General features: G+C 37.8%; 58 protein-coding genes and 2 pseudogenes (1 of these 60 running past the window's edge). 21 read left to right on the top strand and 39 right to left on the bottom strand.

Annotation, left to right across the window (positions count from 1 at the left end; translation table 11 throughout):
* Positions 1 to 81 carry the 5' portion of a DUF6573 family protein gene (locus tag MF4640_RS06770; protein ID WP_005006045.1) on the bottom strand. The gene continues 354 nt to the left of window position 1, outside the view, so the window shows 81 of its 435 coding nt (coding positions 1-81); its start codon is at positions 79 to 81; its stop codon lies beyond the left edge, outside the window.
* A gap of 152 nt (positions 82 to 233) precedes the next feature.
* Between MF4640_RS06770 and MF4640_RS19965 the strand changes: the two are divergent.
* A pseudogene (locus MF4640_RS19965) lies at positions 234 to 410 on the top strand (cold shock domain-containing protein); the annotation flags it as partial.
* 183 nt (positions 411 to 593) lie between these two features.
* Positions 594 to 731, top strand: a pseudogene (locus MF4640_RS19960) (excalibur calcium-binding domain-containing protein); the annotation flags it as partial.
* Positions 732 to 800: 69 nt separating this feature from the next.
* On the opposite strand, the gene MF4640_RS06760 reads toward MF4640_RS19960, so the two are convergent.
* The 9 genes from MF4640_RS06760 to MF4640_RS06720 all read right to left on the bottom strand — a co-directional run bounded on the left by MF4640_RS06760 (position 801) and on the right by MF4640_RS06720 (position 6,863).
* Positions 801 to 1,139, bottom strand: a complete 339-nt coding sequence (locus tag MF4640_RS06760; protein WP_005006049.1) for a hypothetical protein — start codon at positions 1,137 to 1,139, stop codon at positions 801 to 803.
* A gap of 157 nt (positions 1,140 to 1,296) precedes the next feature.
* Positions 1,297 to 2,394, bottom strand: a complete 1,098-nt coding sequence (locus tag MF4640_RS06755) for a hypothetical protein (RefSeq protein WP_005006051.1) — start codon at positions 2,392 to 2,394, stop codon at positions 1,297 to 1,299.
* A 176-nt stretch (positions 2,395 to 2,570) separates the two neighbouring features.
* Complete coding sequence (locus MF4640_RS06750) at positions 2,571 to 3,047, bottom strand: hypothetical protein (protein ID WP_005006052.1); 477 nt, start codon at positions 3,045 to 3,047, stop codon at positions 2,571 to 2,573.
* A 72-nt stretch (positions 3,048 to 3,119) separates the two neighbouring features.
* A complete protein-coding gene (locus MF4640_RS06745; protein WP_068523937.1) occupies positions 3,120 to 3,434 on the bottom strand; it encodes a hypothetical protein in 315 nt (104 codons plus the stop codon).
* A 12-nt stretch (positions 3,435 to 3,446) separates the two neighbouring features.
* Positions 3,447 to 4,289: a hypothetical protein gene (locus tag MF4640_RS06740; protein ID WP_005006057.1), complete on the bottom strand. Its 843-nt coding sequence runs from the start codon at positions 4,287 to 4,289 to the stop codon at positions 3,447 to 3,449.
* Positions 4,290 to 4,539: 250 nt separating this feature from the next.
* A complete protein-coding gene (locus MF4640_RS06735; protein WP_005006061.1) occupies positions 4,540 to 5,070 on the bottom strand; it encodes a hypothetical protein in 531 nt (176 codons plus the stop codon).
* A gap of 43 nt (positions 5,071 to 5,113) precedes the next feature.
* Positions 5,114 to 5,677: a hypothetical protein gene (locus MF4640_RS06730; protein WP_005006063.1), complete on the bottom strand. Its 564-nt coding sequence runs from the start codon at positions 5,675 to 5,677 to the stop codon at positions 5,114 to 5,116.
* A 145-nt stretch (positions 5,678 to 5,822) separates the two neighbouring features.
* On the bottom strand, positions 5,823 to 6,581 hold the full coding sequence (locus tag MF4640_RS06725; RefSeq protein WP_005006069.1) for a Fic/DOC family protein: 759 nt from the start codon (positions 6,579 to 6,581) through the stop codon (positions 5,823 to 5,825).
* 69 nt (positions 6,582 to 6,650) lie between these two features.
* Entirely contained in the window at positions 6,651 to 6,863 is a 213-nt protein-coding gene (locus MF4640_RS06720; RefSeq protein WP_005006071.1) for a hypothetical protein, read from the bottom strand.
* 197 nt (positions 6,864 to 7,060) lie between these two features.
* On the opposite strand from MF4640_RS06720, the gene MF4640_RS06715 reads away from it, so the two are divergent.
* Complete coding sequence (locus tag MF4640_RS06715; RefSeq protein ID WP_005006073.1) at positions 7,061 to 7,516, top strand: hypothetical protein; 456 nt, start codon at positions 7,061 to 7,063, stop codon at positions 7,514 to 7,516.
* 104 nt (positions 7,517 to 7,620) lie between these two features.
* Here MF4640_RS06715 and MF4640_RS06710 read toward each other — a convergent pair whose 3' ends face one another.
* The 6 genes from MF4640_RS06710 to MF4640_RS06680 all read right to left on the bottom strand — a co-directional run bounded on the left by MF4640_RS06710 (position 7,621) and on the right by MF4640_RS06680 (position 12,195).
* A complete protein-coding gene (locus tag MF4640_RS06710; RefSeq protein WP_005028527.1) occupies positions 7,621 to 8,157 on the bottom strand; it encodes a hypothetical protein in 537 nt (178 codons plus the stop codon).
* Between the two features lie 610 nt (positions 8,158 to 8,767).
* Positions 8,768 to 9,262: a hypothetical protein gene (locus tag MF4640_RS06700; RefSeq protein ID WP_005006076.1), complete on the bottom strand. Its 495-nt coding sequence runs from the start codon at positions 9,260 to 9,262 to the stop codon at positions 8,768 to 8,770.
* A 93-nt stretch (positions 9,263 to 9,355) separates the two neighbouring features.
* Complete coding sequence (locus tag MF4640_RS06695) at positions 9,356 to 9,781, bottom strand: hypothetical protein (RefSeq protein ID WP_078389076.1); 426 nt, start codon at positions 9,779 to 9,781, stop codon at positions 9,356 to 9,358.
* 41 nt (positions 9,782 to 9,822) lie between these two features.
* Entirely contained in the window at positions 9,823 to 10,716 is an 894-nt protein-coding gene (locus tag MF4640_RS06690) for a hypothetical protein (RefSeq protein WP_005006080.1), read from the bottom strand.
* Positions 10,716 to 11,144: a hypothetical protein gene (locus tag MF4640_RS06685; RefSeq protein ID WP_078389075.1), complete on the bottom strand. Its 429-nt coding sequence runs from the start codon at positions 11,142 to 11,144 to the stop codon at positions 10,716 to 10,718. The genes MF4640_RS06690 and MF4640_RS06685 overlap by 1 nt, the downstream gene beginning before the upstream one ends.
* A gap of 226 nt (positions 11,145 to 11,370) precedes the next feature.
* A complete protein-coding gene (locus tag MF4640_RS06680; RefSeq protein WP_005006085.1) occupies positions 11,371 to 12,195 on the bottom strand; it encodes a hypothetical protein in 825 nt (274 codons plus the stop codon).
* 186 nt (positions 12,196 to 12,381) lie between these two features.
* Here MF4640_RS06680 and MF4640_RS06675 point away from each other — a divergent pair, with 186 nt between their 5' ends.
* Positions 12,382 to 12,708: an H-NS family nucleoid-associated regulatory protein gene (locus MF4640_RS06675; protein ID WP_005006087.1), complete on the top strand. Its 327-nt coding sequence runs from the start codon at positions 12,382 to 12,384 to the stop codon at positions 12,706 to 12,708.
* 79 nt (positions 12,709 to 12,787) lie between these two features.
* On the opposite strand, the gene MF4640_RS06670 is transcribed toward MF4640_RS06675, so the two are convergent.
* The 4 genes from MF4640_RS06670 to MF4640_RS06655 all read right to left on the bottom strand — a co-directional run bounded on the left by MF4640_RS06670 (position 12,788) and on the right by MF4640_RS06655 (position 15,444).
* Complete coding sequence (locus MF4640_RS06670) at positions 12,788 to 13,057, bottom strand: hypothetical protein (RefSeq protein WP_005028520.1); 270 nt, start codon at positions 13,055 to 13,057, stop codon at positions 12,788 to 12,790.
* Entirely contained in the window at positions 13,057 to 13,401 is a 345-nt protein-coding gene (locus MF4640_RS06665; protein ID WP_005006095.1) for a hypothetical protein, read from the bottom strand. The genes MF4640_RS06670 and MF4640_RS06665 overlap by 1 nt, the downstream gene beginning before the upstream one ends.
* Positions 13,402 to 13,640: 239 nt before the next feature.
* Entirely contained in the window at positions 13,641 to 14,723 is a 1,083-nt protein-coding gene (locus MF4640_RS06660; RefSeq protein ID WP_005006100.1) for a hypothetical protein, read from the bottom strand.
* 76 nt (positions 14,724 to 14,799) lie between these two features.
* Positions 14,800 to 15,444, bottom strand: a complete 645-nt coding sequence (locus MF4640_RS06655) for a hypothetical protein (RefSeq protein ID WP_227518627.1) — start codon at positions 15,442 to 15,444, stop codon at positions 14,800 to 14,802.
* 368 nt (positions 15,445 to 15,812) lie between these two features.
* Between MF4640_RS06655 and MF4640_RS06650 the strand changes: the two genes are divergently transcribed.
* The 4 genes from MF4640_RS06650 to MF4640_RS06635 all read left to right on the top strand — a co-directional run bounded on the left by MF4640_RS06650 (position 15,813) and on the right by MF4640_RS06635 (position 19,434).
* Complete coding sequence (locus tag MF4640_RS06650) at positions 15,813 to 16,928, top strand: SprT-like domain-containing protein (protein WP_005028515.1); 1,116 nt, start codon at positions 15,813 to 15,815, stop codon at positions 16,926 to 16,928.
* Positions 16,925 to 17,293 (top strand): hypothetical protein, encoded by a 369-nt coding sequence (locus MF4640_RS06645; protein WP_005006108.1) that lies wholly within the window; start codon positions 16,925 to 16,927, stop codon positions 17,291 to 17,293. The genes MF4640_RS06650 and MF4640_RS06645 overlap by 4 nt, the downstream gene beginning before the upstream one ends.
* On the top strand, positions 17,293 to 18,960 hold the full coding sequence (locus MF4640_RS06640; protein WP_005006110.1) for a DEAD/DEAH box helicase: 1,668 nt from the start codon (positions 17,293 to 17,295) through the stop codon (positions 18,958 to 18,960). Before MF4640_RS06645 ends, MF4640_RS06640 begins: the two co-directional genes overlap by 1 nt.
* Before the next feature lie 213 nt (positions 18,961 to 19,173).
* On the top strand, positions 19,174 to 19,434 hold the full coding sequence (locus tag MF4640_RS06635) for a hypothetical protein (RefSeq protein WP_010591040.1): 261 nt from the start codon (positions 19,174 to 19,176) through the stop codon (positions 19,432 to 19,434).
* On the opposite strand, the gene MF4640_RS06630 is transcribed toward MF4640_RS06635, so the two are convergent.
* Positions 19,429 to 20,268: a hypothetical protein gene (locus MF4640_RS06630; protein ID WP_010591041.1), complete on the bottom strand. Its 840-nt coding sequence runs from the start codon at positions 20,266 to 20,268 to the stop codon at positions 19,429 to 19,431. The genes MF4640_RS06635 and MF4640_RS06630 overlap by 6 nt on opposite strands.
* A gap of 201 nt (positions 20,269 to 20,469) precedes the next feature.
* Here MF4640_RS06630 and MF4640_RS06625 point away from each other — a divergent pair, with 201 nt between their 5' ends.
* The gene (locus MF4640_RS06625; protein WP_005028512.1) at positions 20,470 to 21,120 is read left to right on the top strand and encodes a hypothetical protein; all 651 of its coding nucleotides are present in this window, start codon (positions 20,470 to 20,472) and stop codon (positions 21,118 to 21,120) included.
* Positions 21,096 to 21,887 carry a TraX family protein gene (locus tag MF4640_RS06620; protein WP_005028510.1) on the top strand — a complete coding sequence of 264 codons (792 nt, stop codon included), beginning with the start codon at positions 21,096 to 21,098 and terminating at the stop codon, positions 21,885 to 21,887. Before MF4640_RS06625 ends, MF4640_RS06620 begins: the two co-directional genes overlap by 25 nt.
* 68 nt (positions 21,888 to 21,955) lie before the next feature.
* On the opposite strand, the gene MF4640_RS06615 is transcribed toward MF4640_RS06620, so the two are convergent.
* The 4 genes from MF4640_RS06615 to MF4640_RS06600 all read right to left on the bottom strand — a co-directional run bounded on the left by MF4640_RS06615 (position 21,956) and on the right by MF4640_RS06600 (position 24,638).
* Positions 21,956 to 22,702 carry a hypothetical protein gene (locus MF4640_RS06615; RefSeq protein WP_005028508.1) on the bottom strand — a complete coding sequence of 249 codons (747 nt, stop codon included), beginning with the start codon at positions 22,700 to 22,702 and terminating at the stop codon, positions 21,956 to 21,958.
* Between the two features lie 118 nt (positions 22,703 to 22,820).
* Positions 22,821 to 23,561 (bottom strand): hypothetical protein, encoded by a 741-nt coding sequence (locus tag MF4640_RS06610; protein WP_005006125.1) that lies wholly within the window; start codon positions 23,559 to 23,561, stop codon positions 22,821 to 22,823.
* 34 nt (positions 23,562 to 23,595) lie between these two features.
* The gene (locus MF4640_RS06605; RefSeq protein WP_010591043.1) at positions 23,596 to 24,135 is read right to left on the bottom strand and encodes a hypothetical protein; all 540 of its coding nucleotides are present in this window, start codon (positions 24,133 to 24,135) and stop codon (positions 23,596 to 23,598) included.
* Between the two features lie 80 nt (positions 24,136 to 24,215).
* The gene (locus MF4640_RS06600) at positions 24,216 to 24,638 is read right to left on the bottom strand and encodes a hypothetical protein (RefSeq protein ID WP_005028504.1); all 423 of its coding nucleotides are present in this window, start codon (positions 24,636 to 24,638) and stop codon (positions 24,216 to 24,218) included.
* 59 nt (positions 24,639 to 24,697) lie between these two features.
* Here MF4640_RS06600 and MF4640_RS06595 point away from each other — a divergent pair, with 59 nt between their 5' ends.
* The 4 genes from MF4640_RS06595 (at position 24,698) to MF4640_RS06580 (ending at position 27,275) form a co-directional block, all read left to right on the top strand.
* A complete protein-coding gene (locus MF4640_RS06595; RefSeq protein ID WP_078389074.1) occupies positions 24,698 to 25,504 on the top strand; it encodes a hypothetical protein in 807 nt (268 codons plus the stop codon).
* A 1-nt stretch (position 25,505) separates the two neighbouring features.
* Positions 25,506 to 26,369 carry a lytic transglycosylase domain-containing protein gene (locus tag MF4640_RS06590; RefSeq protein ID WP_005028500.1) on the top strand — a complete coding sequence of 288 codons (864 nt, stop codon included), beginning with the start codon at positions 25,506 to 25,508 and terminating at the stop codon, positions 26,367 to 26,369.
* A gap of 85 nt (positions 26,370 to 26,454) precedes the next feature.
* Positions 26,455 to 26,961, top strand: coding sequence for a thermonuclease family protein (locus tag MF4640_RS06585; protein WP_005006141.1), 507 nt, complete (start codon positions 26,455 to 26,457; stop codon positions 26,959 to 26,961).
* 5 nt (positions 26,962 to 26,966) lie between these two features.
* Complete coding sequence (locus MF4640_RS06580) at positions 26,967 to 27,275, top strand: hypothetical protein (RefSeq protein WP_005006143.1); 309 nt, start codon at positions 26,967 to 26,969, stop codon at positions 27,273 to 27,275.
* An 804-nt stretch (positions 27,276 to 28,079) separates the two neighbouring features.
* On the opposite strand, the gene MF4640_RS06570 is transcribed toward MF4640_RS06580, so the two are convergent.
* From MF4640_RS06570 to MF4640_RS06550, 5 genes are all read right to left on the bottom strand, one after another.
* On the bottom strand, positions 28,080 to 29,429 hold the full coding sequence (locus MF4640_RS06570) for an ISL3 family transposase (RefSeq protein WP_005006145.1): 1,350 nt from the start codon (positions 29,427 to 29,429) through the stop codon (positions 28,080 to 28,082).
* A gap of 12 nt (positions 29,430 to 29,441) precedes the next feature.
* Positions 29,442 to 32,726 carry a type I restriction endonuclease subunit R gene (locus MF4640_RS06565; RefSeq protein WP_078389072.1) on the bottom strand — a complete coding sequence of 1,095 codons (3,285 nt, stop codon included), beginning with the start codon at positions 32,724 to 32,726 and terminating at the stop codon, positions 29,442 to 29,444.
* Positions 32,727 to 32,742: 16 nt separating this feature from the next.
* Positions 32,743 to 33,783, bottom strand: coding sequence for an Abi family protein (locus tag MF4640_RS06560; RefSeq protein ID WP_078389071.1), 1,041 nt, complete (start codon positions 33,781 to 33,783; stop codon positions 32,743 to 32,745).
* A 140-nt stretch (positions 33,784 to 33,923) separates the two neighbouring features.
* Positions 33,924 to 35,252, bottom strand: coding sequence for a restriction endonuclease subunit S (locus MF4640_RS06555; protein ID WP_078389070.1), 1,329 nt, complete (start codon positions 35,250 to 35,252; stop codon positions 33,924 to 33,926).
* A gap of 2 nt (positions 35,253 to 35,254) precedes the next feature.
* Positions 35,255 to 37,258: a type I restriction-modification system subunit M gene (locus tag MF4640_RS06550; protein WP_078389069.1), complete on the bottom strand. Its 2,004-nt coding sequence runs from the start codon at positions 37,256 to 37,258 to the stop codon at positions 35,255 to 35,257.
* Between the two features lie 168 nt (positions 37,259 to 37,426).
* Between MF4640_RS06550 and MF4640_RS06545 the strand changes: the two genes are divergently transcribed.
* The gene (locus MF4640_RS06545; protein ID WP_078389068.1) at positions 37,427 to 38,092 is read left to right on the top strand and encodes a hypothetical protein; all 666 of its coding nucleotides are present in this window, start codon (positions 37,427 to 37,429) and stop codon (positions 38,090 to 38,092) included.
* A gap of 321 nt (positions 38,093 to 38,413) precedes the next feature.
* Here the strand turns inward: MF4640_RS06545 and MF4640_RS06540 are convergent, their stop codons facing one another.
* Entirely contained in the window at positions 38,414 to 41,257 is a 2,844-nt protein-coding gene (locus MF4640_RS06540; RefSeq protein WP_078389067.1) for a hypothetical protein, read from the bottom strand.
* A 298-nt stretch (positions 41,258 to 41,555) separates the two neighbouring features.
* Between MF4640_RS06540 and MF4640_RS06535 the strand changes: the two genes are divergently transcribed.
* Positions 41,556 to 42,218 carry a GIN domain-containing protein gene (locus MF4640_RS06535; RefSeq protein WP_065995361.1) on the top strand — a complete coding sequence of 221 codons (663 nt, stop codon included), beginning with the start codon at positions 41,556 to 41,558 and terminating at the stop codon, positions 42,216 to 42,218.
* 144 nt (positions 42,219 to 42,362) lie between these two features.
* Here MF4640_RS06535 and MF4640_RS06530 read toward each other — a convergent pair whose 3' ends face one another.
* The 4 genes from MF4640_RS06530 to MF4640_RS06510 form a co-directional block, all read right to left on the bottom strand.
* Positions 42,363 to 44,030 (bottom strand): virulence-associated e family protein, encoded by a 1,668-nt coding sequence (locus MF4640_RS06530; RefSeq protein ID WP_227518626.1) that lies wholly within the window; start codon positions 44,028 to 44,030, stop codon positions 42,363 to 42,365.
* Positions 44,031 to 44,058: 28 nt separating this feature from the next.
* Positions 44,059 to 44,967, bottom strand: a complete 909-nt coding sequence (locus MF4640_RS06525) for a hypothetical protein (protein ID WP_077170259.1) — start codon at positions 44,965 to 44,967, stop codon at positions 44,059 to 44,061.
* 68 nt (positions 44,968 to 45,035) lie between these two features.
* On the bottom strand, positions 45,036 to 46,235 hold the full coding sequence (locus tag MF4640_RS06520) for a hypothetical protein (protein WP_005028487.1): 1,200 nt from the start codon (positions 46,233 to 46,235) through the stop codon (positions 45,036 to 45,038).
* A 1,096-nt stretch (positions 46,236 to 47,331) separates the two neighbouring features.
* Positions 47,332 to 47,853, bottom strand: coding sequence for a hypothetical protein (locus MF4640_RS06510; RefSeq protein ID WP_078389065.1), 522 nt, complete (start codon positions 47,851 to 47,853; stop codon positions 47,332 to 47,334).
* Between the two features lie 355 nt (positions 47,854 to 48,208).
* Between MF4640_RS06510 and MF4640_RS06505 the strand changes: the two genes are divergently transcribed.
* The 3 genes from MF4640_RS06505 to MF4640_RS06495 all read left to right on the top strand — a co-directional run bounded on the left by MF4640_RS06505 (position 48,209) and on the right by MF4640_RS06495 (position 52,322).
* Complete coding sequence (locus MF4640_RS06505; protein WP_024160892.1) at positions 48,209 to 50,872, top strand: type IA DNA topoisomerase; 2,664 nt, start codon at positions 48,209 to 48,211, stop codon at positions 50,870 to 50,872.
* A gap of 16 nt (positions 50,873 to 50,888) precedes the next feature.
* Entirely contained in the window at positions 50,889 to 51,893 is a 1,005-nt protein-coding gene (locus MF4640_RS06500) for a hypothetical protein (RefSeq protein ID WP_078389064.1), read from the top strand.
* 195 nt (positions 51,894 to 52,088) lie between these two features.
* Positions 52,089 to 52,322: a hypothetical protein gene (locus tag MF4640_RS06495; protein WP_078389063.1), complete on the top strand. Its 234-nt coding sequence runs from the start codon at positions 52,089 to 52,091 to the stop codon at positions 52,320 to 52,322.
* 80 nt (positions 52,323 to 52,402) lie between these two features.
* On the opposite strand, the gene MF4640_RS06490 is transcribed toward MF4640_RS06495, so the two are convergent.
* From MF4640_RS06490 to MF4640_RS06475, 4 genes are all read right to left on the bottom strand, one after another.
* Complete coding sequence (locus MF4640_RS06490) at positions 52,403 to 54,211, bottom strand: zinc ribbon domain-containing protein (RefSeq protein ID WP_024160893.1); 1,809 nt, start codon at positions 54,209 to 54,211, stop codon at positions 52,403 to 52,405.
* 201 nt (positions 54,212 to 54,412) lie between these two features.
* The gene (locus MF4640_RS06485) at positions 54,413 to 54,742 is read right to left on the bottom strand and encodes a hypothetical protein (protein ID WP_024160894.1); all 330 of its coding nucleotides are present in this window, start codon (positions 54,740 to 54,742) and stop codon (positions 54,413 to 54,415) included.
* Positions 54,743 to 54,984: 242 nt separating this feature from the next.
* Positions 54,985 to 55,446 (bottom strand): H-NS family nucleoid-associated regulatory protein, encoded by a 462-nt coding sequence (locus tag MF4640_RS06480; RefSeq protein WP_042892477.1) that lies wholly within the window; start codon positions 55,444 to 55,446, stop codon positions 54,985 to 54,987.
* Between the two features lie 111 nt (positions 55,447 to 55,557).
* Positions 55,558 to 56,076 (bottom strand): DUF2726 domain-containing protein, encoded by a 519-nt coding sequence (locus MF4640_RS06475; protein ID WP_042892478.1) that lies wholly within the window; start codon positions 56,074 to 56,076, stop codon positions 55,558 to 55,560.
* A 218-nt stretch (positions 56,077 to 56,294) separates the two neighbouring features.
* Between MF4640_RS06475 and MF4640_RS06470 the strand changes: the two genes are divergently transcribed.
* Positions 56,295 to 56,984: a hypothetical protein gene (locus MF4640_RS06470; RefSeq protein ID WP_078389062.1), complete on the top strand. Its 690-nt coding sequence runs from the start codon at positions 56,295 to 56,297 to the stop codon at positions 56,982 to 56,984.
* A gap of 413 nt (positions 56,985 to 57,397) precedes the next feature.
* Positions 57,398 to 57,547 (top strand): hypothetical protein, encoded by a 150-nt coding sequence (locus MF4640_RS19425; RefSeq protein ID WP_171249065.1) that lies wholly within the window; start codon positions 57,398 to 57,400, stop codon positions 57,545 to 57,547.
* Positions 57,548 to 57,671: the final 124 nt, after the last annotated feature.

The following is a 57,671-nucleotide window of genomic DNA, read 5'->3' as shown; positions in this document are numbered from 1 at the left end:
GCAAAGAATCACGCCCTCTTCTAAAGCGTCTTGTAAAGAAAAAACAGTGATGACTTCAGCACCAGCGAAAAAATTATTCATAATAGCTACTCCAAGTTTTAAGCAATTGCTTTTGATGTTTTAATTATAATAAATCCATAAACCTTAAAACTTTTTTTTAAAAAAAAGATAGTATTTATTCAGGTTTAATAATTATAATTAATATAGCTTTTAATATATATTTGAGGTTTTAGGTGGTACTAACAGGAACAATTAAAAATTATAATATTGAACGTGGTTTTGGTTTTATATCCACGAGTAATTTTGGTGATGTATTTTTCCATATTAAGGATTTTCAGAAAGGTGAACAGCCAATACCAGGTCGAGAGGTTTATTTCGAGGTAGTTAAAAAAGAAAATGAAAATAGGGCAATCCATGTTTACTATTCCGACCATGAACAAACGCAAGACAAGCAAAAACCATTGCCAATATATCTATGGATAATTTTTATTAGCATAGCTATTGGGGTGGCATATCTAGGTAGCATTCAATTAAAGAAATATCTATATAAAGATAATCAAACTACAAATGCTATATATCAAAAGCCAGTAGCCTATAAATGCGATGGTCGTAAGCATTGCTCTCAAATGCGATCTAAAGAAGAAGCTGATTGGTTTGTGAAAAACTGCCCAGATACCATGATGGATGGTGACGGCGATGGCGATGCCTGTGAAAATGATTCAAGGTGGTAGTTGTATAGTTTCAGACAATAAAAAATGAGCTATTAATACTTAATTAATAACTCATTCCTTAGGTTGATTTTAGATTTCTGCCAGTGTTTTACCGTCTTGTAATTCATTAATCTGCGCCAGTGTGACAGCTTGAGCGTCATATTCTTCTGTCACATACGATACAATTTCTTCTATTGAGCATTCACCAACTACACCCCAAAGCGTAAAATTGGTATGGGTTTTTTCATTCCAGATCTGCTCAACTTGTTCTAGATCCAGATGCCCAATACTCACCAAAAGGTCATAAGCCAATGCCCAATTTTCGTAACGGCTGACAGATTCATCAATGATAGGATCATCAGACATTAAATAGGTCATCATTGCCTTAGCTTTACAGAACTTTTGCATTGTTTCGTTTAAAGTTGTCATAAACATCATCTCATATTGATTGGTTTAAAATCATTTTATGCTGACAGGTGGTGTCAAAAACTTATTCAAAAACAAAATTATTCCAAACCATTTTTAATCAATTAAAAAACATCGCTTGCGGTTTTCATCCTAAAAAGGTGCCAAATGGCACCCTAATTTACAGCGATCCACAACCCTCCTTGTTGAATGCGCCTGGTGGAACCGTCCAGTTATCCGTGAACACTGGTAGGTAATAACTTTCAATTTTGGACTGTACCAGTGCTTCCATATCCTGAATGTCGAATGGCTCAATGCGATTGCTCAGACTGACGACATCGATCTTTGAGCGACTGATCGTACAGTCAAACTTTTGTTCATAACCAGCGATCAGCTGAGCGCGTTCAGGGTAGTAGGTGCTGATGGTTGACCAGATTTTAGGACTGTTGAAGATACAGGTCATGCATGAGCTACGGCCCCAACCTAAGCGATATGGCACTGGTGGCGTAACCTTGTACTTCTCCAGTAACGCCCATACTTGCTCTTCAGTGAAGTGAAGCACGTTCTTCCACCAGTCAACGCGTCTTGCTTTTTTACCGCTTCTACGGTCGCATGGGTGCGGTTCTAGCTGGTTGTACTTACTGCGGTTTGGTGACTCTTCACGGCGTTCACCAGTGATAAAACAAATGTTCTTGCCGTCAAAACGTTCTTGGTTGTTCAATGCTCTGCGTCCGACATCGATCTTTAACGCTGAAGAACACCAGCGCGTCATGAGGCTGGCTGCTTGTTGTGGGAACTTCAAGCGTGTGCCTGGTTTACTGCGGTTGTTATCGCGTTCAAGCTTAATTAAGCCCTCTGGTGTTTCTACGAAGTGGGGTTTTGAGTAGCTGTTTTCTTTGAGCATTTCGCCAAGGAAACCGCCCTCGAGCCAACTGAAGTACAATGGTGTGTCGAATGCCTGAGCGAATGCTTTGGTATAGTTTTCCATGAACACCCAATCCATGAACGGCTGGTTTTCTTCATCAATTTTGTGGTGCCAAAGCTCAATTTTGCTTTTATCTACTCCAGCCTCCAGTAAGCGCAAATACGCTGCAATCGAATCCTTACCGCCACTTAAGCAGACAATAAAAATGTCATAGATACTTAGATCGATGTCTGGTGCTTCATGAAAAACATGCTCAGCCAGTTCTTTGTTTAGATCGGTACCAGACAGCAACTCCAGTTGCCCGGCTATTGTGGGGATGATGACTTGATCATCGTACTTATGCGCTGTATTCATTCGACTTACTCCAGATTTAAGGCTTTGTGCCTTGCTTGCTATGGATTAAGTATAGAGGGGTGTACCAGGGGAAAAACTTTTCTCAAAATTTAAAAATATCGAGATATTTTAATCAAATAAAATCCATCGTAAGCGGTTATAACGCCTAGCAAAACGGCATTGCGCCGTTTCGGTGGTTACTTATATTTTTGGATGATGCGTTCAATAAATCGAATCATTGTGTCCTTATCAATTTTGGCCTGGTCGTAATTGTCATAGCTAAACATCACCAAAGCATCTTCCTGAGTGATGCCAAAAAACTCACGTACTGCTTTCCACTGGTAAACGACTGGTACAGTGACAACAGGCGCATCTTTTAGCTCTTCATTGCTGAGTATTTTTTCATACATGAAGATTGGCCCAACAGAACCATGAAAATTGAAACCTAGATTTTGGAAATACTCGACAGACGTAGCCCAACCAATCAGGCATCCTACAATATTTTTATCTAACAATTCTTCAGTGGTGAAACCTGAAAAGAAATCGGTGTGTTGTTCTGTATGGCTTGCGTCATAATCACGCCAAATGTCGAAATCAAAGCTTTCATCAGGAATGACCTCGATCACTAGCTCAATCAGCTTTTCTAAACGCTCAACGGTCGTTGCTTTGTTCATATCTGCTCCAAGTTTTAGGCGGTGTGCCAAAAGGGGTAGCGGTACATACTGGCGCACGTACCGCTGTTGGACTTACAAATCCAGTTGAATTAAGAACAGTGATAAAGGTGCATCACTGTCTTGTGTAATGAGCATAGGCAAGAAGAAACTAAATCCCTCAAAAAACACGCCCATGTCGTAATCATCTTGAAAATAAAAGGGCTGTGAAGTGATACTGACATTCTCAATAGCACTAATTAGTGCCTCGATGTTGGTATGTTTTGCTGTATCGATCACATACACACGAAAACCGGCTTCTGTGGTGTTCGGTATCTGTTGTACTTGCTGTGGCAAGTAAAAGCCAAGTTCGTTGATGGCACTGACGAATTGCGGATTTTCAATTTTCATGGGTAGGTTTCCTTATTGAACTACTTTTGCGTTATTTAAATTTTGCAATGCGATATGCGTTAAACGTTGATTAATGATTTCGTCATACGGCGAAATGAAATCCTCTTGCCAGTTATGCATGAGATATTCGATCGGGTATGTTTCCAGATATTCTTCTAATGCTTCATTCGGCTTAGGAACGAAAGCTAATGGCTCTTTAATGTTGTAATTGCTGGCGATATATTCCAGTGGATCACAATCACCTGGTACGTTGACCGTAGCAATAAACTCAAGATAAGCACCATCGGGGAAAAACTTATTGAAGCAATCAACCACAACAGATATTTCACGGACTTCATCATCATTTAAAGTGAACTCACGGACTTCTTTATCCAGTGCAACAATTGAGCTAGATAACAAATGGTCAAGGTCTTGTGGACGGATGTTTACACGATCAATAACATGGTTGATATGATCAATAATCTCGTCTTTGATTGGGTCTTCAAAAGCGTAGTTGCTCTCAAAAATAATATGATCGACATCTTCATAATTGAGTCCAAAAAACTCACGTACTGCTTCAGAACCGCGATAAACAACATTTGTTTTGAGTTCTTCATAAGTGAATGGCTCACCAGTATTCGCACGGAATGGCGCATAAAGGGGAACGCCGTCAAACAACATGAAGTTAAGTCTTCTAAAAGTAGCATCAGCTGTCGCCCAACCCATGACGCAACAATCAGCATCACTAAGTAAAAGCTGAGCAAAAGTCACATTTTCGGTTTTTGAATCCGTGCGCCATTTGTCCAGATCAAAACGTTCATGTGGTACTTGCTTAATAATATTTTTTAAATGATTTAGCTTATCTAGTTGATGCATTAGAGGACTCCAAGTTTTAAGCAATTGCTTTCGATAGAGTCATTTTATTTAAAAAATACTAATGAATAACTTTATTGGAATTAATTAACCGACCTAAAACACGTAAAGGATATTTAAAATATTTTAATCAATTAAAATCATCGTATACGTTTTAAGCCATGCTTAGACAGCGTATATACCGGTCTATTTTTCTAATGCAAAAAAAAGAGTACTTAAGTTCGGACTTAAATACTCTTAATGAGTTGGGGCATTATTCCCGATTGGCTAAGTTGAAAAATAGTGAATACATTGCATTCTTAAATAACCAAAAGGTGAGGGGATTATCCGCTTCATCTTTAGACTGGTGGCGAATGATATTCCAGTTGAAATACTTTTCTGAATAGCCCATGTGAGTGACATAAGCAAAATTACGAACGTCATTTTCTGAAACGTATTGGAATGCTTGTTTAAGCTCATTTTGGGTGTTTTGTTCGCCGTCATGGTCAAAAGCATCAGCTTCTAAGATAAGTTCGCGCATGCCGACCATAGCAAGGTATATGACTGCTTCAAAGTCATAGTTCATCATGCGTAGGAAGTGTTTTTTCAAAAAGGCTTCGTCAATGTGTTCAACTTCTTTGTAATTTTTAAGTGCGCTTAGACCATGCACACCAAAGATATATTTAAGTACACGAAATTGAGCGCATAACGGCAAGTTTTCACCCTCCACATGTGAGCAAAGGGCGGTGTAGCGGTTCATGTCGATGACTGAGCTTAGAGATTGTTTTAAAGCGCCTAATAGCATTGTTATATCCTTTTTCGGGTTTTGTTTATTGTATGGTGTACGGTTAAGCAAGAAATGTGTTAACTAAATGAGTTGTGTCATGGTGTTGAGATAACTTTTCGGCATCCATGTCGTTATGTTCTTCATAGATAGTTTTTAAGGTTTTGATGGTTTCATGCATCAAGGTTTCATGATGCTCAGTATTGAATTTGAACTTGTGGCACTCTTTAGCAAGGGATACACGAACTTTGAATTTTTCTAAAAATTCGATGGTTTTATTGGTGGTGTCGCTTTCACATCCAAAGTAACAAACATTATCAATATGCAATGTGGTTGTTTTCAGCATTAATGGATTTTTATCAAACACAAAATAAGCAAAAATGCAGTTTTCACGACTGTTGTAAGTAATGTAAGACTTCTCAACATTAATTGCGTCCACTGATTTAAACCAAACAACGCCATCGTCATAGGTTTCAGCATGGCTTGAGAAAAGCATATAAATTAAGGTGTCGATAATTTCTGCGGTGCTGTTGCCAATAATTAAATGATTCAGACTTGAATCACTTCCGTTTGTAAATTGGTATTGAGCGACCACTTTATTTGCAAATTGATGTGCTGCGTTATTCATTATTCATCTCCAAGTTTCGGACAATATTTTCCTAAGGTTTTATTTTAATCTGAGTCACTTCATTATAAATTTTTCTCAAAAAAAAAGATTCTTTTTTCAAGAATCTTTTAATCAATTAAAAGCTATCGTATACAGATTAATCTAATTATCCGTAACTCGGTGAATCATCATCATTTGATTTATCCTGGTCATTTTCCTGTTCTTGCTCTTGTTCTTCCGTATTTTCAAGCTTCAGGACTAGATCGTATGGTTCAATGATATTGTCCATGACTTTTAAAAGGTAAGAGAGGTCTTGTTCCATCGGTTCTAGGTTTTCATAGTTTTCACCGACATAAAGCTCTTGATCTGTCAGTGAACGTTTAAACGCATAGTTCCAATCTGATACGGCGACCTTGCTATATACCATGGTGTAACCAGCATCATTCGCCAGCTGGTTCATCATCAGTTTAGCAGCGCGACCGTTACCCTCTTCAAAAGGGTGAGCTTCATTTAACTTGGCATAAAGCTGAGTGAACTCTTGCACAAACTGGTCTTTGTCCAAACCTTTCAGGTGGTCTTTTTCTTTAACCGCCTGTGAGAACTTATTCAGTTCATCAGGGATCAGGTTTTTATCTAGGAAATGACCGATTTCATAATTACCGTTCGGGTCGATCGCACGTTTAGAAATGTCGTCCAGACGCACTTCTCCAGCCCAATCGTAAATATGCTCAAAGATTTTTTCATGGATTTTAGAGAGGTGGTCGAGATCGTAATTGCCACGTAACGGCGAAATTTCCATTTTCGCTATTCGATGTTCCGTGATTTCTTTTTCCAGTGCCTTTTTATAGTCGCCTTGCGCTTGGCAACTGGTAGGTTGAGATAAGATGTCTTTCGCATCTAAATAAAACTCAAGTTTATCGTCCATATTGTTCTACTTATGAGTGATTGGGTTTGGTAATCCGCTGTAAGCTAGATTAGGTTGTATTCGCGATGATTAGGCTTTGTTTTTAAGTGCATTCCATTTCTTCATCAATGCAGCTTCTTCCTCGTCAAATGTTGTTTGACCAGTTGCTAAGCGCTCCATACGTGCGTTTGATGATGCTTCACATGCTTTAACAATGTGAGGGGAGAACTCTTGAGCTACATTGCCTTGAGCAGAACGGTATGCAGCACGTACACGGTCTTCGTATTTTACTTCTTCAGACATATCGGTTTCCTGTATCAACAATCTGTAAATTACAATAATTGTAACCCCAAACAAGGGGGCGATTCTTGCTAAATTGCGTATAAACAATCTTATTGGTATATACCGATTAACAAAATCAAATAAGATTAAAATTCCAAAAAAATCAAATATCGTATATTAAGTATATAATTTAAGTATATACAGGAAAGTCGTTAAACATGAACGTATTCAAAACACTAAAACTATCTGCAGTTGCAATAATCTCAGTGTCTATGTCGTGCGCTGTTTTAGCTAATAGTTCTTTAAATAACCTGAATACAAACAGCTTAAAATCTGCTGTTGCGCTTTCTCCTACTGCTGAAAACAAACGTAAAGTTGAGCGTTTACTTAACACTAAAACACCGTACCAGATTGAAACTGGTGCGGTACTTAAAAAAGTGAAGTATTCAAAACACTTTAATATGAACGTTCAGATGTCTAGCAAAACTGCAGATAAATACTCTTCTGATGAAACTGACTCTTTAAACCGCTTTGTGAATGAAAAGATTCATCCGTTTTATTGCTCTGTATTCGCCAATGCTCCAGTTAAACCAGATCTGTATGTAGACATCGTGGACAATCAGGGTAAATCATTCTTTGGAAGTGCTGAGCGTTATTCAGATACTTGCCAATAGTTTTAAGGGCTAAATATTACATAGATCTGTTAACGCCGTTTTAGGCAAAAACAAATAGACCGCTTAATTGCGGTCTATTTGTTTTTATACTGACACCTAAAACCTTATGGAAAGGTCTTAGGTAGCACCGCTGTATAGCCTACGATCTTGCGTATTTTGATCTGCATATCAAGATGCAACGGCTGTACTGTCAAACGATTGAAGTAAGACTTAATCTCGCGCATCCACGCATGGAAACGATCATCGCAATGACGCATAAGCTTCTTAAGGTGATTGCGGTCAGCTTCTTGTAAGAAACTGAGTTCGCTGTCGATTGACCAAAGATCAATATCCTGATCATCTATACATAACAAGTACTGCGTATCAACGACCAATGAAGATACCAACTTGCCTTGGTCTTGCTTGTAGATCAGCTCAAAATTAACTTGTGCATCTAAAGCGCCGTTGATGTTTTCGATTTGAATGTCACGGCGTAAACGTACTGGTAGCTCCAGCAGTACAGTATTCTTATTTGACTGGTAATAATCAGCACGGACTTGGCTATCCCATGCAATATTTTCTAACATAAAATTTTGAAAAGAGGTGAGAGAATCTTCTTGTAGACCGACAACTTTTGTTTTAGATAAGATTTCAAAGTTCATATAATTTCTCCAAATGGTGAGCATTGAGCTCATACATTCATTATATTTCACTGTACATTTTTAAAACTTTTTTCAAAAAATATAGATTGTTTTAATGCTGTCCACGTTTACATTACATAGACAATGGCAAGAAATCTAATTAAACTGACCTTGAATAAGAAATGCGTTCAAGTGTTTTGTGTTTTTTTATTCACCTTTCAATTTTAAAGAGCCAGGCGTTTTGCGTCTGGTTCTTTGCTTTCTGGTATATACCAAGCACATTTTGGTAATGTGCATTGACCAATCTCAATCATAAAGTTTCAGTTTTAAACCTTATTTATCGCTACGATTAAACCAGTTGCTAGATGGGCTTTAAGATATGAATGCATCAAGTACAATAGCTTTAATGGCTGTATCTATTGGTTTTCCAGTGGTATTAATCTTTGACTTTGCTTTTACTTATTTAATTGGTTTTACCTTATTCGCCTGCACGATCGTTTTAATGTTTATGATTGTGTTTTTTGTTTATAACAGTGCTGTGACGGAAAAGATTAGCGCAATAATTAAAAGGATGTTCTTTTTTGCTGGTTATTGCGCTTGTGTATTAGGTGCGGTTTTCCTTACAAGATGTCTAGTTTAGTACGTTAATGTTTAATGCATATTTGCTAAATAAGTAATACCCAAACATACAGATCGCTAATGTAATTACCGTCACTTTACGCGTTGAGTTCACAACTTCAGCACTGTCTTTCTTGCTATTAAAAATACCAACTTTGATCAACTTAAACACTGAGTCTAAAAGGGTGATTGCAAACCACGTTCCTAAAAAGTAAATTGCCATGGTCAAATATTCCTGTTTGTGCAACACATACTTATATAAATAGACCTGTGTAGTGACCACAATTAATGAAAATGAAGCGCCATAGTGCAAGGTTTTGACGGCATTGCGATGTTGTTTTTCATTGTTGATGTTAATCGCTGCGTTGATAAAACAAAAAATTGCCAATTGTCCAATGATGACGACAATCCCCATTGCAAATAATTGGATGTTAAGACCATAAGCCTTTTTCACTAAAATTACGGCGCTTGCAAACGCAAGGAACATTAAATATATGAGATATGGCATGATTTTCTTGGTATGAAGCGATGATATTGGATGATTCTAGGCTAAGGTTCAAAAAAAAAGAAGTATGCTGGTCGCAACATACTTCCGATCTGATCAGGCTTCTACGTTCTGATTGATATAGTTTTTGTAGGCTAACTTCACTTCACTTAAAAGGGCTTCTTTCAAAAAACCTTTGTCTTTTATCGTTGGATTGTGCAAACCAAGTGACGCACGGCGCTGTTGAGTGGTGTTTTTATTGGCATCTGTTACCCAAACTGAGTCGATATAATCATCAACTAAAGCATGCAATTCGTTTGGTTTTACTGCATTGTCTAAATTGGAAAGTATAGCCTTATTGTTTACGATCGCTAAACTTTCATCATATTCTCGATAGCTTGTACGTAAAGTATTCTTAAAATGAAGCAATTGATCTTCAATTTTTAATTTACCGCCATCAAGCTCGATGTCGATTACAAATGTCGTGATTTTAGATGATAGACCTAAAACACCAACTGATTTAACGCGAACAATAGTATCCATAACAACTCCAAGGTTTTGAGCAATGAGCTCAGGTAAAACGGTTAAACTTTTGTGAGATCTGCTTCAATATCTATCAGCAATTCTTTTACTGCTTTCATGTGTGGCAATAAAGTATAGGTGTTCATTTCGCTATTAAATGCACCAGCTTCAAGTTGTACACCAGCAATAAACGGCTCATTGATTAAGTTGTTGCCAATGAGATGACTTAAGCAAGCCTGTACCAGTTCGTTATTTTCTTCAGACTTAACCAGTAGGGGATACAAAACCACGAGTATTGGTAAATCACAAAACTCCATGTTGTTTGCATCAAGTAGCTGTTTAAGTGCATCCTTAATATCTTCGTTGAGAACCAACAGTTCTAAACCTTTTTTCATGTCTTTATAGGCGTTATCAATGGTCACTTCGGAAAAGTAAAACCAATCGCGCTGGTCATCGAGCATGAAGCTATCTAATGCAGCGATTTTCTGTAAGATCTGCAATTGTTCAGGGTTGAACGTGCGAATCGCTGTTCCATTGATTTTATGCTGTAACAACAGCTTTAACGCCGTTTGCGCTTGATCGTTTAACTGCTGTACTTCTTGATTGAAGAAGTTGCATAACTGATTCGACAGATCTACAAAGATAGAATTGTCATAGCAATCAGGTACCACGTTTTGAGTGGATAGCAACATAAAGCCATTTTCTGACAGCTCAGGATTCATATAGATACAAAGATTATGATCTTCGGTCAGCTCTGCAAAACCTTTTAAAGTGGTATATGCAATTTCATGATCAGGCAATTCAATACCAGCATGGATATTAATGTGGAAGCTTGGGCTTTGGTCGCCGTGGTCTTGATCTGCAGTACTGATCATAGATAACAGGGTTTCCAAAAGCGCCATATTCTTACGAATAGGCGCCATAGCTTCATTAATTAAGATAAAGCTACTATTCATTAAAGTGCCTCCAAGAATAGTGAACCCACAATATCAGTATTGAGTGGGTTAATTTCAATGAATTCGACCAGCTCCAGCGCTTTATCAAGTGTGAGTTCCTTAACGCGGAAATCAAAAAGCGTATCCTCGCCAACGCCATCAATCACACCATATGAAGACATCAACTCTTCCAATTCAGGGATATTTTGATAATTTTCTTCAGCCAAGTTTTCCAAGGTCAAAAGGGCATTATCTACATGTGATTTGAACATGTGGGCAAGGAAGAAAGCCAAACGGTTCTCATGAGGTGCACGAATGAAGAAATGCTCACTATGCTCGTCATCGTTAGAATCCTGGCGTGACGCTTTAACCAAAAACAAAGGTAAATTGTCAGTACCGCCGTGAACTTCGTTAAAATCGATCGGGCAAAAATTAGGGTTTAAATTCATGAGCTTTCTCCAAATTTTAAGCTATTTGCTTGATTAGGTTTCATTATATTAAGAATATGAACGGATAAAGTTTTTTTAAAAAATACTTATTTAAGCATCAAGAAAGAATTAATAATGACGAGCGCCATTGCAGCGCTAAAAATAAAAAACCTTTTTTAATCAATTAAAAAACATCGTTTACGTTTTTAAGCTCAACTTTAAGAGATTTCTCTCTTAAAGGCTTGGTTTATTCAAAAGTGTTGGTGTATAAGTCGGTTTTAATGAGGTTTAATACATACTGGCATTCAGTCAGTAGATTTGCATATTCATCATCAAAGCATTGTTCTTCTTCAAGCATGATTTCTATATTTAAAGGTTCAACCACTGTGTAAGGCTCTTTAACGCCAGTTTCTTTATAATTTGAAATAATGACCTGAATTGCTCCAGATGCAAAGTCACCCTCAAGCGTGTGGCTATAGTAGAAACGGTTTCTAATATCGCTGTGATTACTGTCGATTAGTTCTAAAGCTGTACCAAACTTGTAGGTAGTCAGTAATTCTATAACGTCTTGGGCGAACACTGTGTTTAATGAGTCGTCAGTTTTTAAATTGAACGCAATGTCTTTAAACCTTTTTAAGATTTCTTGCTCTTTAGACTCGTTAAAGTCTTTGAAATATTCGTCAAACTTATGCTCACCATGACTCGACAAAAGTTTATGGTGGTAGTTGTATTCGTCTACCACGGTCAACAGGTCAAGTTTTTGCAATAACTCAAACTCGTCTTTTGTAATTTCTTTAAAACCCAAAACGTAAAAAGAATCACCGCTGATTTCCCAAGAGTCATAGCGAGTTTTAAAATCATGTTCTTCTAATAAGGTTTTAATGTCTTCAAGTTCTTCACTCTCATAGCTTGAATACTTAAACAGGGTGTAATTAACAAATGCCATCAAAGCTGGCACTTCTGAAATTTTCTTAGAGACATATAAGCCGATATTAAAATCACAAATACGGATACCAATTGGTAGTGCTGATGTTTCGTTAATCGCAAGATTCATCATGAGATACTTGTACATATTAATTTACCTAACAGGTTGAATGTATTTTTAGTTTAATGGATTTAAAGTGGGAATAATTTTTGCTTAAAAATTAGAATAGCCATGGAATAAGTTGAATATTTTAATCAATTAAATTCACCGTATGCGGTTGTAAACAAAACGCACTGATGTATATTTGATATAACCAACTTTTCGAGTTTAGTTATGGAAATTGAAAACCTAAGTAAAGACCAGTTAGAATGCCTAATTAAAAAGGCACAAAACCAAATTGTTGTAGTAGAGAATACGAACCTTGATGATGGTTATCTCAAAATGTTTGAGATCGCAAAAGAATTAGGCTTAACTATTCTTGAATTAAATGAGCACGGCGAAAATCGTAAATTAAATAAAAAGCCAGTGGTTAAAGCAGATCCTAAATATCGCAACCCGAATAACCACAAAGAAGTGTGGGCCGGTCGTGGTAAACGTCCATCCTGGTTAAATCGTGAGATTGAATCTGGTAAAACATTAGAAAGTTTTCTTATCGTATAAATATGAAAAGGGCTTAATTGATTTAAGCCCTTTTTTTAAATGCCATTGTCAGTGTTGTTTAGAGCAGCTGCGCGACTACTTAACAGAGTTCAGCTTTGATGTGTTCTAAGACATCATCTTCAACACCCTCATTTGAAAATGCTTCAATGAATTCATTCAGGTTTTCATTGCTTAATGGCAAACTACCGTATTGATCTACTGCAATCTTTTGTGAGTTATGCACCAGATATTCAATACTGCAGTCAACAGAACAAAAGGTTTCTTGAATTACATCATTCACCTGATGGCCAGACTTTTTATCGTTAGTATCAATATCACTATTACAGTGATGGCAAGTAAATAATCCCATTACGCAACTCCTTTCTCAATTAAGCTAATTACACCGTGTTCTAATTGGGCATCAAACCAGTGCCAGATAATAAAGCGGTCTGTACCCTTGCCCCATAGATGAAAGTCTTCTTCGATTTCATCATCATTGTTTATCGGGGTGTTGCCAAACTCTTCCCATAAGGTTTTATGGGTTTTGCCTTGCAAGCTTAATACGCCATTTTCAGAATTTGCTTCAAACCAATCTAGGATCTGATAGCGATATGCACCTTTATTCCAGATATGGAATTCGCATGGTAGGGAATTAGATTCATCAAATTGAATCTGCTGTAATTCACTCCATAACTGGTCTATTGATTTAGCCATGTTTTATAACTCCTTGCTTAATAATTCAATTTTAATAAATAAAAGTACTCAAAAACTTTTCTTAAAAAATATATAAAATCCGCTAATAATTTCTTTTGGAAAAAAATGCTATTTAAGCATATCTATTGTTATTATCGAGTGAGCTTATTAAGAGGTTTAAGCATGAATCTAGATAAAAACGAAAAAGAAATTCTTGTTTGACCAACCCAAAAAAAAGAGCCTTAGGGCTCTTTCTATTTTTAGGTGGCTTTTTCTTTAGGCACACCGCCAACAATCTGAAATGGTATCCAATGGTTAACCCATTTTTCTTTGGTACCACGTTTGCCCAACCAGTAAAAGTTCCAGTGAGGAATCCGTGGATGTGGTTTTTTGGTACCTTTGTAGTTGCCAGACTTTAGATCTTCATCGCGCTTTAGGATCGCTTCATTGATCTTTTTATTTGTTTCGGTACCAACAATAGTCGGCTTGTACTTATTAGCCTCAAATAAACGCAATTCACGCTTAATCAGCTCTAATTTAGGCTTGGCTTGTGTTGTTTCTGGTGTTAATGGTCTGAGATCTGGTTCTTTTTGGCTGAACCATAGAATCAAATTGATTAGCTTCTTCTGCAGTTCCATGAACGTGTTAATTTCTTGTTCATCTGGCAAGTTCTTTTCATCAAAAAACGTATCAATGAAATCGGTCATGCAGTCCTCAACAGTTGATTCAAAATCATCATCATCAGGGAAGTGCATGGTAATGGTTTTTGCTAAGCCAGTATCGGTATATACCGTGGTAAATAGCACCTTGCGATCGTTTAACGTGTTTTTCGCAAAAATAACACCGACCACTTGTTCATTTTGCACATAGAGGTTGGCGTTATCTGTTTGAACGTAGATCGCAATATCAGGTAGGTTTAATAGGAATCCGGGGATACTGCGGTTATATTCGGTCTTCACAAGCATTTGAATGACTTGATCTTCAAACCGATAAATATTTTTGGTTAGGCTCCATGAGCCAAGGGTAATGATTTCACCAATGTTGCAAGGTAGCTGATTGATAAATGAGAGTGGGATTTCTTGGCCAGTGGCTTGAACACCCATAATGGTACTGGTGCGTTTCATTCGTTCACGCCAGATAGGATCTCGACAATCTAGTGCAGCATATGTCCATTCATCACCACTGATTAGGCATTCGTGCGGATCTTTACTGTTTTGTCGTGCGATCGCATAAGCTTCTACACGTTTCATTAAGCCATTGAGGTTAAACTTCACATGCTCTAATCGCGCTGTGATGACTTTAAGCGGTATTCCTATCTTTGGATCTAAATCTTTATTTCTCATGTTGAGTAACCAGGATCTACATCAGATCAATATCTGAAAAAATTCGTTTAAAAAAGGACTTTAAAAGTCCTTTCGATTAGGCGTGAGCACTATTATTACAAGGCGGTGTAAACAAAGTGCCATCTAAGCGGATCATTCCAAAGCCGTAGGTTTTATCACGACCAATACCATTGAGCCATGCTGTTTTAAATAGCACTAAATCCCCAACAGTCGCACTAAATGAAATATCTCTGGTCTGGACTGGAATATTCAAAATGCTGAGCTGTGGTCCACATTGTTGCTCAATTATAGTGACATCCAATAGACCTTTGCTACTAAGAGCGTTTTTGGTGAATTCGGCTGCTTCATCTGCAGTTAGATTTTTACGCTTCTTACCTGAATTGCCTTTGGGTTTTTCGCCGTGGACCGAAATGTATTCTTCAATTTCTTGACGGTTAAAGCTACACTCTCGGTTAAGAGGAACCATGATTTTTCCAGTGATTTGCTGACCGTGCGAAATTTCAATGTATTCTTTGGCCATTGGGATTTTGACGTCCGATACGCACGTTCTTAAATAGATGTGCTTGCCATCAGTAAAAAATATGACTTTTGCGGAACAGAATGTCTCGACCTTATTTCGTTTAAACATTTCTCTAAAAATGTACTTGAACAAGTTCTTTTCATTTTCAGGGTGTGTAAGGGCAAAACAATTGGCTGTTAGTTTTATGTTATTCAGACTCATTTCGATATCCAGTTTTCTATAAACAGCATTATTAAGAACCATTACTTTAAATAAAGCCCTATTGACAATAAGGGTATTATTCAGCATTTATAAACGCTAAAAGTAACTTCTATGTGCATTAAACAAAAGTGGCTTATAATATACTTAAAACCCTCAAAAAGCGTAATACTCGTATTATGAAAATCAACCACAATTCATTAAACCCACACTTTCATGATACTTATTTTTGTGTTGGAAACTTTTTTTTTAAAAAATATATGCTTTGCTGATTATTTTAAACTATTGACTGTATTTTAAGCTGTGCGTAAACTTTAAGCGTTGTTTTGTACAATCCACACCTAGTTTGATCCTGTTTGGACGACTGAAAAATGAACATAAAGAATAGAACTACGTTGCAGTTTTATGAAGAACTGCAGTTGGTGTATGACCGTTTCAATGAAAGGCTATTCAAAAATGAATTACCAGATTGTTTGATTACGCTTCAACGTATCAACAAAAATACCGGTTATTGGTCTGAGAATAGATTTGCTTCGACAGAAGATGATACGGCGTATACGCACGAACTGGCCCTTAACCCTGATTACTTTGGCACCCAACCATTGCTTAACATTTTTAAATGCTATGCACATGAGATGTGTCATATGAAACAAAGCATTTGTGGTGAGCCATCTAAACGCTCATATCACAATGCTGAGTTTGCGACATTTATGCTTGAGATCGGTTTGATTATGACTGATGACGGCACAAAAGAAGGTCGCACGACAGGCGAGAAGATGACCGAAATCGTTGTACCTGATGGCTTGTTTATTCAAGTGTGCAATGAGCTTGTCGATGAAGGGCGTATCATCAAATGGTATGACAAGTACGCACCCAAAACGATTTCCAGTCTTGAAATGATTCAAGAGCAAGTGCAGTTGTTGGAGTCCATTCCGACTGCTTCTCCAAAGCTATTTCATATTGCCTTACTTGGCAATGAAATCAATTCAGCTTTGAAATCACCTAAAAAAGAGAAGCCAGTTGAGGAACCGACTCCCACTACAATGAATCCCTTTGATGTAGCGATCGGACTAATCGACATATCAAATACCGCTGCAAACCTTGGCGGTTATTATCCAACGGCTTTTGATGAAGATCCGCTAGATGATGACGACCAACCAATACCAGAACCTAAGGTTGTTAAACTTTATAAGGGTGAACAACCAAACGGCGATGATAACGAGTTTTTTGTACTCAAAGAAACTATGATCGGTGAAACACTCTATCAAGAGCTTGGTTCAGCCAATTTTGAAGAGCCTGAGCCTAAGAAACAGACTAGGGCATCTTTTGCGTGTCCTGAGTGTGGCCGTGGTGCAACGTGTAGTCCTACTTTTAGATTGTCGTGTACTGAATGTGAAGTTGAACTGGTACCGTCAAAATCCATTGATAAAAGCCAGGTGAAGAAAAACAAAAAGGCTGCTAAAGCTGACCAAGGGGATGCAGAATGAAAACGATTGAAGAGCTTGGAATTCTGTTTTCTTCACACAAATACCGTTTTTATAACGAAAAAGACTTACAACTCGCGATTGAGCAAATGTTTATTGCCAATGAGATTCCGTATGAACGTGAGGTTCGTCTATCAAATAAAGACATCATTGATTTTACTGTTGAGCTTGATGTCGGCAAGGTGGGTGTTGAATTAAAAATAGATGGTGCACGTAACGCATTATTGCGTCAGATCAATCGTTATTTAAGCCATGACAGCATAAAAGCGCTCTATGTGGTTGGTACACCGTATTGGGTGAATAACATTCCAATCCAACTGAACAATAAATTTATTTACCGCCATCGTATTTTAGTGGGGGTCTTCTAATGTATAAATCTTACGGCACCATTTCTCGTCAAGAAAAAAACTGGCACATTGAATGTGAACCACATGTTAAAACACGACTTAAGCGTGTATTCCCAAAAGTCAGCCAACATGCATCAAAATTTATTGAGTTAAGCGATACGCCGTCTAATTGTCACGACCTACTTTGGTTTATTGAACGTTATCCAATGCGTGTTGATGATCTTAAATACATGAAAGCGCAATCTAAGGCTTATGTGTCGCTAAAAGAAGATATTTTGGATGTGATGGACTATAAACGTCCGATCAAAACATTTGATCTTGCTGTGCCTCCATATGAGTATCAAAGAGCAGCTGCAGATCTACTACTTAATGTTAAAGGTTTGCTCTTGGGGGATGATTTGGGCCTTGGCAAAACAGCGAGTGGAATATGTCCGATGATTCTACCTGAATCGCTCCCGGCGCTTTTTGTGACAATGACACATCTTCCAATGCAAATTAAGAATGAAATTGAACGCTTTGCTCCGCACCTAAAATGTCACATCCTAAAGAAAGCATCGCCTTATCCATTGCACAAAGAGGGTGAAGCAGCACCCGATGTCATTATCACCAGTTATTCAAAGTTGAACGGTTGGGCTGAATATCTTGCCGGAAAGATTAAGTACGTAGTGTTTGACGAGATCCAAGAGTTACGGACTGGCTATACATCGCAAAAGTATTCCGCTGCTAAACTCATTAGTGACCAAGCTGAATTACGCCTCGGTCTATCAGCTACACCGATTTATAACTACGGTGATGAATTCTACAACATCATTGAAATATTGCGTCCTGATAGCTTAGGTACCGCTACTGAATTCGCTCGTGAGTGGTGTTCACAAGAAAAACGTATTAATGATCCTAAAGCGTTTGGGATGTTTTTACGTGATGAAGGTCTAATGTTGCGCCGTACTCGAGCAGATGTAAATCGAGAGTTACCGCCAGTACAAATCATCCCTCAATATGTCGAAAGCGATCCTAAAGTACTGGATCAAATTAAGGGCAAGGCAATGGAACTGGCAAAAGTAATTTTAAGCTCTACTCAGGAATTCCAAGGGCAAAAGCTTCGTGCGACAGAAGAATTCAATATTATGATGCGCCAAGCAACAGGTATCGCCAAAGCGCCGTATGTCGCTGAGTTCGTGCGTATGCTTGTTGAGTCTGGTGAATCAGTCATGCTTTATGGTTGGCATCGAGATGTGTACAACATTTGGCTAGAACGCTTGGCTGAATTCAATCCTGTTATGTATACAGGCACGGAAGGACCTGCAGCTAAGGAACGTTCTAAACAAGCATTCTTGAATGATGAAAGCAAAGTCTTCATTAGTTCATTACGTTCATCTGCCGGGCTTGATGGCTTGCAGTACCACTCAAAATGCAAAACATTTGTGTTTGGTGAGTTGGATTGGTCGCCTGGTGTTCATGATCAATGTATTGGTCGCTTAGACCGTGACGGTCAAATCAAACAGATCTCGGCATATTACTTGTTGGCTGATTCGGGTTCAGATCCAATTATTTCTGATGTCTTAGGCATCAAAAAAGGCCAGTTGGAAGGAGTTAAAAACCCGAATGGCGAATTATTTGAACATTTAATTACGGACGGTGGCGGTATCAAGCGCTTAGCCGAACACATACTGAATAAGAAAGTTGCTTAAGAGAAACCTTATGACTGAACTTTACCTAGCTTGTTTTAGAGATAATGTCGGCTCAAATATTGGGTGGCCTGGTTTTAACGGAAAGGGCTATACAACGAATGTTGTCAAGCGCACGTATATACTTTAGAGCAAGCTCAGGTAGCATGGGATAACGCACGGTCCATAGATCAACCGATCGCCGTGCACCACGTTCGCAAACATATTGTATGAAAGGTGGACTATCAATATATTCCCTCGATCTCACAAATAGATGATCCTTATATCAAGTATGTGGCGCTTGAAAAGGATAATTTAGGTTTATTCTGCGATGGAAATGACGTCTTTTGGTTAGACTTTGCCACGGGCAAAACCAGTACAGATTTTTCTTCTGCTACAAAACTTCGGTATGGCCAGGCCCTTTCGTTAAAAGATCGCTATATTCTTCTTCCTTTTGATATAGCCGATGCACATAAACGACCATGGTGCTATTTATGAATATTGAAATGCTTTTGTGTATGTCCAACTTAAATTGACCAACAAATTAGGTTCTTTATCCAAAGCGAATAGATCTGAATAAACATTAAAGTTTTTACCCAAAAATGCATTGTGTAAGAAGTGAATAAGGTCTAGATCCACGTAGTTAACCGTAGACACAATCTTTAAGTATTCAGACAAAGCTTTAAACATCGGTGTTAGCTCTGCGATGGCACGGCTAAACCGCTGTTCTGATTTATGCTCTCTATATTTTTCAAAGCCATTTTTCAAAATCCTTTTGAGCTCTGCATCATCAAATGGAATATTTGAATAAAACTCACCAGTACTAAGATCTCCAAAATTAGACATAAAGTTATCAATCACGGGGAATTTACGTTCTAGAGATAAGCGCTGCGTTGATCTGATCAATTTAATGAATGAATAGAAAAACGGTAAGAAGCGTCTGTAGTAATCATAAATAACCTCTGCAAGCTTACGATCGCGAACATCAGCATTGATGGCTACACATTTAGGATATTGCGTAACAAAAATGGGTTTCTGCAGATAAATGGTAAGGTCCTTAAACACCTCAACACCATTTAGGCGATTAGATTTAAGAAATGACCAATCTACCAAGTCATAATCAACTGCACGAATCTCTCTTAGATTTAATTCATCAAACTTAAAGTTGAGTAGGCGTAGGTAATCTACAAAATTAGCCAAGTACCATGGCTGAGTTTTATTGATGTTGTATTCAGGATGACTATCAATGTCCAAGTGATTTAATAAATTGGTCCACGACTTGTCAATTCCAGCCAAATTAACTTTTTTGTCTATTCGATCAGGGGTAAGCATAGTAATCCCAATTGTATATACTAATTCGTAAGAAATTAGATACATTGTATCAATAATTCCTAGAATAAATATTCTTTTAAATTTTTTATCAATTCTAATTCGCCACACAACAAAAATGCTTATTTACTGAGCTAAAAACTTATATCCAATTAATTAAAACCCTATATAATTATTTTAATACTCTAATTCGAGTGAGTTGTTATGATTAGTGATCCAATCGAAATCGCAAAATTAAAACAAAGCATCTTAGATTTAAGAAACAATATTTTTCCTCCACAAAACCTTTTAACGGTTGATGGATTACCAATTTATTATGGTGAGAAAAAGTTTGTTGATGAATATCTTGCACAATGGATGGACTTTTATCAAAAAGCATTAGAACTTTCTAGTCCTTTTGGTGATCCTATTGATTTGTCCGAAATAAATGAAATTCATTTGCCTGTGCATTTTAATTTGCCCGTGTTTGCTCGTAATGTCACTCGCATGATTTTAAATAAAACACTGGCCAAGGAATCTATTACTTTTCGTTCAAGTGCAGATCTGTTTGAGAAGTGCGGATACTTCAATCGTGAATATACGGATTTAATTTATGAGTACTTTGATCGTGATGAAGATAACGTATTGGTCGGGCATCGACCGTATAACGATATTCGTGCGTACTTGTTTTATGCCGGCGATGAAGAGCGTCATCGCACGAGATTTTATAACTCTGGCCTGGTGCTCGGTTATCCCGAAGGTTGGAATAGCATTGAGATCTTAGATAATCGTAACAACACCCGAAAACAGCGTAGTGATGCTTATACAAACCCTTTAGCGAAAAATAACACATGGTTCATCTACAAGAAGCTGTAATTAGCCAAAGCGCCGTGCGAGATCGCAATAGAGCCTTGGATCTATTGAAGTGGATTGCGATTGTGACCATGGTTATTGACCACGCATCAATATTATTTCCTCAATATAATCTGTTGTTGAGGACGATTGGCCGTTGTGCTTTTCCTATTTTTTGTATCATGCTTGCATTCAATTTGAACCAAGCTATTCCTAAAAAGAAAACCCATACATTAAAAAACTATTTTAAAAATTTGGCGTTGTTTTGTGTGCTATCAGAAGTACCGTATCAACTATTCAACCAAGAGCCATTTACAACACTGAACGTCATGCCTACGTTGCTTTTAGGATTTTTGCTTGTTGTATTGGGGGAATCTAAACATAAATATGCAACGCTGCAGTTTGTCTCTCTGTTAGTCGTGACCACATTGCTATCTAATTTTATTATGTATAGCGTGTGGGGCGTTTTATTAATTGTATTCCTGTATTTATTCTTTAAAACAACCAACGTTCGTTCTAAGAAATACTTTTTAATGATCAGCGTCTTGCTCACTTCATTGGCCAACATTTTCAACTGGTTGATTGGTGGCTACTATACGGATATGACTACATATTCTTTGGCATTCTCATTTGCTGTCAGTAGCGCCATTGCAACGTATATTGGTGCACAATTCCTACTGAAAGGACAGCACATGAATATACCTTTTGAATTACCGCCAGTGGGGAAGTGGGCGTACTGGTTCTATCCAGTACATCTCGTAATCATTTGGATTCTTTTTAAATTTGCATAATAAATTTAGGCTCAAAAAAAGCACCAAAGTATTTATGACTAAGGTGCTTTTTTATTGCTTAATCAGCGTTATTCGCTAGATCCAGCATCTAAACCGAATGAGCTAATTTCTTGCTGTCTTTCTTGCTCAGCTGCTTGTTCTGGTAATGCTTGTGGAGTAGGTGCACCAGCTTGGTTATTTTGTTGATCATATTGATTCAGCAATTGCTTTAATGCTTCAGGATCTTGAGCAATTTGATTCGCAATTTCTAATGTTGGGTCCTGTTGTTTTTTACCAGCAACATAACCAAAAATAGCCAAACCAATGAAAGCAGCGAAGAAAGTGGCAAGTACGATCAGTACAAACTTACCAATAATGCTACCTTTGAAGCGTTCAAACCAAGTTTCATCTTCATAGTGGTAAGGTTGGTTAATGTTTTGGCAACCATCACTAAATGCATCCATCCACGCATTACGAACCAATTGTTTAATTTGTTCTGTTTGCGGTAAATGACCTTTTTTAACCACGTTTACTTTGATTTTTGGCTCTGCTAATACAAAACGTTTTTCTTCACCATTACCTAGTGTATTAACGAGCTCTACGGTACCAGAACAAGTGAAATAACGACCAACATCATTGTTTTCTAAAGTATCAAAACCACTGATTTGTATTGTTAACTCTTTAAGATCGGCATTCGGGATTTTTATATTTTTAGGTTGACGATTCAAATCTTCAGAATCCGTATCAACTGAGATTGTTAAAAGGTCATTGTTACTAAAAATTGAAACAAGAGGGTCGTGAGATAGAATGTCTTTTTGCTTCTTAATTAAACTCACAATGTATCACCAGTTAAAATAGAAATTAAAAGTATTATATTTTAAAAAAGGGTTTTAGTGATAGTTTATTTTATGTTTAACGTAAAAAAAGCCACTTTTAAGAAAGTGGCTTTTAGGTTTAAGGGAGATAGTTATTATTTATAAAATATTCCTTTTTAATTCTCTTAATCTCCATGCCTTTGTCTAAAAGCAATTTAAACTCATTAAAATCATCACGCATAAGCTTATGAACCTTTAATGATTTTTGACTCTTAGCTTTGATGGCACTGTTGTATTGTACTGCAGCAACCAGATCGTAATGCTTATTTAGATCCAAACCATAAAGTGATGTTAATTTTTCAGAAATATAATCAAATATAACGGTCAAACAGATGACCTTATTGTTAGTGTTAGTCAGTATCTCTTCTGGAAATTCATTATTTCCCGAAGCTGCACTGGCTAAACGTGCCCATTCTGTCATGGGTAGGGAACCATCTTCACCAATCACGTTGATTAAGTTGTTTAAAAAGATAAAGCGGTGATTAAAAAACTTCACTTTGCTTTTTTGCAAAATTCTAAATGTATAAACGTTTGCCCAATACACAACATAGTTTTTAATCTTTAGACCATTGATTGAGTCTTGCGTTAATAAATCTTCATTGGTGATGCCATGATATTGAGTTGCTTCTTCAGTGACTTGTTTTTTTGGCTTCCAGTAGCTCTCTTCAGCATTATAAAGATACTGAACCTGTTCTATTGATGATGTGCGGCACTTTTTAATACGCGTCAAAATAGACGACTTAATAATGTCAGGCACATCAACTGGATTCTTGACTTTGGCGGTAAATTCCAGTGTGAGAAAACATAATGGTGCTGGCATAGCTTGGCCTTTCTAATATCCCTTAATTTATAACTTAAAACGTTCTATTTTCTGAATTGATATTCGCGAAATAAGGAACTAATTGCTTTTCTCGGTCATGAATGTATGCAGTTGATGACATATCCAATACCGCACCTGGTACATAAGTTAGGTTTAGATTGATATTTTCACCGTTACCATCGATCAAGACGCCATTAAACCGCGCTTTGTCTGAATCTCCTTTTACAAATAGCTGTTGGCCAACATAACCGGACAAGCTATTGATATAGAGGTTTTTCATTTTTTCCGAAGATTGCAAAGCATTTATATAGAGAAGATCCATAATTTTTTCTTCTCCATTTTGATTTCTAATTTTTACTGTTTTTGGACCAACAACATCCACAATTGTAGCAATCCATAAGTCATGATGTTCAACTTCCCAACCATTGTAGCGACTTTCAATCCAATCGGGGCTTAAGAGTCTTGGCTTAAAGGGGTAGGAGTAGATTTTGAATATTAAGATCGAAACCACAATTATGATTGGCAAGCCAAAACATATTTTTATTTTATGTTTCTTAAAAGCACTGTTAAACATAACCGTATATACCAAAAAATTTAAAATCATTTTAACTTAAAATAATAAGTTTGTATTGGTTAAAACCATTGATATATCAATTATTCATCACTGTTATAGGTATAGCCATCATCACTACTGCGATCTTTACCTACTAATAATGCTTCAATACGCTTAGCTTCAGCTATTGTTCTGAGTGCATTTTCCTTTTTTTCTTGTCGTTCTGTATGTTTACGAATCGCTTCAAGAACCTCAGGAGATAAGGCGTTTTCAGGTTGTTGTTCTTGGGCTTCAGGCTCGGAAGCACTTGCTTCTTCAGCCTTTATAGGTTGGTCTTTTTTCTTAGGATCTACCAAGTCATAAAACACAAGTTCTTTTGATTCACTCGTTGCCGATTCGTCTAAAAACTTCTGTTCTTGACCTTTTAATGGATCTTGTTCATTTGGAGTATTAGAGTTATTACAGGCACTTAAAAGGGTGGAAATTAAAATAACCGTTGCGAAAATAAAAAGGGTTTTAGACACGTTGAAAATCCTTTAATATAATAACGTATTCTACATAATAAAAGTCCGTAGGTAAAAGTATGTCTTCAGATAAAAATAGTTCTGATAGTGCTACACAAAAGGTAAATATTACCAATGAGGTTTTAGATGAAGCTGCCATTAAACAGGCAATTGAAGCTAGTCAACCCCGTAAATCAGGTATTTTAAAGCGAGTCTTTTTTGATTTCGGGCGTAAAACCCACTGGAGTTCAGCTAGAAAAGGGTTTTTACCGCATTTATCTAATATTAGATCAATGCTGTCTCCAACATGCCCCGAATGCGGTAAATCGATTTTAATGCATGACAACAGGATTCCACGTTCTTATAAAGGCAACGTGAATTGGGTATGTGCACACCCTTTATGTGAATATGAAATTGTCGCACCTAACAATTTTAAACAACTGAAAAGACTCATTGCTAATACTCACTACCCAAGAGGGCAAGAACGTTTAGCTTCAATGAGTAATGATGAAATAGACAAGCTTGTTAAAAACCATCAGTTTTCGTCTTATTTGTATTTAGCATTATCTATGTTTACAGGCTTCTACGTAGTTTATATGTTCTTTAAAGCGCTATATCCAATGCTTGTTGTACCAGGTGTATTATTGGTGTTTTATCTATACATGGTTAGCATCAATTCAGCTTATCGTGCGTGGCAAGTCCGTACTGGTCTTTTATTTTTACCGAATGCGCCATTCTTGGCATGGTTCCGCTATGCGCCAAAAAAATATAGCTTATCGTGGTATGACGGCAAAAACCCATTGCCAGTTGAAACACTGAATAAGTTAGCTGACCGTAAACAGCACCTAATCGACAATTTCAACAACAACGATAAAGGTGCTGATTAATATGCTGTTAAAACCAACGCTATTTGCGACTCTATTAGGATCAAGCGTTGCTTATGCTCAATTGCCTCAAAGTTCTGAGGCTCTAGGTGCATATGCAAACCATGTCAATTCTAATGGATCAAGTACACCATATCGACCATTTCAGGTCATGACCAACACTCAGCAAGAAACGGCGCCAGCAAAGCCAAGAGGATTTACGAGTCGTTACTTGGGCGTGAAGTACACACCGCAAAAAACTGAAGAAACTCCGACTAGCACTGAGCGCACGGCAGTTGCACAAAATGGACCACAACCTAGTGGCCAGCAAGCACCAGCACCACAACAACAACCCGTTCGCCAGAATATCCGTCCTGTTTCTTATACCTATCCAACTACGCAATACAATCAATACAACCAAGCGAGTGTATCTTACGATCAAACCGTACCGGGTAGAGTCGCTACTTTGAGTTGTGTTATTCATGCTGCGCGGTCAGAAGGTGTTCCGCTGTATGTTTTATTGGGTATACATAGCAAAGAGCGTGGTACCAATGGACAAACAGCGCAAAACAAAAACCGTTCATTGGATATGGGGCAATTCCAAATCAATTCCATGCACTTTAAACGTGGCGGTATGTTTGAAAATTATAACAGCCATTATGTGCGTACTGATGGATGTCTGAATGCGCGACTTGCAGCCAAGATCTTGCGAAATCGATTAACCACAAAACCGTCAACCGATTTTTGGGTTAGAGCAGCTGCTTACCACTCATGGACGCCATCTTTTAATGCGATATATCGCAATGGCACGGCGAAACAACCTGGTTTAGTTGCGTATGCACTTCAATGGAAAAAATGGCTTGAGAGAAAGGGGATAAATCCTAACTAATCAGCTGAATATATTTTTTAAGAAAAAAATTGCAGTTACGTAATGCGATACAATTTACCTATTCTTTACCCACTAAGGATTCAAAATGAACCTTAATACAACTTTAAAAAGTTTAGCTTTAACCTTATCCATGTCTGTTGTTGCTACTGCAGCTCAAGCCGATTTTGTTGGCAAAGTTGTACGTATTTCTGACGGCGACACTATCACCGTTTTAAACAACAACAATGAGCAGATCCGTGTTCGCTTCAACCAGATTGATGCACCAGAAAAAAGTCAAGCTTTTGGTCAGAAATCGCGTCAGAACATCAGTTTCTTGCATGAAACGATTGTGTATGTGCAAGAAAATAGTAAGGACCGCTACGGTCGTACTCTTGGTACCATTTTTCAGATGCGTACAAACCAAGTGCCCAACTTAAACATCGTGAATAGTGTTAACTATAAGCAAGTTAAAGATGGCTATGCATGGGCTTATCGTGAATATCTCAAAGATAAAATTATTTTGAGTGCTGAAAGCAACGCACGTTCTCAACGCCTTGGTTTATGGGCTGATCCAAACCCTGTTTATCCAAGCCAGTACCGTCACAATAAGTAATATTGATGAACGGTGAATTAAATACCGCTAAAGCCGTAGCGGTATTAAATAAATATCTACTGCAACAACAATGTGGTAATCGTATGGAACTGCAGTTTTTCAGTGAAGAACTGCAAGCTCAGATTGAAGCTCTCAGCTTGGCTTCTGTACGAAATGAGTTGGTTACTCAGTTGGCAAATTTGGGAAAATGTCTTTGTGATGAAAAGTTGGTGAATTGTTCAGCCAACGCAAATTACTCAGAAGTGGCAATAGATTTCCTTGAAATGCACTTAGAGTCGCTGGAAGGGCGACAGTTCAAAGAAGGTTTTATATGACATCTATTGTCATATCCACGGAATCCAATTAATCACCAGATCAGAACGAACCACTAAGCAATTAGTGGTTTTTTTCCTAAGGGAACTAGATCAATTGTAGATTTTTAAAAGGTAATGTTATGCCGAACAAAGATGATGAACATGCAACTAAATAAAGCTTTCTACCTTTACCTTACTTTTGTAGCGATTCTTTGGGCTATTATCTGGTGGTGTTTACTGATTAATATGCACCAGTACTTTAGTGCGGTTTTTTATGTTTTAACGGGGTACTATTTTATTAATAAAATTTTTTTGATGAAAATTAGTCCTTATTCATCAAAAATACTTTTTACAGTTTTATGGCCAATTGCTTATCCAGTTTTATTCTTAATACTCTTGTTCAAGAGGTGGGATAAAATTTAAATTTGAAATGACACACCTATAACAACACCCTAGAAGGTGAAGTAATCCGAAAGTTAATTGGTTCAGTGGATCAAGTTTTAGCTAAGTAGTTTAACCTTGGCAACAAAAAAGTCCCATTTGCAACATTGGGGCTTTTTCATATCTATTTTTTATAGGTTATGAATCAACTAGCTAAAAAAAGAACAGCCTTATGTTGCTTTCATGCTTATTAGTAATACACTTATTTGTGAAAATTTTGGCATTACACAACAAATAGTTTCACATTTTTGGCAAAGCATAGAGTAGGGAAAGACATGGCGGAAAATTCACTCAAAAAAGGTCAGTACACACGCTTTAGTAATAAAATTGGACTCTACAGTGCGAATCAAGAAAACGTAGGTTTTATTAAAAAGGCTATTTGCATTATATGGTTGAAATTAGTTCTTCATCTAAATATTCATCACCGCCATACAATTCAACCAAGGTTGGAATATAAGCGCCATATTCCAACTTATTATTCTCTTGCTTGGTTGGAAATGCAGTTAAACCCTCATAACCTTCGGTTGATTTTAATGAAGATGATGGAGTCTTTAAAGTTGTAATAGATCGAGCCACTTTGTTATATAACATTTTTGCTCGAAGCACCTCAAAGGTATATCCTCGTCCCATTCGATTTGCGACCCTTGTAATACCATTATGCCCCTCAGTATAAGCATTGGTAATTCTTATTGGCGCATCCCAATAGGTGAATATATCCTCAAAGTGATTATTCACAGTTTTAGCAACGTCACGGAAAGACTTTAAATATTTGGGAATACTGCTTTCCCATTCATGAAACCTTTGTATGGCATCGTCTTTGGTTGTTGCTTCATAAATATTATAAAACTGCTCTTTGAGGTCATAAGCTTCCTTAAACTCAGGATGCCATTTTTCTAAATTTCCTAAAATTCTTTGTTGATCTTCGGTCAATGAATTTGGTCGTCTAAGCAGTATCCACCGTAAATGTTTTTTCATATTCAGTCGGGCATCACGATCCAAACTACTTTGTAAAGCTTTACGTTCAGTGTCTAAAGCTTCACTTGCCATTCTCACTACATGAAACTTATCAATAACCAACTTGGCATTTGGTAGGTGCAGACGGAATGACTTTTTGAAGGGTCGCCACATATCACTACAAATCCATTCTACTTTTTCTGCATCAGGCAGTTTGGCGAAGTATGGTATCAATGTATCTTGAGTTCTTTCAGGCAACATATCATATAAGCTGTTCATAGCAAGGTTGGTGATGACACAGCGATATGTTCCCATCAATTTAAGTTCATCAATACCCATAATCGTTGGAGTTTCAAACTTAATATCTCGTTCTAATTCCTCCACGAAATCGAGCGTAATGTTTTTAATGGTGTTCACGACTACACCCGTATCTTCGGCAAGTTGCGTAAAGGTTCGATCTAAGCAACGCTTGCGTACTTGCTGAATCAGCCGATGGGTCGCTCTGCGTTTTTCATCTAAGAAGCTGAGTTGAGGGGTAATCATGCTTTTGCATTCAGAACAGCGATAGCGTGTTCGTATCACCTCAATTTTTACAGGTTGCATCTGCAAGGGGGTATCAGCAAAATGATTGATACGCTGGCCGTGCTTATATAAGCGTCCACCGCATTCAGGGCATGTTTCCAAATGCTCACCGCTTGACTGTACGGTAATCATAATACAGCCATCTTCATTACGGTAATCTATCGGCTGTACACCTTCCAGTTGCAGAATATCAATCATTCCAATACTCCGTTATGTTAGACGATGCACATCAATGGTTTCACCATCTTTAAGCAATTTATACAGCACCTTGATCACATTCTGCATCGCTTGTGCATCGGTCTTGAGCAACAATGCTGATAAGTCTTGATGTGAGGTCAGTGCTTGAATAATTGCGCCTTTCGTTGCCGATGGCAAATTACCTTGCAAGGCTGTGGATTCAGGATTATTTTCAATCTGAGCCATAACTACATCGTTATTTCGTAGAATGGTTACTAAATGATTGATGTATACCACCTGTTCTTCACGGGTGGAAATATCGCCAAAAGTCTGAGCAATAAGATCAATGACTTCTTTCAGATAAGTCATTTTGGTTGGCTGTAAATCACCATTGGCTGTGCCTTGGATGGGGGCTAATGGTTGAGGTTCATCCGCTTCGGGATGATCGGTATCATCGGTTTTAAGTTTCTTTTTAAAGATGCCAAAGCCAGTCAGTACCAAGCCTGAAATATCAATTTCTTTAGCAGACATACCATTTAATCGTTTGGATAAGAGCTTGGTAAATGCCGAGAAGTTTTCAAGTTCAGGATCGCCAAAGTCAATAAGCTGTGCTACATAGGAATAAATACGGCTAAACTTATCCAAATTGCCTTTAAAGCGCATTAAAGTTTGTAATTCTACGTCTAACTGCTTGCGCTCAAATTCGGCTTTTTCTGCGCCTTCATCATTGCCGTCTGCTTTGGCTTGATCAAATGCAGTTTCCTGTAGCTCAATCGCCTGTTTGAGCATTTTCAGTTTTTGGTTAAACAGGCGGGCGACACGATCGGTTGCTTTAAACAGGTCGGGATGTGTGGTTTCTTTGAAATCATGATTGCTAATATCGCGGATAGTTTTAAAACGAGCTGCTTTAAACTCCTCCAAATCATCTTCGGTAATCAGATCAAGTTCTTCAATATTGTCTTTGATGGTATAAACCACATTCGGGTCTTGTACATCCACCATTTTTGCCCCGTTGTCGTACTTTTTGAAGCACTTTAAAATCCATTCAGGGTCATTTACAAAGTCAATTACAAAGGTTTGATCTTTGCCTGTGGTGGTACGGTTTAAGCGTGACAAGGTTTGTACCACTTCAACTTCATTGGCAATGACTTTATCAATGTACATGGCGCAGAGTTTGGGTTGGTCAAAGCCTGTTTGGAATTTATTCGCCACTACCATTAAGCGATATTCAGGGCGGTCAAATGCGATGCGTAAATCAGAATTAGGTGCATCGGCATTCATATTGGCTTCGGTAAATTCAGCATCTTCACCAACTTGAAATAGCACCCCGTTTTCGCTATCACCATCTGCTTCATGGCTAATCTGTTTGCCCGTGAGCTTACCCGAAAATGCCACCAAGACACGGTAGGCACTGTATTCAGGGTTATCATCAATATATTTTTCCAAGGCAATTTTATATCGTGCTGCCGCAGGGCGTGAACTGGTCACGATCATGGCTTTGGCTTGACCATTAAGCAAATTGGCAACATTGTGGTGAAAGTGTTGAATAATAAACTGCACCTTTTGGGTGACATTGGTCGCGTGTAAAGCCATCCAACGGGCTAAGGCTTTTTTGGCTGCTTTAGAATTGACCCGTTTATCATCATCAACAGCTTCACCGCCGAGTTTAAAAGCTGTTTTATAAGGCACGTAGCCTTGCAGTACATCTAAAATAAAGCCTTCTTCGATGGCTTGACGTTGCGGATACAAATGAAAGGATTCAGGTAAATTGTCATCACTGGCAGGCTCACCATTTTTAGTGCGCCCAAACAGCATTTTAGTCGAGTGTTTTGGGGTTGCAGTAAAGGCAAAGTGACTGATGTTTTTAGACTGTACACGGGCTTTTTGAATCTGCTCAAGTAATTCCTCAACAGTCAGGTTAGCCATTGCTTCACCCGACTGCAATGCCAATGTCGCTTGCAGTTTAGATGCTGTTGAGCCTGTTTGCGAGGTATGTGCTTCATCAATGACAATACCGTAGTTACGGTCGCTTAAACTGGTATTGGTCAGAATCGCTTCCATCACATGCGGGAAAGTCTGAATGGTCACAATAATGATCTGTTTATTGGACAACAGTGCATCTTCAAGCTGTTTGCTTTTCGATTTGCCTGCATGTTCTTTGTCATCACGGTTAATTGCAGCAATTAAGCCTTTCTGATGGTCTAATTGTTGAATGGCTTCCTGTAACTGGTCATCCAGTACCGTTCTGTCTGTCACCACAATGACGGAGTTATAAAACGGTGTACCGTCATTGTGACGCAAACGCACCAGTGAATGACACACCCAAGAAATTGTAGAGGTTTTGCCTGAGCCTGCACTATGTTCACATAGATAATTCAGTCCTACGCCTTTTTCTTGCACATCGGCTATGATTTTATTCACCGCATCAAACTGATGGTAACGCGGGAAAATCAGGCGTTCCTGTACCGTCCAATTACCATATAGATCGACTTTGTTTTTCTTTTCTACATAGACAAAATTATGGAAAATTTTCAGCCAATTATCACGTTGGCAGACATAATCCCAAAAATACGCCACTGGATAATCCTCACCTTTGGCTGCATCCGCAGGAGGGTTGCCTGCATGTCCCTGATTACCTTTGTTAAACGGCAAGAAATAGGTGCTTTCACCATCTAAAGCGGTGGTCATGGCAATTTCAGATTCAGACAAGGCAAAATGCACAATTGCACCACGCTTGGGTGTCAGCAATGGCTCTTTACGTCTTGTTTTAGGGTCTATCGGCTTACGGTCATTTTTATACTGCTCAATGGCATCTTCTAAAGACTGGTTAAACTCAGTCTTAATTTCCACCGTTGCCATTGGCAAGCCATTAATAAAGAACACAAGGTCCAAAATCCCTGCATCTTTGGATGGATGATATTTGAGTTGTGGGACAACACGTAGAATATTGGCGTTATAGCGGTCAATGACGGCTTGATTGCGTCCATCTTCGGGTGCGCTTTCACTGAGGTCGATTGTGCCTGCGCCCGCCATGCTAAAGCCATTACGAAAGATATGGATTGTGCCTTTCTTATTCAGTTCATCATCCAAGCGGTCGATGATGCGTTTTTCGGTATTATTGCCATTCAAGGCTTGCAGTTTTTCCCACTTTTCAGGCTGTGTGGCTTGAATCCATGTGATTAAATCTTCGGGATAGAGTGCATATTCGGTATGGTAGTTTTTACTTTGCCCAACCACCCAACCTTGCGCTTGCAGTTTTTGCACAATATAGACTTCTAAGTGACTTTCATAATGAGCTTTGTCTGTCAAAATATTCATGCTTTTTCCCTAATTTTTAATTCTGTTGTAATGCGTATTGCCAAAACGGGTCTTGATACCATAACTCAGGCATTCCCATGTTGGCTTTGGATAGTGATGGATACTGCTCAATTAAATCTTTGAGTCGTTTTGCCCATGTTGAATTTGGGCTGATCTTATAAAGTAAGGTTTGTATTGCCACCAAAAGCATATAGGTACGCTTCTCATAGCGAATCGCGGTATTACTCAATATGATTGGTTGTTGAAGCCATTGAATTGCATTTGACGTTGGAATCTTGATACTTCGCCCATGTTCTTTATTCCATAGTCGGCTATGGTGGGCGCAAATATTGCGTACATCATTCAGCGTTTTCAGCCATGATTCTAAAACTTCGGCATGTATTCCTAAGTTTTGAGCAATCTGTTTTTTGGCTTGAGTCGATTTAAGTCCAACATAAAGATGGCTGAGTTCGCCCCAAGTCAGCATTTCAATCATCATCCACGAAGGCGGTAATTTTGGACTGTCATATTTAGATAAATAGTGGCGTAAGAAGTTTTCTTTACGCACTTTGTCTTTCAAAGCATCTTTATCAGCTTGCGATACAGATTTACGTTGATCAATGGCTTTTTCATCACGCTCTAAGCGGCTTTTTTCATCCAGTAATTGCCGTTCAATACTGGCAAGCAAGCGCATGTGGGCATAGCCATAATTAAAATGCTGTTCATCGGTGTACCAAAAAGCATCATTGGAAAGATGACATAACACATTACAAATTTGTGCCCGTATAGCGACTTCGATACGTTCAATCGCATCCATAACCAAGAGCCGTAACTCCCGATCAAAGATATATAGATCGAGTACATCATCAAATGTGGTATTGGCTTTAAATTGATGTAAAACCGTTGAAGGCGTAGTGACAATTTGCTGAAATGGAATGGTATAAGCCGATAGGCGATAGTAGCCAATAAAGCTTAAATAGCGGTCTGCCCGTGCAAGATCAGGAATGATCAAGCCACGGTCTTGCCATGTTTGCAGATGGTCTTGGTTGCTTTTTGCCTGTTTGGTGAATTGAACCATCGTCTTTTCTCAGGCAAAAAAAACCTGCCGATTTGTGCGTGAACAAGCGAACTTGAACCTAGGCATGGCAGGTATGTTGGAAAGAATAATGACAAATGTCGCTATTGAAGTAAAGCGAAATTTACACTTTGCTAAAGAAATCATGCGCCGAACGCCCTTACGTCAATTTTGCCTGTGACAGCATGGGAGATAATCGAAGCACGATATTCTTTAAGCTTTTCGATTAGTTCTGTTTGCTTGGCTTTTAATAATGATATTTTTTTACATTCATTATCTAAATACTCAACAATTAAATCTTGTTCATGAACTGGCGGCAGCCAAGAATATATGTCTTTTAATATACCTTGGGTAATACTAAAAACTTTAATACCTTTAACTTGTGTTTGAATTTGTTTGCGATGTGCATTTGAATCAAATATGTATGCAAAGAATCTCGGTTTTTGTTTCGATTTTAAACGAGCAATAACAGTATGATACCCTGCGAAAACTTGGGAATTACTATTTAAATATGAGAAATTACCTGAACCTTCAAAATCTTCTGATGTATCAGCAAAGATAAAATCACCACTATTCAAAAGGCAGTTTTTTGAGGTTTCTAAATATTCTTCTGACACAAATTTCATGTCATTAATTTCAGGGTTAAATTCAAATCCAAATTTTGAGTGCACCTCACCATAACTAACACACGGAATTCCTGATTCCTGTAAGTTTTCTTTCGTGATACTTAGGCCTTTACTAAAATTGAATATGTGTCTGTTCTTTAACACCGTCCAATGCTCAGGCACTTCGCCCAACCATTCCACACCACTATCTTTCATTGGTGCATTAGGATTTAAACCTTTAGTGACAGCATGAGAAATAATCGACTTACGCTGTTCTTCTAAAAGCTCAATTAACTTTTCTTGTTTGGCGATGAGGTTATCAATTCGGGTGGTTTCCGTGTCGAGGAATGCAACGATTTTTTCTTGTTCCTCAATGCTAGGAAATGGCATTTTTAAAGTATTAAAAGTTTCACTCTGCAAACGCCATCTGCCCATCTGAGCAGCACCTTGACCAAAAGCAAAAAGAATTTTATTTCTATAACCTAATTGGAATAAATGTAAAAAATATTCTTTATTAACTTTTTTATTTCTAACTTCAAATACTCGGTAATCAGGGCTAGTAACACCTTTAACTTTGGCAATATCAATCCATCCCGTTAGTAAGTCCATGTGATTCATTGCAAAATCACCGATATTTACAATTTGGTATTTAGAATAATCTTGAGCCATTTGCCCCGCATTACTTTCAATATCTTTAATTTTTAAACCTTTTTGAGTAATTGAAAGAACATTAAAACCTAATGTTCCTGCAATACGCTTTTGGATTTTAAATACATACTTATTGGGTTTGACTTGCCAATGCTCAGGTACATCACCTAACCATTCCACACCGCTATTTTTATAGCTTGGGTATTGTTCAAATTGCATCTTTAAACCTCCCCAAGCAATTGCGCAACTTCGGCAGACAGTTCTTTAATCTCCGCCATAATCTCATTCGGGTGGCGTGGCTGCTCAAACACATAGAAATAGCGGTTAAAGTTAATTTCATAACCGACCACACCCACTTGACCGTCTTTGCTGTCGGTATAGGTAGTATCAACTATCGCATCAGGCGCATGAGGAAGGACCTCTTTCGCCATATAAGCAGCAATATCTTGATTAAGCGGGATGTTCTCGTAATCGGTAAGGTCAGTATCCATTTGCACTTCACCATTAATTTCAACGGCTTCGGCATCAGGATTTTGTACCCCAAACGCAGCGATCAAAGCATTCTTTAAGCCCTTACTGACTTTGCTGAGTGGTAGATTTTTCAGGAATGTATTGTCAAACCAAGCATAGTCTTTGCTGTCACCAAACTGCTGCTCAATATGAGCTGATACCGCATTTTGGTCGCTGTCGGATAACTTGCTAAACTCTTTTGATGCTTTAAACAATTCCAGTTTTTCCGCATCAAATTGAAGATCAATGCGTAGAGGGCGCAAGACTTTGACTCGGCGGTAGCCAAAATCGGTATAGTCAAAAATCTTACTCACCGAACTTTCTTCAAAGTCGGCATAAATACGGCTAATTTCATCAATCGAATTTTGGTCAATAAACTTACGCTTATTACCTTCGTTTTTGCGCATAGATGAACCCATAGCAGTTGCATCAATGAGCTGTACTTTGCCTTTGCGCTGTTCAGGTTTACGGTTTGAGATTAACCAAATATACGTTCCAATACCTGTACGGAAGAAAATATCGGTCGGTAATGCCACAATTGCTTCGAGATAATCATTTTCTAAAATAAAGCGTCTGATTTCAGATTCACCTGAGCCTGCACCACCGTTAAAGAGTGGCGAACCTGAAAGCACAATCGCACCACGACCACCACCATTTTCGGGCAGTTCTAGTTTGGAAATTAGATTTTGTAAAAAAAGCATTGAGCCGTCACTAGCTTTAGGCAAGCCCGCACCAAAACGCCCATTTAAGCCTTTTTCTTTATGCTCTAATTGAACCGCACTGGCATCTTTCGCCCAAGACATGCCGAAAGGTGGGTTAGAACATTGATAATGGAAACGCTGCCCTGCAAATAAGTCATTACTGAGGGTACTGCCCAATTTAATATTTTGCGATAAATCACGGCTTGGGTCAGAATCCAGTTTTTTGAGCAACATTGAACCCAATGCGACCGCATGAGTTTCAGGCTGCAATTCCTGTCCGTGGGGTACAAGTACAGGGGCAACTTTATAAAGGTCCTTAAAACCGTCTACATAGTTCATCATGTCGGTTAGGAAGCCCGATGTACCGCACGTTTGATCATAGATAGTTCTGATTAAACCATTCTTTTGTTCAAATAGCTCATTATCAGGCTCAAGCAATAAAGTCGCTGCCAAATGTACAATATCACGCGGGGTCATAAAGTCCTCTGACCCCGTACCGACTTCTGCACCAAATCTAGCGATTAAATGTTCATAGACATTACTCATGGTGCGGTCAGGAACAACATTCGGATGTAAGTCGATGGCAGCAAAATTATTGCAAATGCGTAGCAGTAAATTCGCTTTAGAAAGCTTGTTAATCGTTGTATTGAAGTCAAACTGTTCAAAGATCACACGCACGTTTTCAGAAAAATTGGAAATGTAATCTTCAAGGTTGGCTTTGGTTTTTGTACCGCCTAAATTGGAAAGGTTATAAGTCGATTTGTTATAGAACGGATTGCCGCTTACGTTAGTAAGAATATCGTCAAGCGCCATCCCTTGATCTTTAAATTGCGCATAAGTATTGAGAACAGCATCTTTAGTTGGCTCAAGTACACATTCCAAACGTCTTAATACCGTAAAGGGTAAAATGATTTTACCGAACTCTGTATGTGGGAAATCACCCCAAAGATCATTTGCATTGTTCCAAATAAAACTTGCCAGTGTAGATTCGGTATTGTTTGGTGCAGATGCCATTTTGTTTTTCAACCTTATTTTGCAATAGTTAAATATTATGCAATTAACGTAGATTTTTCAACCTTGAAATGCAATATTTAAAAAATTCAAATCTGACTACTTTTTTATTTCATAATAAAGACTTAATGTTAAAATTTATCACAGGATAATCATTAGGCTTGGTGTGAGATGCCAAATAAGCAAGAAAAAATAACAGCATTTGGACAGTTTCGTATCTTAAAAATTGGAACAAAGTATATTCAAGCTGAACTGATCGGTAGTGTAAAAAATTATCAAGCCCAACTTGTTAAAAATGCCGTGCTATCAGATATAGAAATAGGTGCAACCATTTTTCTGCGAGTAAATGATCAATCTACCCAAAACAGATACGGCACTAAAGTTCAGTTTGAACCAATTGAGCTTTTAACTGACCAAGCTGAAATTGAGAAATACATTTTGGCTGACAGGAAGCGAGTAGCAGAAATTTACATTCAAGCAGCACAAGAAAATTTGGATAAAGGTTGGTATAGCGGTGATGCCATAGATAAGGCACTATTTTTTAGCGCAAGCCATCCAACTTATAAACCAATCAATATTGAGCTACGCCACAGACGACTCAAAAATATCATTCATGCTTGTTGTAATTATCAGTACAAAACAACAGCACACTTCATTCATTTGTGTCGAGCAACTATAGATATGTACAAAGATGAACAACGATTGAGTGATTTGGAATTAAGCCAGTTTGAACAAAGCATCATTAAGATTCAATCTGATTTGAATTTATCAGAAGAAAATGCTCAACAAAAAGCAAATGAATATTTGAGTCAACTAAAAGGATTATTAAAAAGCTAAATTCACTTTCAACCTTATAATGCAAATTTTAAAAATGATTAGCTCAAGTAGTTTCAACCTTAGATTGCAAAATTAGAGTTTGTTAAGTTAAAAATAAGGTGAGATTTATAAAAATCCCACCCTAAAATGCAAATAGCCCTTAAAAGAGGTGGAGAGTATGGGCTATAAAGAGATTAAGTGTTTAGGCTTCAAGTTCTTTAATAGCGATCCTCGTGGTGAAACTGATTTTGCACTGGATTTTAGGGCAACATTGCCACACTAATCTTGAAAACATTGACTCAAAAAGAAGCCCCGATATTCGGGGCTTTTTCATATCTGCTTTTACATATCGAACGACTGTCCACGTTCGTTAGTTTTGTTTAAATTCTGCGGTTCTATACCATACAGCTTTAGACCATCACCTAGAACGAGATCATCTACACGCTTTTCAAAACGAGTAAAGAAATCGTTCAGTCTTTGGAAGACTGGTGGTTCATCTAACAGTTTGGCCATGTTGTTTAATGTTTTACTTAGACTGTTCACAAGATTGAACTTTTGTTGACGGTCCAAAGACAAGCTGTTCGATGTATCTAAAAGGGTGGTGAGGCTTTCTTGAACCTTTAGATAGTTTTGATCATTGGTCACATTACTGACAATCAAATGCACTACTTTGTTTTTGATCTTCAATGTATCCAGATTCAATTGATCAAATGCAATGGTCCTATCAGTAAGATTTTCTCTAAATGTTTTGAGATTCTGCCACTCTGGATGTGCAGCCTCTAAATCAGATAAAACTTTCATGATTGACGCACGGTATTCGCTATCAGACGCACTAATCACAAAAAGTTCAGGATACGACCGCTTCTTAGAAACTTCTTCCTGAGCTTTATTGAGCTTATCTTCAGCGACAGCAATTGAACCCTCAACATCGGCATTACTAATACCAGCTTCATGAATTAACTTTCTAGCTTTATACATTTCTGCTGAATGAAGCCAAAAAGCGGTAAAGATAGCTGACTTAGCGTAGCTTTGATGATCGATACCTTGCTGAAGATTTTGTTCGGGAATGGTCGAACGATCCACACTCTGCAATTTAACTGTATCTTTGTTGATGTCCTTGGATACATCAATATGTACTTTGGTATTTTGCATGCTATCCATACTTGGGTTTGTGCTACTGGTTGGTTCTTTGGCACCCATTTTCTCGAATTCAATATCACCGGCTTTAATCTTTTGATGGCCATCTGCAGTAGCGACAACTTTCAAAACATCATTTTGAACTTTGGTGACATCAATTTCAGAAAGGATCTCCATATAAGACTTAATGCCCTCAAGAGTCATGACGGGCGTAGATACGGGTGCCGTAGCGGTTGGAGTTGGTTTATCATCAAATGCTTTATCAAATGACGGCGGTTGGTACTTTGGTTTTGCATAGGATTTCGTGCTACCTGTACCAGCTGGTCCATCATAGTTAGCTTTTGATAGATCTTGTTTACGCTTTTCAATATTTGCGTTGTAATTTTCAATATTTGCTTGGTTTTTAGCACGTATGTTCTGCAATTCCAGATATTTTTCATCTGATTGTGCAATCACAATGCCGTAATTCGGTTGGTATTCTTTATTAGGGAACTTGGTTGCATAAGCTTCGCGTTGACGGTTGTAGCGGTTAATTGCATACGCAACTTCAGGGATCTTGTTGTCTATACGTTTGACGGCGTTATTCAGTTCTTTTGCCAACTCTGCAGCTAAACGTTCAACACCTAAATATTGACGAGCATCATCCCAATCAGAAACAGATAATTTATTTTGGAAAACCGGGGGTAGGGTGATACGTGTATTTTCATGTTTGCTCACATCACCTAACACACCACTTAATGAAAAGTTGTGACAAGCTTCTTGTAAGCCAGGATTCAAACCAGACTCAAGCGTTTGGCCAGCATCGTTATCATAACCAACAAATATATTGGCTTCAGGATTGATACTGCGGATAAGCTCAGCAACACTTGAGATATTGGATTTACTGTATGACGCTAAAACTTGTGTGTTTTCTGCAGTAAAACCCTCACCCAATAAACCAAGCTCTAAACCAGCATCCAACGCCTTACGTGCGCTGATCGCTGTTGCCCAACCCTCCTTGATCAAATAGTTCTTTGCATTTGGGTTAAAGACTTCATAGCCAACATCAGGATTTTTGCTAACAGGCAAGAATGCATCTTTCGTTTTGGCTTTATCAAAAAAGTACTTGCCCTTATGCAGTACTTCTTCAAGCTTGTTGGTTTCTTTGTTGCGCTTTTTTTGGCGATGGTGGGTGATACGCTGTAAATTGACGACTTTGTTATTGGTGTCAATTAACGGTGCAAGAATGACAGCTCTGCTTTTACGTAAATCAAAGCCTTTTTTCTTTTCGCCCTCAAGCTCAGGTTCAAAGTTGATAAAATGCTTTTGATACGCTAATACATTCTCTACTGTTTCAACGAGAAGCTGTTGATTGGTGGCTGATTCAGGAAGTTCACGCTTTACTGCTTCAATGGCTTCATCACGGGTAAAGTTATCTTTACGCATGATTTTAGCGCCGTATGGCTCTAGGTTCTTTTCAACCATATACGGCATTTGTCGAATGTCGCGTTTAAAGGTCTGAATGCTTCCAGTTTTATTATTAAAAAATGAATCGTCAATAACTTTACCAGCACGTTGCCACTCAATACGGATAGCGATTTGTGCAGCTAAGAGCTCTTTTTCTTGTTGAAGTAGATGCTTCTTTTGAGCTTCTTCAAACTCACGTACACGGCGATCAACATCTTCTTTGCTTGGTGGTTTGTAGTTAGGGTTTGAATCTCGTTGAGGCTTGATTACGTTCTTATAGTGGTCAGCAAAAGCAATTGAGATTTCAATGTCAGTTACACCAAAGCGGTGTCCTTTGAGCACTGGCCAGTATTCACCAGTATCACGGTTCATGTTTGGATAGATCCAATACATCCCTCGTGGTTTGACATTGTTGCTACTTGATTTACTAGGGTTATCTGATTCGGTGAGGCAAGGCACTTTTTCATCAAATACGGTCACGAATTGATATTTACCAGATGACTTGAATACGAATCCGTAGTTTCGCTCCAGTTCTTCTTGGAAAAACTGAAACATCGTATTTAAATCACAATTATGTCGGGCGCTCGGTACTTTCTCAGCCATAACAATTCCAATTTCTAATATATATTCAGGTGCAATGTGCTACCCAGGTTGCATAGGACTATTAATCATATGCTTAAGAAAATTTATACTTTTAGTATATACCGATTCTAAAAACATTTCTGTTTAATCTTTAATATAAGCTATGTCTAATAAAGGTTTAAAGAAAAATTAAAAGTTTTAATTTATTATTTTAATAAAAAAGATTTAAGCCCTCAATGTTATAATTTACAGATATTAAATAGGTTATGAATGACCACTTATTTAGGGTTAAATTACTTTTAATAATTTGAGGCTTTATATGTCAAAACATATTTTTTCGGGTTCTGTTGTAATCAATGGCAACGGCAATGTATACAGTTCAGGTTCCAACTATCAAATCGTTGGAAGTGGCAAACCCGTGACTAAGCAAGTACCTGTAAACCCATTTAACGAAATCTGTATGAAAGGTCCAATGAGTCTGAAGTTTTTTGCTTCAAGTGTTTCTAAAATGGAAATTACTGCAGACGACAATATTGTAGATCTTATTAGTGCGACTTTTCAGGGTGGTGTATTGGTTTTAGCTATTCAGGACAATGTAAGTTTTAGTACTTGTTCACCGTTAGAAGTATCGATCAGTCACCCAAATTTAAAAGCTATTGATTTAAAAGGTTCAGGCAATATTCAGGTCTTAAATCTTAATGAAGATCAATTCACAGCAAGTATTAGTGGATCTGGAAATATGGATTTAGACGGTACCGTTGAACACTGTGTCTTATCTTTGAGAGGTTCAGGCAATTTTGATGCATTACCATTGAAAAGCAACAATTTAGAAGTGGCACTATCTGGTTCAGGCAATATCTTTTGTACAGCTATCAATTCTGCTCAAGTACAGCTTTCAGGCTCAGGCAACGTTAAAGTTTATGGCAAACCAATCCATAAGTCACAAAACCGAACTGGTTCAGGAAACATTAGTTTTAAATAGGTCGATAAACCTAGTTATAAGTCACAAAACCGAACTAGATCAGGAAACATTTGTCTTAAGTAGGTCGATAAACCTAGTGCAATGAAAGTTTAGAGAAAAACAAACCCCAAAAGTTTGCTACCTTTGGGGGTTTATGTTTGACATTCAAATTATCGAAATAAAAATATTATTAATGAAGTTTTCGGACCATTCAGGATCGTTCGATTTACTCAAAATATCTTTGAGCCAAACCTTTAATGTTTCAATTGGATAATCTGCATTTTTGTATAAGTTAATCACGGTGATAATCTGTTGATTCAGTGCTGTTGTTGAATCATTACGTGCGATCATTTCTACAAGTTTTGTGTAGGCCTGAAGGAGTTCTGGTTCTTCAGCTCCAGTGACTTTACGGGGTTGCTTGCTAATCTGGCCAAGAATCTCAATAAATTGTTCTTTGACCAGCTCAATCGGGTGGATCTGACTAAATCCCTGTTGAGTCAGTAAGGCGTATGCGCGTAAAACCAAGCTAAACCAATTCTTTTTGGTCATGCTATCAGGATAGAGGCCTATATCATCCAACTGTTGTTTGATGCCAAAGAATAGGGCACTGATAGAGTAGTTCGGGTTAACCGTGCTTTGAATTGCAGTCGTCCACACGGCATTTTGCATTTTATGACGTATAACATCACGCGTGTAATCAACGCCGTATAAACATTTAAAATCGTTCCAGTCACTTAGATCTAGCTGTTCTTCAGTAAATTCAGGTCCAATCATGGCTGCGTTTACAGCTCGGCATGCTTCTGTTGCGTAATAGATACCGGGATTGCGCTTTATTTTGCTTTCTAATGCTGTTTTATGGTCATTATCATTGAAAATATAGAAGCGTGAAAACGGGAATTCGGCACGGAAATCACGTACTACATTCATGATGTTGCCAGCCACGTACACGACAATGACTGGAATAGAGTATTGAATTGATTCTGCAATTGCTTCACCAGTGGCGTAGCCCTCACAAAAGATTATCCGATCTTGGTTCCATGCATCCAATGGATCTTTATATAAGATTTTGAAAGCGCCGTTTGCAAGTACACCACGTAATGTAAACTTATCTTCACCACGCTTGTTTTTGTGTTCAGCGATGGTCTGAAGGAAAATGATTTGATTTTTGAGGTTTTGCCCCTCAACTAAAAGCTTGTTCTGACGTAGCGACTGTTGATCTAGATCTGGTTGCAGATCAATAATACGGTTCAGAATAATGGTGTTGTTCTTGTGTTGAGGGTAGTACTGGCTGACATAATCAATCAGCTCATTTTTAGTGAAGTTGCTTGGATTGTACAATCTAGCATGACTGAAGCTAATCTGCTTTTTCACATTGTAGTTGTGTGGACGGTTTGGCAAGGGTAGGCTTCTGGCCCATTCAAAACCCGTATAGATTTGAGCCAATATCTCTTGGTCTTTTTTGTTCTTCTCAGCACTTTTGCATGAGTTTAAGAAGCGTTTAAGATCTTCTTCTTGCTGTTCCTTGGTATATACGGTGTCACCAGGTTGCAGATCCATTTCTTGAATGTATTCATACAAGCTGTAAGTGAAGTTTGCACCGCCAGCATGAAACCAACCATAAGACATACGTGCGTTATCTAGATCTACGAGATACCAGGCCGTTTTTTTCTTATTTTTTGTGGCGTCATTGTGGTGATTGGTTCTGAGGTAAATACGTTTAGAGCTTCGTTCAAGCTGAAAGTCACTCTCACGATCAAATACAATGCCCTCATTTTCAAGATGCGATCTAAATATTTTAGATAGCGTACCAATATCGATACCATACTTGATCATGAGGGGGTTCATAAATAAAGAAACTCACTTATAAATATTTTATAACCAGCGGTTGAGCAACGACATATTTTGATGGGTTGTTAGTTTGCAACGTGATTTCATGAGCGTAATGCCATGCCTTAGTGATACGGTTTAGGATGACACTTTCAAGGTCGTCTTCTAAGAATTCGTAAAGATTAAATCGCACGTTGTTTAAGATCAGTTTTTTATAACCTTTCACAAGGGTATTTAAAAAATTCTGGGATTGGTCCATAAAGGCGTTAACGTCAGCATCATAACTTATTGTTTTATTCACGACTGCATTATAAAAGTACTGCTCAGAATCAATTTTAATAATATGCATCTGCTCTAAGAATGACTCTAAATAAGCTGGATGCATATTTTTACTTAAAAACTTACAGATCCGCTTATTCTTGTTGTCGTTAAAATAGATGTATTTAGAGGTTAGCTCAGCATTAATCACTGTGACATATTCGCCGTCCACACGAAACTTCACGGTATTATTGTTGGTGAACTGCAGCATTAATTCTGTGAAGATATAGCTATCTAACGTTTTTTCATGCTTAAACGTCTGCTTGTCCAAGAAATAACTGTTGTACTGAAGATCTGCAACATTGGCATAGCTTTGAACGAATTGAGCGATGTCATTGTGCATGTTTTGGGTGTCGAGATCCGATACTTCAGTTGAAACCGATTGAAAGGCACTATTTTTATAAAGATGCCCCAATAATTCTGTTTGATTGTAGTTTTTAGGTTTAACTTTCAAGCCAACAGTAAACTCGTCTTGCTCATAATTCCCTTTAATTAGATTGCTTAAATAACTTTCAGCTTCTTGAAAAGATACGTTTCCAAGGTTGTCTAAAAATGATTTTAAGGAAGTGCCATCTAATCGTACTGCAACATGAGATATAAATGATGGATCGAACTCGAAACGCATAATACTTCATTGATTGAAATGGGTATTAAAAGTATATAACAGGTTTAAGGAAAAAAGAATGAAAACCTTTAAGTATTATTACCATAAAAGTAATTTTGAATTGATTTAATAAGTTTAGTTTCGGTTTCTTGAGTATATAAACTACCTGAAATTAGTTTTAAGCCAGTATCAGTTTTAAGCCAATGTAGTGTATTAAAATGGTCATTAGCGATATGGCTACTCTTGTGCATGCGCGACACAAAACCAGTGTTCAGACCAGTATCAAACAGGCGTGGACAACTTGGTGCGTGGACATGATAGAGGACTTCACGGCGTTGATTGCTAGAGGGTGATTTACCTACGCCACGGCGTACTGGCATACCTTTGTGCTTTCTATAACTATTGAGAAATGAATCAATCGTATCGTTATACGTGGGTTGCATCAGGTAGCCACGGTGATTGTAGATGTCAGTTTTAGGATGAATAGAGAAATTAAATAAGCTAAGCATTTTACCAAGTAAGATTAATAGCTCAGGACTACCTTTAAGGTTGGTACCAATCAAACTATCTTTAATGGTTTTAATAGTATCCGTGCGATACTCTAAAACCACATAGTCTCCCCAATTAGAGGTTAAGCTTAAAGGATCTTCATCAGATATGTTGGCTTCAGTATCTTCATAGCAAAACACGATGATCAGTACTTTAACGTTGTTTCCGTTAAACAAAACTTCGTTTTGATGCGCGAAAAAACCATATAAAGGTTTGTCGTTGTGTCCTAGACCTGGTGTATGAATAAAGTTGGTCCACTGAAAGTAGTAATTCAGCAAATGACCATCGACATAGCGACCGTTTTCATCATTCAATAGGGTGCGATATACATCATTTTCAAGCTTTAGCACGGGTTGGCTGTACCGCCAAGCGCTCAACGCTGCAGTCGTAAATGCAAAGTCATAAAAGTTAAACTCAGGGTTCATATTTTTATAGAACAATGCATAAGGCTGTAACACACTTTCCCATACCTGTAATGGGATAAAGATGTTGGAACCCCACTTAGGAATCTCCGCAAAATAACCAGTGCCATAGGTATGATTTACGTTATCCCAAAACAGGCGTTCTAGCTGTTTATAGTCTGGAATGTCTTCGCTTTTAACCAATGATGCTGTACATAATGCTAACTTTTTCTCCAGTGCCAATAATTGACTGACAGGAGGGTATAAGCGACCAGCTTTTTGCGTAAAAACTTCCGCATTCAACTTTGATATAACATCAGCAAAGATTGAATCTTTCACTATACTGGTCTTCCATAAAAGGTGTGTGAGGGTGGCTAATTAGTATAAGGCATTCTAACAAGTTGTATGTATTCTATAAGGCGTAAAACTCTAAAAAGTTGATAATATATATCAGTTTTTAAAGCATTCACATTTCATACATAATTCTAACCTTGCTCAAATATAACATCATATTGTTTGCGATTTCTAAACAACAGTTTAACTAATCTGCAATATATCAGGGTAGAGCTGAGTATAGGGCTTAATCATTACTTTTGTTCAGCATGAGATAATAGTTTGTGGAATTTCCGTGAATATGATTAAAAAAGCTTTAAAACTTATTAGAGATCGGTTATATTACGAATCAAGGGATATTACCCTATTTAATAAACTATTAGACTGAGATTGTTCTAATAGTTTTTTTTTGCCCTTTTTTTGACATTTCCTGTTTTTTCTTCTATAGCTTCTGCTATATTTCTCCATATTTTACTCTATTTTTCGTTATTTTGATTAATTTTTAATCAATGTTAAAAGCTTAAATAATCAGCAACTTAGCCATTTATACCCACTACTATCCACAAAAACCTGTGCATAAAAAAACCAAATATTAAATCCCAAAATGGAATTTCTTCAATTTTAAGCTATAATTATGCTCATAGTTTTAATCATTGTAGTGGACTTAGTTATGAGCCATGTAGACCAAATAGAAACGATTAAAATTACTAACCGCGAAATCGGAATATTGCCTAACAATGTGCCAGTAGTAGATCAGTTTTTGAATAACTACCGCACACATAAAGCATCAACGACTCATTCAGTGGCTAGTAATTCACCTTTAATGAACATTACCAATTCAATGCATGTGCATCGAGTAGAAGATTCCCCCTATACTCAACCTATTCGTAAACTTCATTAGAAATAAAAAAAGCAGCGATTTCGCTGCTTTTTTATTGCCTATTGCATTTCTTTAGTGCTGATCCATATAGCTTTGAGTGAGCTTCTTACGCTCGTAATTCTCTTTGAGCTGTATGCCAATACCAATAATTATTATAGGTAAAATGGCTAGGGCAAAAAGAATGCAGATCGAATCAAAAATTGGCCTGGGCATATGAGCGCATTATTGCGGATTCGCATTGGTTAATTCCTCCAGTGTTGGTGGTTTTGTGGCGACTGGTTCATTTGCTGGTGCTTCAGGTGACACTTCTGGTACTTCAGGTGATACTTCTGGTGTTGAACTTGGTTCTTGTTGTGGATCTAACTTGTCTTCATAAGACTCTTGTGGAAGGCTATTGCTTGCAACAAAGTTATCTAGAATATCCTGAGCCTTATATGCCTTATTGCATTCGTCATTTGAGGCGTACATTTCTTTTTGTACGCTATCGTCTAAATACTTTTCTCGGCCATCACTAACATCATCGCTGTAATAACCAGCTTTCTTAGCAGAATCTATATAAATGGAATAACAAATATTTAAAACATTACTACGCTCGTAATCATGTTTGTAATACCAGTCAATACTACGTTCCTTTGCATCAGTTTTCGTATCTTCAAGGTATTGATCTAAGCGTTTCTCTTGTGGCGTAGACGAACACCCGATGATTAACAATGAGGTGCTTAAAACTATAAGTTTTTTAATCATGGTTTTAGCTTAAAACAAACGATACCTTTATAGTACAACATTAATTCGTTAAATAATATTTTTGGAATTTTAATTTGTGACGGTTAAACAGTGCATTTTCAAACAATTAAGCCATTTTTTCCCATAATTTTAGATAAATATTGTTGTCTTTTTTCGCGTAGATTATTGAAAACAGGAAGTAATTTAACCACTTGAAATGTTCATCCAACTAAAGATTAAGAAATAAGCCCTTAAAAGTGTTTGTTTATCAACCCTTAAACCTATTTAAACATTTTAAAATTGTATATACTTAAACCATTACTAGATTAACTTCAGTAATTATTACTAAAGAAAGTTAAAAATTGGATGAATTTTAATGAGTAGTTTGTTCATAGTAGAGTCACCCGGAAAGGTCGAAAAAATTCAACATATCTTGGATGACCTGTATCCGCACGAATTCGTTGTACGCGCTTCAGTTGGCCATGTATGTGATTTACCTAATCATGAGATCGGTTTCTCATATCCAGCCTTTGTTCCTAAATACGAAATATCTCAAAATAAAACACGCGTTGTTCAAGAATTAAGACAGGCTGCTAAAAATGCAGATACGGTTTTCCTCGCAACTGACTTGGACCGTGAAGGTGAAGCCATTGCATATCACTTAAAACGTATCCTGAACTTATCTGACGATCAGTATATTCGCGTCAAATATAACGCTATTGATAAAACTACGATCGCTAATGCACTTCAAAATGGTGAAGAGCTGGATCAAGGTATGGTGGCATCTCAAGAAACACGCCGTTTCCTTGACCGTATGATCGGTTTTTACTTGTATGAGCCAATTTCAAATATTTTAAAAGGCAAATTTCCTGTTGGCCGTGTTCAATCTGCCGTACTCGTTGTGCTTGGTGATTTAGAAGATCTACTGAAAAACTTCAAATCACATGAACATTACAACCTTGAAGTAACTCTAAAACAAGGTTGGGCTGCGAAATGGGATTTTTCTAAGTGGCTTAATCCTGAAATGAAGGATGTGCACAATAACCAGTGGTTAGATAAAGCTTCAATTACCCGTCTACAAAGCGAAATTGATAAAAAAGACTTAACCATTACCAGTGTTGAAACTAAGCCATCTTTCCGTAGTGCTCCAGCGCCGTTTATTACTGTTGATCTGCAAGCTGCAGCTGCAGCGCGTCTTGGTTTGGATCTAAAACAAACTATGGATGCAGCGCAAAAGTTATATGAAGGTGGTTATATCACTTACCATCGTACTGATGCTGCCGTAATTTCGCCTGAGGGCATGCAAGCTCTAGAAGCTTTTGGTGAGAGAGAGGGCATTGCGATTATCGGCAATAAAGCCAAATCTCGCGATGGTGCTCAAGAAGCACATGAATGTATTCGTCCTAGTGACTTCTTTACCTTTGAAGCTGGTGAGGACAAAGTTCAAAAGGATCTATACCGTCTAATCTGGTTGCGTACTGTTGCATCGCAAATGGCTCCAGCTGAATACGAAGTTAAATCCGTTGTAGGTGTCTATAAAGATGTCACGCTCAATGTAGATGGTGAAAGCATTACTAAAGATGCTGAATTCAAAGCTTCTAGCCGTATCTTAAAGGAAGATGGTTGGTTGGGTTTATTAAAGACCTACAGTATTGATGAAAATGCACTTGAATACGTGGACGGTGAAGAAGATTCAGAAAAAGAACCTGAACATACGCTACCTATGGATATTGAGGTCGGTCAAAACCACAATGTTATTGCTGGTAAAGTTATCGCGACCAAAACCAAACCACGTTCACGCTACACCGTACCATCATTGGTCAAATTACTTGAGAAAAAAGGAATTGGTCGTCCTAGTACTTATCAATCAATCTTTGAACGTTTAATCAAGCACGGCTATATCAAGCTTGTTAAAAAGAAAATTGAAGTTACACCGCATGGATTGACCTTGATTCAAAACATTAGAGGTAAGTTTAGTTTTGCAGATCCGCTTTACACCAAAGAAATTGAAGAAACACTGGATCTAATCGCTACTGGTGATGCCGATTACAAACAAGAACTCCAAAAGTTCCATTTAGGGATTGAAAGTGAATTAGGACAGTTCTCAAAACATTGGCTTGATTCATTCCCTATCTACAAATGTAATAACTGTGATGACGGACGCATGTTGCCGAAAATCGGTACCAATCGCGACAAAACAACATCGGTCTACTGGTCATGTAATTCATGCAAAAGTTCAGCGCCAAACAGAAATGTTGATGGTAAAGATGAACCGGGTAAGCCAACTGTACGTGAGCCAACTACTCATTTATGTTTATGTGGCAAAACACTGACTCAGGTTACAACTGATAAATCTGTATTTTTTGAGTGCTCTCAACGTGCGTTCGTAGATGGCACCTGTAAAGAAACATACCGTTCTACAAATGACGAAAGCGGTAACTTGGTTCCTGATTTTGACGAATATCGCCGTAACCATACATACAAATGTCAGCTTGAAGGGTGTGGCGGTTGGTTGCGTGAGTTAAAAGGTATTTCAACTTCTTCAGGTAAGCCGTATCACTTCTTTTCTTGTGAAAAATCCAATCCAAACCTGAAAGGCAAAAAATGTAAGTCGGGTCCATTAGAGGTGTTCCCTGATGGTAGTCCTAACTACGAGCCAAGATTCCAAGTGACCAAAACAGAGTATCCATGTATCTGTAAAAAGCCTCTTATACATACCAAGTACCGCAAAGAACCTGGTGTTTACGAAGAGCGATACAGTTGTGAAGCTGCATCATGTAAACGTTATTTCGACATATTGCCAGATGGATCACCAGATACCCAACTTACAAAATCTCGCACTGGCAACGAAGCCAAGTGTTTTGAGTGTGGTCAGACCATGATTCAGTCTGCATTTAATTTACGTGGTGAACGTAAGTTTAAATGGGATTGCTTTAGCTGTGGTGCAAGTGGATACGACAACAACGGTGAGCCAGTTCAACGTGGAAAAAAGAAAGCCAAGTCTAAATCGACCTCTACAAAAGCTAAATCAAGTAAATAATTGAATAGGTGAATAAATGAGTAATCACGAACCAGATGATATGGACAACATCGGGAAGGAAGCTGAAGAAGCGCTCAAAACCCAACCCGATGATGAACATGTAAGTGAGCCTGAACAGCCAGCCAAAACAGCAAAGAAGGGCAAAAAAGTAGACATTGATGAAAACTTTTTTGCTAAGCATAAAAAGCTAATCTTGATTGGCGGTGGTGTTCTTTTCTTTTTGTTAGTTGCTGTGGTTATTTTTGGCAATCAAAACATCGAAGTTGAACGTCCACAACAAAGCGATGTTGAACTTGAAGCTCGACTGCAGAGTGAAGTTGCAAGACGAGTAAAAGAAGAAAGTATGAAATTGGCTGCTCAGCGCAATGAAATTATCGACCGTATTAGTCGTAACTTTGACTGTAACGCACCACAAGTATTCTGTCATGCACAAGATACGTCAGAACCGTATTCAACTGTCGTTTCTAGTTTGCAGAACTTCCAATTTAAGCCAGATACGCCGTATGAAGTTTACATTGAAGTCTACCCCTTGAAAGTGGATGCCCAAAACCCACAATCAAGTCAGCGTAAAGGAAGTGTTTGTAGCCCGAACAACGTGCACCTTTTCTTATGCCAAAAAATCGTAATGAAAAATCCTGCGCTTATGGCCAATCAGATCCGCGAACTATATGCGCTACTAACGCCGTCTATGACTTATCGCTTGCAGATCAGCAGTCGTCCAATTACGCCAAGTGACATCGATCTGACATTGATTTCTACCGAACTGGACAAAATGAATGCCGATTCTGCAACTGCTAGTGAACCTGAATTGGAGTGTGTACCGCCAGATCCTAAAAAAGATCCTGTTGCGTACAACTTATACGAAACAGGGGGCATGTCTTGTCAAGACATCATGAAGGACTTAGCTGCACGTAAGACAACTGCTCCAGCTGGTCAACCTGGTCAAGCTCAACAAAGTGGTGGTGAACAACCACAACCGCAAAGTCCTGATGCATTTGGTACGCCAGTAGCAACACATTAAACATACTAATAAGAAACGGATTGATTTTGGTTAATCCGCTATTAATTGGCTTTTGGTTGAGAATACTAATTTAAGCATCTGTTTATCAAATAGATCTTTAAAAAATGAAACAATAAAATGCAGATTTATTCTGCATTTTTTAATTTTCACATTACAATAGTTTAAATTCGCAACTTTTAAGCAACCGGGTACGCTATGAACAGCCCAATCAAAATTCAAGATCTGCAAGTGGCAGATTTGCCGTCCACGTTTAAGCTGAAGAAAAAACATAAAGAAGAAGTTTTTCTGAAGTACAAAGAGTTGAATGAGGCACTATTCAAAGTAGGGTACATTCCAGTGACGTTCTCAGACTTTGTGCATGCACTTATAGAAACTGGCGTAAAGGGATTTTCTGTCGAAGAATATGTCAATGCTCAATTAAACTCTTAATTTTAGAAGTCTAAATATTTTTTTGATGTCAAAAAAAAGTGGACCACATTCGTAATCCACTCCTTTATTTTTTTTAACGATTAACTTTCTTTTTTGGTACCACACTGAGGGCAAAACAGCATATTGTCCTGAAGTGGTTCACCACATTTCACACAAAACATATTCTTTTTCGGTTTGATGATCACGGGTACTTGATCTGATAGATCCTGACCGTGTGTTTCAGGGTTATTCATCAATCCAAGATGTGTACCATGTGTTCTTGGTGAGCTTTTATTGATTGCGCTATTCATCTGGTTCATAGATGACATGCGGTTAATATCTGCTTCAGACGTTGGGGCAACCACAATGCTTTGGCTTTTGGCAAAGTCGGCTAAATGCTCTTTCAGTACAACAGCATCATCAGTACAAGCAGTCATGCTCAAGATCGCACGGTTTTGATATTTACCGAAGGTCGTTGTGCTAATTTCAGCGTACCAGACACGTAACGTCATGGTTTCAACATTGATGACTTCTTTTTGTGATTTCACGCTGTCGTCAAGGTAACGGCCAAAGTTTATTTGAGACAATTGATAGCTACCTTTAGCCTCAACCCATATTAGTTTTGATACAAAGTCAAAACGGCTCCATAGGTAATTACCGTGCTCAAAACAAAACTTCCCTAAGATCCACATCGATACACCAAAGAAACCATAAGTGAAGTCGCTAAAATCCAGATAGCTTCCGTTATATAGACCTTTGGCAAAAATAGTCATTAAAACGACTGAAGCAATAAAACTTAACAATCCAAAACTATTGAGGATGGCTAACCAGCGATACTTTTCTTCTTTGAAGCATGAGCTCAATGTCATATCACGAAGGGTATTGATTGGCACTGGTTGAGTTTCTTCTAAGATCTCACCCTCAAAAGCACCGTTTTTACTGCTAGAGTTGATAACTGGCAACTGGCGTGAATAGATTCTGTTAGGAATAGCACTTTCCCAATTCTTTTGTAGATGGCGTTCAAGTTCATCAAACAATTGCATTGGTTGGCAATTCATACTCAAACTATCCTGAACGACTCCAGCACTGGCTTGTGGTGGCTGTTTTACCATTTGAGCAACCACGGCCAAGAAGAATATCGCAATCGCAATCAGCGCTGCAATTAACGTAAAAATGGCTTTATCCATGCTTGGCAACCAAATAGGCGCAACTGCATGTTGGGTAAGGATAGGTACCAATACAGGTCCAAGAATGGCAACTAAAACCAAACCAATGACCTTAGATAAACCAATTTCTTGTGCACCTGTGTTCGGATTAGCCATAGGACGCAATAAAACAATCAAAATAATGGCGTTGTAAACAATCCCAAGCCAAGCACCTGTATTGGGTGATGCGCCCACATACGCGATTAGAGCACTCACTAAGGTAATCAGAAAAACAATCGCATTTTGAAATTGAGCTTCTGCAGCGTTACGGATGAATAATGGCGAAAAAATAAGATTAGGGAACAGTGAATATAGAATCCCGTTCACTGAGCCTTTTGGTTCTTCATAAATCAAAGCGCTTTGGCGTAGGATCTCTTTAATATCGGTTGCACCAGGATAAGCACCAGTTTCTTGAATGGATAACTCCTGTGCAAGTCCGGCTGGTTGATCACGACCAAAGTAGAACTTTAGGTTTGATAAGCCTGTGGTCAGCAGTAGAGCGCCATAACTGAACATTGCTAGACCAACTATAAGCGGTGGTAGTGCAACAAATACACCGTTACTGAATAGACCTTTTGCACTGAAAATTAAGCTTAGGCCAGCCAGCATAAAAACGATGGCACCGATCACTTTAAAAATGTTTTCTATTCGGTAGGGATTAGGGAATTCAAACCGCTTATCTTGCGAGTTATATTCATATGCCATTTTTAATACTCCTTAACGCATTTATCTAATTACGTTTTAATTGGTTAATTATAACTAAGTCGTGGGGTATAAAGTTTTTTTAGTTAAAATGAATCACTGTTTTAGTTAAGTTTTAATAAGGGAATTTAAAAAGTATTTTAAAGGCGCATTAAAAAAGGGGATAACGAATCCCCTTTAAAGATGTACCAAGCTTATGTGCTGTTATTTGTTTTGATCTGCTTGTTTTTGAGCATCTGCAGCTGCAGCGTTCAGCATAGAAGACATATCATTTTGCTCGTCCTCTTTTGGTGGATTTTGTTCTGCAGTTTTTTGATGTGCATCAAAATCGTGGCCCTCAACTTTTGAAGGTTTTTCATTATCGACATAAGTTTCACGCGCTGCTTGTAAGTCTGCAGATGGATCTACTTTGTCAATTTGTTCATCTGGTTGAATAGGTTTTGATTGAGATGTTGATTCTTCTTTTTTACTACAACCAACTAAAACCAAACCTACAGATAATAAGCCAGTTAATAATAGAGTTTTGAATGACATTTAATCGCCTCCAGCGAAACATAAGCAAAGGTATAGTCACATATACTTATAATGTATATACCAAAATTTAACTAAAACTAGTCCGTTGTATAACGTGACCTTTATAAAAACGGTTTAAGTATATACCAATTGCAAATTTTCTTGTTATGGGCTGAAAGCTAATAGACTAGGGTATCGCTTAAGGACACTATATAGTGGCAAAAAAAAACCACCTTTTACGGTGGTTTCACTAGTTTTAAAGATTAAATCTCTTTAAGGTCTAGATTTTGTTCGCAATAACTACGTACTGCTTCTTTATCTGTAGGATCAAAACCCTTTTCAGTCATTTCTTCACGTAACCATTTGATTACTTGACCGCGACCAGCCCAACGTAAGCTGTTGTTCTCACGGTGAACCCATTCATGCGTAAGCTTACGTTTTTGACGTCTTACAGGCTCAACTTTTGTGGTTTCAATGTGGTTGTTTTTTAGATATTCGCTAAGTGTATGGATGTCCACAACACCATCGGCAGTAATTTTTTCTGAAATGATTGCATTAATGGCACTAACAGCATCGTGAAAAGCTTGGTTTTCTTTAACGACTAGTTGTTGTTGAAGTTCTTCAATATAAGTCTGAAGTTCAACAGGTGACATTTGAGCAACATTTTCTGGTTTTGATACATTTAACATGTCATTAGTTCCAGTATTGCGAGTTAAGTTGTTCATGATTAAACCTTTAGAAATATATTTGAAAATTAATTCAAAATATCTCTTACGACAAAACCATTTTTACACAATTACATTATTAAAATCAATTAGAGTTAATCGTATTTATACCTAAATATACCTTGAAATGGTTTTTCTTATAACTTTTATGTCGGGAATTTCCTTAAACCTAATGACAGGAATGCCAGCACTCTTCAAAAGCTCGTCACGCCTTTTATCTTTATCCTGGGTATATTTATGATAATGCCCATCAAGCTCAATAGATAATATAGGATTGTAGTCTTCATCAACGATCAAATAATCCACGTAAAGCCTAGAAAACTGATTTCGGATACTTATGTTTTGCGTGGTCATAAAAGCACTCATGCTTACTTGCACCAAAATGTTGCGTGATGGAATGACCTGTTCTAGTGCATCAAGCATTATAATCTCGTCTTTTGTAAGGACTTTTTTAGATACAAGCTCCTGATTCTTTTGAGGCTTACGATAGCCTTTTGGTGAATTCTTTTTGGCTTTAGTTTTAGGTTTGCGAAATACGCCACATAAAGCAAAAATGAACTTAAACACTATATAAAACAATAATGAATAAATTAAGAATTTTAACAATAAGGAATTTAAAATCGTTTCCATAAACCTAATACATAACAAATTTTAAAGGGTGCTTAAACTTCTTAAACATATTAGATAGTTTTAACGGTGATTGATACGAATTAACTAAAAATGTTTAAGGACTATTAGTGATGCAATGTTAAAAATAGTATAATCTTGTAAAGACAGCTTAGAACCAGTTTTAAAAGTAAAACTGGTTCTCACAAATAACACCGACTATTTCACTGGAAAAGTTTAAAATGGTATTTAATAAACGTACTTTAGCTTTACTGATTGGTACAATCTCGCTATCAGCACACATCTATGCCAACAACACAACCGTTAAAGTCACTCAAACTCCAATTGTATCATCTTCACCAATTCCCTTAGTTAAAGCTAATGCAATTGAACAATACTATATCAACGTTAAACATCGCTTTAACGGTGCGGAATTTGAACAACCGCCTCGTAAAATTAAGAGCATTAAACTTAACTTGAATGTTATTAATAACGGGGAAGTGGTTTTAACGGCGCACGAAGCTGATAAATCCAAGCTAGAAGACTATTTACAGCAAAACCCTAAAAACTCGGAACTATTGGCCAGTTACGTTGCTCGTATGATCAATTACAACCACGGCTATACGGTTCCTGAAAACAAGGGTAAATACAGCAAGTATGCAAGTACGACTGTATATGAAGCTCTACTTGATGAATTGAACTATAACTTTGCAACTACGCCAGTAGTATCAGTAGATAACTATGCAAGCCAACAACAGCTTGAATCTGCTTATCTATACATCCTTTCTCGTTTAGATCCACAAGAAAAAGCGGTGTTTTGGCAATTTGTGAACACATACAAAGTAGGGGATAAGATTGAGATCCCTGAAGGTACTGTTATAGCAGATGTCTTGAACACTTATAAAATCCAATTGAATTTTAAAGCGCCTTAATCACTAAACAGGTAAGGAATATTTAGGAACAAACTATATTATTTTTTAAAGTTATTTTTTACCTGTTCCTATATGTATTCGCCTTTTTATGTTTCCTCATGGTATAGGGTGTTTTTATTAAGCTGGTGATGTATGTTGCAGCGCTATTTGGCGTCAATACAGCTTCTATGGGTGCTTTATTCATTATTTTGGGGGTCCATTACAGCATCAGCAATAGTTGGATCATGAAATTGCTCAAACCATAAATTTCGGAACTTGACTTTTAATCAACCAATATATTGCTCGAAAATTAGAAGCATTGGGTTGATGTGATTATTTCGGATTTGTTATTAGAAATTAATTGAAAGCAGTATTTTTTTAACTTTAGGTGGAATGAAAAGGTGATTTTTTCAAGTATATTCACTGGTCTTTTTATGACGGTGGGTTTCACAGCGTTAATTTATAACTACGTGTTGATGGGTGGTAATTCTGGTTTGTTCTTTTTGGTTTGGGGTGGTGCTTTCTCTCTAGCAGGATTGTATTTCCATTACCACGGAACAATTGGGCAAATTGGGTGGCAGTGATATGTGCTGAATTAGCAGGAGACTTTCACTTGGGATATGCTAGGCAGCTAACCGATAAAAGTTCTCTGCTATTTGATTTGGCGTTTTAAAATCCAAACTCTTTTGAATTCTTCGCTGATTATAA

This window comes from Acinetobacter sp. MF4640 (genome assembly GCF_002018895.1).
In the GTDB taxonomy this organism is placed as follows: Bacteria; Pseudomonadota; Gammaproteobacteria; order Pseudomonadales; family Moraxellaceae; genus Acinetobacter; species Acinetobacter johnsonii.
Note: the sequence above shows the minus strand (reverse complement) of the source record. Positions and strands in the feature narration are given on the sequence as shown.

Bases quoted from the DNA above. Each gene is read 5' to 3' on its own strand.
- MF4640_RS06760 (WP_005006049.1), bottom strand. From the start codon at position 1,139: ATGACAACTTTAAACGAAACAATGCAAAAGTTCTGTAAAGCTAAGGCA.
- MF4640_RS06755 (WP_005006051.1), bottom strand. From the start codon at position 2,394: ATGAATACAGCGCATAAGTACGATGATCAAGTCATCATCCCCACAATA.
- MF4640_RS06750 (WP_005006052.1), bottom strand. From the start codon at position 3,047: ATGAACAAAGCAACGACCGTTGAGCGTTTAGAAAAGCTGATTGAGCTA.
- MF4640_RS06745 (WP_068523937.1), bottom strand. From the start codon at position 3,434: ATGAAAATTGAAAATCCGCAATTCGTCAGTGCCATCAACGAACTTGGC.
- MF4640_RS06740 (WP_005006057.1), bottom strand. From the start codon at position 4,289: ATGCATCAACTAGATAAGCTAAATCATTTAAAAAATATTATTAAGCAA.
- MF4640_RS06735 (WP_005006061.1), bottom strand. From the start codon at position 5,070: ATGCTATTAGGCGCTTTAAAACAATCTCTAAGCTCAGTCATCGACATG.
- MF4640_RS06730 (WP_005006063.1), bottom strand. From the start codon at position 5,677: ATGAATAACGCAGCACATCAATTTGCAAATAAAGTGGTCGCTCAATAC.
- MF4640_RS06725 (WP_005006069.1), bottom strand. From the start codon at position 6,581: ATGGACGATAAACTTGAGTTTTATTTAGATGCGAAAGACATCTTATCT.
- MF4640_RS06720 (WP_005006071.1), bottom strand. From the start codon at position 6,863: ATGTCTGAAGAAGTAAAATACGAAGACCGTGTACGTGCTGCATACCGT.
- MF4640_RS06715 (WP_005006073.1), top strand. From the start codon at position 7,061: ATGAACGTATTCAAAACACTAAAACTATCTGCAGTTGCAATAATCTCA.
- MF4640_RS06710 (WP_005028527.1), bottom strand. From the start codon at position 8,157: ATGAACTTTGAAATCTTATCTAAAACAAAAGTTGTCGGTCTACAAGAA.
- MF4640_RS06700 (WP_005006076.1), bottom strand. From the start codon at position 9,262: ATGCCATATCTCATATATTTAATGTTCCTTGCGTTTGCAAGCGCCGTA.
- MF4640_RS06695 (WP_078389076.1), bottom strand. From the start codon at position 9,781: ATGGATACTATTGTTCGCGTTAAATCAGTTGGTGTTTTAGGTCTATCA.
- MF4640_RS06690 (WP_005006080.1), bottom strand. From the start codon at position 10,716: ATGAATAGTAGCTTTATCTTAATTAATGAAGCTATGGCGCCTATTCGT.
- MF4640_RS06685 (WP_078389075.1), bottom strand. From the start codon at position 11,144: ATGAATTTAAACCCTAATTTTTGCCCGATCGATTTTAACGAAGTTCAC.
- MF4640_RS06680 (WP_005006085.1), bottom strand. From the start codon at position 12,195: ATGTACAAGTATCTCATGATGAATCTTGCGATTAACGAAACATCAGCA.
- MF4640_RS06675 (WP_005006087.1), top strand. From the start codon at position 12,382: ATGGAAATTGAAAACCTAAGTAAAGACCAGTTAGAATGCCTAATTAAA.
- MF4640_RS06670 (WP_005028520.1), bottom strand. From the start codon at position 13,057: ATGGGATTATTTACTTGCCATCACTGTAATAGTGATATTGATACTAAC.
- MF4640_RS06665 (WP_005006095.1), bottom strand. From the start codon at position 13,401: ATGGCTAAATCAATAGACCAGTTATGGAGTGAATTACAGCAGATTCAA.
- MF4640_RS06660 (WP_005006100.1), bottom strand. From the start codon at position 14,723: ATGAGAAATAAAGATTTAGATCCAAAGATAGGAATACCGCTTAAAGTC.
- MF4640_RS06655 (WP_227518627.1), bottom strand. From the start codon at position 15,444: ATGAGTCTGAATAACATAAAACTAACAGCCAATTGTTTTGCCCTTACA.
- MF4640_RS06650 (WP_005028515.1), top strand. From the start codon at position 15,813: ATGAACATAAAGAATAGAACTACGTTGCAGTTTTATGAAGAACTGCAG.
- MF4640_RS06645 (WP_005006108.1), top strand. From the start codon at position 16,925: ATGAAAACGATTGAAGAGCTTGGAATTCTGTTTTCTTCACACAAATAC.
- MF4640_RS06640 (WP_005006110.1), top strand. From the start codon at position 17,293: ATGTATAAATCTTACGGCACCATTTCTCGTCAAGAAAAAAACTGGCAC.
- MF4640_RS06630 (WP_010591041.1), bottom strand. From the start codon at position 20,268: ATGCTTACCCCTGATCGAATAGACAAAAAAGTTAATTTGGCTGGAATT.
- MF4640_RS06625 (WP_005028512.1), top strand. From the start codon at position 20,470: ATGATTAGTGATCCAATCGAAATCGCAAAATTAAAACAAAGCATCTTA.
- MF4640_RS06620 (WP_005028510.1), top strand. From the start codon at position 21,096: ATGGTTCATCTACAAGAAGCTGTAATTAGCCAAAGCGCCGTGCGAGAT.
- MF4640_RS06610 (WP_005006125.1), bottom strand. From the start codon at position 23,561: ATGCCAGCACCATTATGTTTTCTCACACTGGAATTTACCGCCAAAGTC.
- MF4640_RS06605 (WP_010591043.1), bottom strand. From the start codon at position 24,135: ATGTTTAACAGTGCTTTTAAGAAACATAAAATAAAAATATGTTTTGGC.
- MF4640_RS06595 (WP_078389074.1), top strand. From the start codon at position 24,698: ATGTCTTCAGATAAAAATAGTTCTGATAGTGCTACACAAAAGGTAAAT.
- MF4640_RS06590 (WP_005028500.1), top strand. From the start codon at position 25,506: ATGCTGTTAAAACCAACGCTATTTGCGACTCTATTAGGATCAAGCGTT.
- MF4640_RS06585 (WP_005006141.1), top strand. From the start codon at position 26,455: ATGAACCTTAATACAACTTTAAAAAGTTTAGCTTTAACCTTATCCATG.
- MF4640_RS06580 (WP_005006143.1), top strand. From the start codon at position 26,967: ATGAACGGTGAATTAAATACCGCTAAAGCCGTAGCGGTATTAAATAAA.
- MF4640_RS06570 (WP_005006145.1), bottom strand. From the start codon at position 29,429: ATGATTGATATTCTGCAACTGGAAGGTGTACAGCCGATAGATTACCGT.
- MF4640_RS06565 (WP_078389072.1), bottom strand. From the start codon at position 32,726: ATGAATATTTTGACAGACAAAGCTCATTATGAAAGTCACTTAGAAGTC.
- MF4640_RS06560 (WP_078389071.1), bottom strand. From the start codon at position 33,783: ATGGTTCAATTCACCAAACAGGCAAAAAGCAACCAAGACCATCTGCAA.
- MF4640_RS06555 (WP_078389070.1), bottom strand. From the start codon at position 35,252: ATGCAATTTGAACAATACCCAAGCTATAAAAATAGCGGTGTGGAATGG.
- MF4640_RS06550 (WP_078389069.1), bottom strand. From the start codon at position 37,258: ATGGCATCTGCACCAAACAATACCGAATCTACACTGGCAAGTTTTATT.
- MF4640_RS06545 (WP_078389068.1), top strand. From the start codon at position 37,427: ATGCCAAATAAGCAAGAAAAAATAACAGCATTTGGACAGTTTCGTATC.
- MF4640_RS06540 (WP_078389067.1), bottom strand. From the start codon at position 41,257: ATGGCTGAGAAAGTACCGAGCGCCCGACATAATTGTGATTTAAATACG.
- MF4640_RS06535 (WP_065995361.1), top strand. From the start codon at position 41,556: ATGTCAAAACATATTTTTTCGGGTTCTGTTGTAATCAATGGCAACGGC.
- MF4640_RS06530 (WP_227518626.1), bottom strand. From the start codon at position 44,030: ATGATCAAGTATGGTATCGATATTGGTACGCTATCTAAAATATTTAGA.
- MF4640_RS06525 (WP_077170259.1), bottom strand. From the start codon at position 44,967: ATGCGTTTCGAGTTCGATCCATCATTTATATCTCATGTTGCAGTACGA.
- MF4640_RS06510 (WP_078389065.1), bottom strand. From the start codon at position 47,853: ATGATTAAAAAACTTATAGTTTTAAGCACCTCATTGTTAATCATCGGG.
- MF4640_RS06505 (WP_024160892.1), top strand. From the start codon at position 48,209: ATGAGTAGTTTGTTCATAGTAGAGTCACCCGGAAAGGTCGAAAAAATT.
- MF4640_RS06500 (WP_078389064.1), top strand. From the start codon at position 50,889: ATGAGTAATCACGAACCAGATGATATGGACAACATCGGGAAGGAAGCT.
- MF4640_RS06495 (WP_078389063.1), top strand. From the start codon at position 52,089: ATGAACAGCCCAATCAAAATTCAAGATCTGCAAGTGGCAGATTTGCCG.
- MF4640_RS06490 (WP_024160893.1), bottom strand. From the start codon at position 54,211: ATGGCATATGAATATAACTCGCAAGATAAGCGGTTTGAATTCCCTAAT.
- MF4640_RS06485 (WP_024160894.1), bottom strand. From the start codon at position 54,742: ATGTCATTCAAAACTCTATTATTAACTGGCTTATTATCTGTAGGTTTG.
- MF4640_RS06480 (WP_042892477.1), bottom strand. From the start codon at position 55,446: ATGAACAACTTAACTCGCAATACTGGAACTAATGACATGTTAAATGTA.
- MF4640_RS06475 (WP_042892478.1), bottom strand. From the start codon at position 56,076: ATGGAAACGATTTTAAATTCCTTATTGTTAAAATTCTTAATTTATTCA.
- MF4640_RS06470 (WP_078389062.1), top strand. From the start codon at position 56,295: ATGGTATTTAATAAACGTACTTTAGCTTTACTGATTGGTACAATCTCG.
- MF4640_RS19425 (WP_171249065.1), top strand. From the start codon at position 57,398: ATGACGGTGGGTTTCACAGCGTTAATTTATAACTACGTGTTGATGGGT.